47 protein-coding genes and 1 pseudogene (2 of these 48 running past the window's edge) are annotated in these 57,494 nt (G+C 72.6%); 27 read left to right on the top strand and 21 right to left on the bottom strand.

Going from position 1 to position 57,494, the window contains the following annotated elements; genetic code table 11:
- From ACGFR7_RS06665 to ACGFR7_RS06680, 4 genes are all read left to right on the top strand, one after another.
- A protein-coding gene (locus ACGFR7_RS06665; protein ID WP_393313853.1) for a zinc-binding dehydrogenase crosses the window boundary here: on the top strand, positions 1-867 show its 3' portion. The gene continues 96 nt to the left of window position 1, outside the view; only the last 867 of its 963 coding nucleotides appear in the window; the start codon falls outside the window, past its left edge; the stop codon is at positions 865-867.
- 92 nt (positions 868-959) lie between these two features.
- On the top strand, positions 960-1,649 hold the full coding sequence (locus ACGFR7_RS06670) for a HutD family protein (RefSeq protein WP_393313855.1): 690 nt from the start codon (positions 960-962) through the stop codon (positions 1,647-1,649).
- An 89-nt stretch (positions 1,650-1,738) separates the two neighbouring features.
- Positions 1,739-1,948: a helix-turn-helix domain-containing protein gene (locus ACGFR7_RS06675; protein WP_093491771.1), complete on the top strand. Its 210-nt coding sequence runs from the start codon at positions 1,739-1,741 to the stop codon at positions 1,946-1,948.
- The gene (locus tag ACGFR7_RS06680; protein ID WP_393313858.1) at positions 1,948-2,511 is read left to right on the top strand and encodes a Clp protease N-terminal domain-containing protein; all 564 of its coding nucleotides are present in this window, start codon (positions 1,948-1,950) and stop codon (positions 2,509-2,511) included. The genes ACGFR7_RS06675 and ACGFR7_RS06680 overlap by 1 nt, the downstream gene beginning before the upstream one ends.
- Positions 2,512-2,637: 126 nt before the next feature.
- Here ACGFR7_RS06680 and ACGFR7_RS06685 read toward each other — a convergent pair whose 3' ends face one another.
- Positions 2,638-3,519: a hypothetical protein gene (locus tag ACGFR7_RS06685; protein ID WP_393313861.1), complete on the bottom strand. Its 882-nt coding sequence runs from the start codon at positions 3,517-3,519 to the stop codon at positions 2,638-2,640.
- Positions 3,520-3,885: 366 nt separating this feature from the next.
- On the opposite strand from ACGFR7_RS06685, the gene ACGFR7_RS06690 reads away from it, so the two are divergent.
- Positions 3,886-5,037 (top strand): serine hydrolase domain-containing protein, encoded by a 1,152-nt coding sequence (locus ACGFR7_RS06690; RefSeq protein WP_393313863.1) that lies wholly within the window; start codon positions 3,886-3,888, stop codon positions 5,035-5,037.
- 274 nt (positions 5,038-5,311) lie between these two features.
- On the opposite strand, the gene ACGFR7_RS06695 is transcribed toward ACGFR7_RS06690, so the two are convergent.
- The gene (locus tag ACGFR7_RS06695; RefSeq protein WP_393313866.1) at positions 5,312-6,496 is read right to left on the bottom strand and encodes a helix-turn-helix transcriptional regulator; all 1,185 of its coding nucleotides are present in this window, start codon (positions 6,494-6,496) and stop codon (positions 5,312-5,314) included.
- 2 nt (positions 6,497-6,498) lie between these two features.
- The gene (locus ACGFR7_RS06700) at positions 6,499-7,428 is read right to left on the bottom strand and encodes a DUF4097 domain-containing protein (protein ID WP_393313869.1); all 930 of its coding nucleotides are present in this window, start codon (positions 7,426-7,428) and stop codon (positions 6,499-6,501) included.
- A 257-nt stretch (positions 7,429-7,685) separates the two neighbouring features.
- On the opposite strand from ACGFR7_RS06700, the gene ACGFR7_RS06705 reads away from it, so the two are divergent.
- The gene (locus ACGFR7_RS06705) at positions 7,686-8,117 is read left to right on the top strand and encodes a hypothetical protein (RefSeq protein WP_393313872.1); all 432 of its coding nucleotides are present in this window, start codon (positions 7,686-7,688) and stop codon (positions 8,115-8,117) included.
- 141 nt (positions 8,118-8,258) lie between these two features.
- Here the strand turns inward: ACGFR7_RS06705 and ACGFR7_RS06710 are convergent, their stop codons facing one another.
- Positions 8,259-8,441, bottom strand: a complete 183-nt coding sequence (locus ACGFR7_RS06710; RefSeq protein WP_088799957.1) for a DUF6104 family protein — start codon at positions 8,439-8,441, stop codon at positions 8,259-8,261.
- A 154-nt stretch (positions 8,442-8,595) separates the two neighbouring features.
- Here ACGFR7_RS06710 and ACGFR7_RS06715 point away from each other — a divergent pair, with 154 nt between their 5' ends.
- From ACGFR7_RS06715 to fxsT, 7 genes are all read left to right on the top strand, one after another.
- A complete protein-coding gene (locus tag ACGFR7_RS06715; RefSeq protein ID WP_393313875.1) occupies positions 8,596-9,024 on the top strand; it encodes a CU044_2847 family protein in 429 nt (142 codons plus the stop codon).
- Positions 9,024-11,423, top strand: coding sequence for a trypsin-like peptidase domain-containing protein (locus tag ACGFR7_RS06720; RefSeq protein WP_393313878.1), 2,400 nt, complete (start codon positions 9,024-9,026; stop codon positions 11,421-11,423). The genes ACGFR7_RS06715 and ACGFR7_RS06720 overlap by 1 nt, the downstream gene beginning before the upstream one ends.
- 352 nt (positions 11,424-11,775) lie before the next feature.
- Positions 11,776-12,831, top strand: coding sequence for an AAA family ATPase (locus tag ACGFR7_RS06725; protein ID WP_393313881.1), 1,056 nt, complete (start codon positions 11,776-11,778; stop codon positions 12,829-12,831).
- Positions 12,832-12,836: 5 nt separating this feature from the next.
- Positions 12,837-16,229 carry an SAV_2336 N-terminal domain-related protein gene (locus ACGFR7_RS06730; protein ID WP_393313884.1) on the top strand — a complete coding sequence of 1,131 codons (3,393 nt, stop codon included), beginning with the start codon at positions 12,837-12,839 and terminating at the stop codon, positions 16,227-16,229.
- 104 nt (positions 16,230-16,333) lie between these two features.
- Complete coding sequence (locus ACGFR7_RS06735) at positions 16,334-16,552, top strand: YxD-tail cyclophane-containing RiPP peptide (RefSeq protein WP_393313887.1); 219 nt, start codon at positions 16,334-16,336, stop codon at positions 16,550-16,552.
- A 161-nt stretch (positions 16,553-16,713) separates the two neighbouring features.
- Positions 16,714-17,880 (top strand): FxsB family cyclophane-forming radical SAM/SPASM peptide maturase, encoded by a 1,167-nt coding sequence (locus tag ACGFR7_RS06740; protein ID WP_393313890.1) that lies wholly within the window; start codon positions 16,714-16,716, stop codon positions 17,878-17,880.
- Between the two features lie 132 nt (positions 17,881-18,012).
- Positions 18,013-21,024: an FxSxx-COOH system tetratricopeptide repeat protein gene (gene fxsT / locus ACGFR7_RS06745; protein ID WP_393313892.1), complete on the top strand. Its 3,012-nt coding sequence runs from the start codon at positions 18,013-18,015 to the stop codon at positions 21,022-21,024.
- Positions 21,025-21,122: 98 nt separating this feature from the next.
- Here fxsT and ACGFR7_RS06750 read toward each other — a convergent pair whose 3' ends face one another.
- The 4 genes from ACGFR7_RS06750 to ACGFR7_RS06765 all read right to left on the bottom strand — a co-directional run bounded on the left by ACGFR7_RS06750 (position 21,123) and on the right by ACGFR7_RS06765 (position 27,889).
- A complete protein-coding gene (locus ACGFR7_RS06750) occupies positions 21,123-24,953 on the bottom strand; it encodes a multifunctional oxoglutarate decarboxylase/oxoglutarate dehydrogenase thiamine pyrophosphate-binding subunit/dihydrolipoyllysine-residue succinyltransferase subunit (protein WP_393313895.1) in 3,831 nt (1,276 codons plus the stop codon).
- A 237-nt stretch (positions 24,954-25,190) separates the two neighbouring features.
- Positions 25,191-26,318: an ATP-binding protein gene (locus tag ACGFR7_RS06755; RefSeq protein WP_393313898.1), complete on the bottom strand. Its 1,128-nt coding sequence runs from the start codon at positions 26,316-26,318 to the stop codon at positions 25,191-25,193.
- A complete protein-coding gene (locus ACGFR7_RS06760) occupies positions 26,315-27,052 on the bottom strand; it encodes a response regulator transcription factor (protein ID WP_350253908.1) in 738 nt (245 codons plus the stop codon). The genes ACGFR7_RS06755 and ACGFR7_RS06760 overlap by 4 nt, the downstream gene beginning before the upstream one ends.
- Before the next feature lie 72 nt (positions 27,053-27,124).
- Positions 27,125-27,889: a spermidine synthase gene (locus ACGFR7_RS06765; RefSeq protein ID WP_393313901.1), complete on the bottom strand. Its 765-nt coding sequence runs from the start codon at positions 27,887-27,889 to the stop codon at positions 27,125-27,127.
- A gap of 242 nt (positions 27,890-28,131) precedes the next feature.
- Here ACGFR7_RS06765 and ACGFR7_RS06770 point away from each other — a divergent pair, with 242 nt between their 5' ends.
- Positions 28,132-28,995, top strand: a complete 864-nt coding sequence (locus tag ACGFR7_RS06770; protein ID WP_393313904.1) for a rhomboid-like protein — start codon at positions 28,132-28,134, stop codon at positions 28,993-28,995.
- A 19-nt stretch (positions 28,996-29,014) separates the two neighbouring features.
- Here the strand turns inward: ACGFR7_RS06770 and ACGFR7_RS06775 are convergent, their stop codons facing one another.
- Positions 29,015-29,566 (bottom strand): hypothetical protein, encoded by a 552-nt coding sequence (locus ACGFR7_RS06775; RefSeq protein WP_393313907.1) that lies wholly within the window; start codon positions 29,564-29,566, stop codon positions 29,015-29,017.
- Between the two features lie 148 nt (positions 29,567-29,714).
- Positions 29,715-30,242: a YfbM family protein gene (locus ACGFR7_RS06780; protein ID WP_393313910.1), complete on the bottom strand. Its 528-nt coding sequence runs from the start codon at positions 30,240-30,242 to the stop codon at positions 29,715-29,717.
- Positions 30,243-30,429: 187 nt separating this feature from the next.
- On the opposite strand from ACGFR7_RS06780, the gene ACGFR7_RS06785 reads away from it, so the two are divergent.
- Positions 30,430-31,266 (top strand): pentapeptide repeat-containing protein, encoded by an 837-nt coding sequence (locus tag ACGFR7_RS06785; RefSeq protein ID WP_393313913.1) that lies wholly within the window; start codon positions 30,430-30,432, stop codon positions 31,264-31,266.
- A gap of 103 nt (positions 31,267-31,369) precedes the next feature.
- Positions 31,370-33,826 (top strand): endopeptidase La, encoded by a 2,457-nt coding sequence (gene lon / locus ACGFR7_RS06790; protein WP_393313916.1) that lies wholly within the window; start codon positions 31,370-31,372, stop codon positions 33,824-33,826.
- 145 nt (positions 33,827-33,971) lie between these two features.
- Here the strand turns inward: lon and ACGFR7_RS06795 are convergent, their stop codons facing one another.
- The gene (locus tag ACGFR7_RS06795; RefSeq protein ID WP_393313918.1) at positions 33,972-34,829 is read right to left on the bottom strand and encodes a lysozyme; all 858 of its coding nucleotides are present in this window, start codon (positions 34,827-34,829) and stop codon (positions 33,972-33,974) included.
- Positions 34,830-35,118: 289 nt separating this feature from the next.
- On the opposite strand from ACGFR7_RS06795, the gene ACGFR7_RS06800 reads away from it, so the two are divergent.
- Positions 35,119-35,610, top strand: a complete 492-nt coding sequence (locus ACGFR7_RS06800) for a MarR family winged helix-turn-helix transcriptional regulator (RefSeq protein WP_393313921.1) — start codon at positions 35,119-35,121, stop codon at positions 35,608-35,610.
- A gap of 295 nt (positions 35,611-35,905) precedes the next feature.
- Here the strand turns inward: ACGFR7_RS06800 and ACGFR7_RS06805 are convergent, their stop codons facing one another.
- Positions 35,906-36,751 carry a hypothetical protein gene (locus tag ACGFR7_RS06805; protein ID WP_393313924.1) on the bottom strand — a complete coding sequence of 282 codons (846 nt, stop codon included), beginning with the start codon at positions 36,749-36,751 and terminating at the stop codon, positions 35,906-35,908.
- 575 nt (positions 36,752-37,326) lie between these two features.
- Between ACGFR7_RS06805 and ACGFR7_RS06810 the strand changes: the two genes are divergently transcribed.
- The 5 genes from ACGFR7_RS06810 (at position 37,327) to ACGFR7_RS06830 (ending at position 43,350) form a co-directional block, all read left to right on the top strand.
- Complete coding sequence (locus tag ACGFR7_RS06810; RefSeq protein ID WP_393313927.1) at positions 37,327-40,386, top strand: nitrate- and nitrite sensing domain-containing protein; 3,060 nt, start codon at positions 37,327-37,329, stop codon at positions 40,384-40,386.
- The gene (locus ACGFR7_RS06815) at positions 40,383-40,877 is read left to right on the top strand and encodes a roadblock/LC7 domain-containing protein (protein WP_393313930.1); all 495 of its coding nucleotides are present in this window, start codon (positions 40,383-40,385) and stop codon (positions 40,875-40,877) included. Before ACGFR7_RS06810 ends, ACGFR7_RS06815 begins: the two co-directional genes overlap by 4 nt.
- A gap of 73 nt (positions 40,878-40,950) precedes the next feature.
- The gene (locus tag ACGFR7_RS06820) at positions 40,951-41,352 is read left to right on the top strand and encodes a DUF742 domain-containing protein (protein ID WP_086720132.1); all 402 of its coding nucleotides are present in this window, start codon (positions 40,951-40,953) and stop codon (positions 41,350-41,352) included.
- Between the two features lie 37 nt (positions 41,353-41,389).
- Positions 41,390-42,007: an ATP/GTP-binding protein gene (locus tag ACGFR7_RS06825; protein WP_393313933.1), complete on the top strand. Its 618-nt coding sequence runs from the start codon at positions 41,390-41,392 to the stop codon at positions 42,005-42,007.
- 89 nt (positions 42,008-42,096) lie between these two features.
- A complete protein-coding gene (locus tag ACGFR7_RS06830; RefSeq protein ID WP_393313936.1) occupies positions 42,097-43,350 on the top strand; it encodes a styrene monooxygenase/indole monooxygenase family protein in 1,254 nt (417 codons plus the stop codon).
- 157 nt (positions 43,351-43,507) lie between these two features.
- On the opposite strand, the gene ACGFR7_RS06835 is transcribed toward ACGFR7_RS06830, so the two are convergent.
- From ACGFR7_RS06835 to ACGFR7_RS06845, 3 genes are all read right to left on the bottom strand, one after another.
- On the bottom strand, positions 43,508-43,774 hold the full coding sequence (locus tag ACGFR7_RS06835) for a hypothetical protein (protein WP_393313938.1): 267 nt from the start codon (positions 43,772-43,774) through the stop codon (positions 43,508-43,510).
- Between the two features lie 36 nt (positions 43,775-43,810).
- Complete coding sequence (locus tag ACGFR7_RS06840) at positions 43,811-44,551, bottom strand: TetR/AcrR family transcriptional regulator (protein ID WP_393313941.1); 741 nt, start codon at positions 44,549-44,551, stop codon at positions 43,811-43,813.
- Positions 44,552-44,624: 73 nt separating this feature from the next.
- Positions 44,625-45,572, bottom strand: a complete 948-nt coding sequence (locus ACGFR7_RS06845) for a diiron oxygenase (protein ID WP_393313944.1) — start codon at positions 45,570-45,572, stop codon at positions 44,625-44,627.
- Between the two features lie 175 nt (positions 45,573-45,747).
- Here ACGFR7_RS06845 and ACGFR7_RS06850 point away from each other — a divergent pair, with 175 nt between their 5' ends.
- On the top strand, positions 45,748-46,857 hold the full coding sequence (locus ACGFR7_RS06850) for a ferritin-like domain-containing protein (RefSeq protein ID WP_393313947.1): 1,110 nt from the start codon (positions 45,748-45,750) through the stop codon (positions 46,855-46,857).
- A 42-nt stretch (positions 46,858-46,899) separates the two neighbouring features.
- On the opposite strand, the gene ACGFR7_RS06855 is transcribed toward ACGFR7_RS06850, so the two are convergent.
- Positions 46,900-47,829: an alpha/beta fold hydrolase gene (locus ACGFR7_RS06855; RefSeq protein ID WP_393313950.1), complete on the bottom strand. Its 930-nt coding sequence runs from the start codon at positions 47,827-47,829 to the stop codon at positions 46,900-46,902.
- Between the two features lie 211 nt (positions 47,830-48,040).
- Between ACGFR7_RS06855 and ACGFR7_RS06860 the strand changes: the two genes are divergently transcribed.
- A complete protein-coding gene (locus tag ACGFR7_RS06860) occupies positions 48,041-48,559 on the top strand; it encodes a MarR family winged helix-turn-helix transcriptional regulator (RefSeq protein ID WP_393313952.1) in 519 nt (172 codons plus the stop codon).
- A 54-nt stretch (positions 48,560-48,613) separates the two neighbouring features.
- Here ACGFR7_RS06860 and ACGFR7_RS06865 read toward each other — a convergent pair whose 3' ends face one another.
- The 4 genes and pseudogenes from ACGFR7_RS06865 to ACGFR7_RS06880 all read right to left on the bottom strand — a co-directional run.
- Positions 48,614-49,447: an ABC transporter ATP-binding protein gene (locus ACGFR7_RS06865; RefSeq protein ID WP_393313955.1), complete on the bottom strand. Its 834-nt coding sequence runs from the start codon at positions 49,445-49,447 to the stop codon at positions 48,614-48,616.
- A gap of 212 nt (positions 49,448-49,659) precedes the next feature.
- The gene (locus ACGFR7_RS06870; RefSeq protein ID WP_393313958.1) at positions 49,660-50,145 is read right to left on the bottom strand and encodes an HD domain-containing protein; all 486 of its coding nucleotides are present in this window, start codon (positions 50,143-50,145) and stop codon (positions 49,660-49,662) included.
- A gap of 58 nt (positions 50,146-50,203) precedes the next feature.
- Positions 50,204-51,658, bottom strand: coding sequence for a penicillin-binding transpeptidase domain-containing protein (locus ACGFR7_RS06875; RefSeq protein WP_393313961.1), 1,455 nt, complete (start codon positions 51,656-51,658; stop codon positions 50,204-50,206).
- A 584-nt stretch (positions 51,659-52,242) separates the two neighbouring features.
- A pseudogene (locus tag ACGFR7_RS06880) lies at positions 52,243-53,580 on the bottom strand (FtsW/RodA/SpoVE family cell cycle protein); the annotation flags it as partial.
- Between the two features lie 307 nt (positions 53,581-53,887).
- Between ACGFR7_RS06880 and ACGFR7_RS06885 the strand changes: the two are divergent.
- Positions 53,888-54,400 (top strand): DUF6624 domain-containing protein, encoded by a 513-nt coding sequence (locus ACGFR7_RS06885; RefSeq protein WP_393313964.1) that lies wholly within the window; start codon positions 53,888-53,890, stop codon positions 54,398-54,400.
- A gap of 31 nt (positions 54,401-54,431) precedes the next feature.
- On the opposite strand, the gene ACGFR7_RS06890 is transcribed toward ACGFR7_RS06885, so the two are convergent.
- Positions 54,432-54,803, bottom strand: coding sequence for a hypothetical protein (locus ACGFR7_RS06890; protein ID WP_393313967.1), 372 nt, complete (start codon positions 54,801-54,803; stop codon positions 54,432-54,434).
- Positions 54,804-55,808: 1,005 nt separating this feature from the next.
- Here ACGFR7_RS06890 and ACGFR7_RS06895 point away from each other — a divergent pair.
- Entirely contained in the window at positions 55,809-57,095 is a 1,287-nt protein-coding gene (locus tag ACGFR7_RS06895; protein ID WP_393313970.1) for a cytochrome P450, read from the top strand.
- Between the two features lie 277 nt (positions 57,096-57,372).
- Positions 57,373-57,494: the 5' portion of an aminoglycoside phosphotransferase family protein gene (locus ACGFR7_RS06900; protein WP_393313973.1), read on the top strand. The gene runs 778 nt beyond the window's last position; the window shows 122 of its 900 coding nt (coding positions 1-122); it begins with the start codon at positions 57,373-57,375; its stop codon lies off the right edge, out of view.

Genomic DNA, 57,494 nt, shown 5'->3' on the forward strand with positions numbered 1-57,494 from the left:
ACGACCGTCAACGTCAAGGCCGCCTCCCTCAACCACCACGACCTGTGGTCGCTGCGCGGAGTGGGGATCACCGAGGACAGCCTGCCGATGATCCTCGGCTGTGACGCCGCCGGAGTGGACGCGGACGGCAACGAGGTCGTCCTGCACTCCGTCATCGGGCAGACAGGTCACGGAGTCGGCGCCGAGGAGAAGCCCTCCATCCTCACCGAGCGCTACCAGGGCACCTTCGCCGAGCAGGTCACCGTCCCCTCCTGGAACGTGCTGCCCAAGCCGAAGGAGCTGTCCTTCGAGGAGGCGGCCTGTCTGCCGACCGCCTGGCTGACCGCGTACCGGATGCTGTTCACCAACGCGGGCGTACGGCCCGGGGACAGCGTCCTGGTGCAGGGCGCCGGCGGTGGCGTGGCGACCGCCGCCATCGTGCTGGGCGCCGCCGCGGGGCTGCGGGTCTTCGCCACCAGCCGGGACGAGGGCAAGCGCAAGCGCGCGCTGGAACTGGGCGCCGAGGCGGTGTTCGCGACCGGCGAGCGCCTGCCGCAGCGGGTGGACGCGGTGATCGAGACGGTCGGCGCCGCCACCTGGTCGCACTCCGTCAAGTCGCTGCGCCCCGGCGGCAGTCTGGTCATTTCGGGCGCCACCAGCGGTTTCACCCCCAAGAGCGGGGAGCTCAACCGGATCTTCTTCCTGGAGCTGAAGATCGTCGGTTCCACGATGGGCAGCAAGGAGGAGCTGGCATCGCTGCTCAGCTTCTGTGCGGCCAAGGGCATCCGGCCGGTCATCGATTCCACGCTGCCGCTGGACCGGGCGCGGGAGGGCTTCACGAAGATGGCGGAGGGCGAGCTGTTCGGCAAGATCGTGCTGACGGTGTGACGCCCGGCGTGCGGTCCCTTCGGTGGCCGACGTGATGTCGGCGTCCCTTCGGTGCGTGGCGTGAGGTTCCTTCGGCGAGGAGGCCGGGAAGAGTGCGGATCCTGCGGGCGGAGGGGCGCGCCGCCGCGCCGTGGAGCAACGGCGGCGGGGTGACCCGGGAGGTCGCCGTCCAGCCGCCGGGCTCCGGCTGGGACACCTTCGCCTGGCGCGTCAGCCTGGCGGACGTCACCCGGGACGGGCCGTACTCGCCGCTGCCCGGCGTCCGGCGGATCCTCACCGTCGTCGACGGCGCCGGGCTGGAGCTGACGGTGGACGGCACCGCGCAGCTCCTCCCCGAGCGCTACCGCCCGTTCGCCTTCCCCGGCGCTGCCGCCACCGGCTCCCGGCTGCTGGACGGCCGCCCCGTCGTCAACCTCAACGTGATGCTCCGGGAGGGGCGGGCGGCGGCGACGGTGGAGATGGTGCGGGGGAGAGGGAGGGGGAGGGGGAGCCGGGTGGTGTGGCCGGCCGGTGACGGCGCTGCCGGTCGTGAGCGTGTCCGTGACCCCGACGAGGTCATGGTGGTGGCGGTCGAGGGGCGCACCTGGCTCGGGGCGTCCGGCGCATCACTCGGGGCTCCAGGCGCCTCACTCGGGGCACCCGGCGCCCATGAGGCGCAGCTGGAGCGGTTCGACGCGGCGCTGCTGACGGCGCCGGACGCGGCGGCCACGGTGTTGTGGACGGAGGGCACCGCGGCGGTGATCGCTCTGTCCGTGACCGCGGCCGCCCCTGCCCGGCCTTAGGGTTTCCGCCCGGCGCCAGGCCTTTCCGTTTTTCCGTGTGTGTCAATGATGGTTGACGCGCCCGCTGCTGTCAACGTAAATTGACATCTATGACCGATGCAACGGATCTTGCCGAGCGGGCCGGTGACCGGGACCCCCGGGTCGGGCTCCGCGCCGTGGCCGCGCTCCGCCGGCTGCTGGAACAGCTCGAAGCCGTGCAGGTGCGCAGCGCCCGCGCGAAGGGCTGGTCGTGGCAGGAGATCGCGGCGGAGCTGGGTGTCAGCAGGCAGGCAGTGCACAAGAAGCACGGGAGGCGCTGATGTTCGAAAAGTTCACGGCCGACGCACGCGCGGTGGTGCGCGGCGCCGCGGAGCAGGCGGACCGTACGGGCAGCGACAGGGTCGGCGAACCGGAGCTGCTGCTCGCGCTGCTGGAGCGTACGGACTCGCCGGCCGCCCGGTTGCTCGCGGCGCTCGGTGTCCATGCGCGGCGGGAGTCGGTGGCGGACGCCCTCGCGGCGGTGCGCCGGCGCGGCGGGGTGTCCACGGCTGACGCGGCGGCGCTGGCCGGGCTCGGGATCGATATCGACGAGGTCGTGACGCGGGTGGAACAGGCGCACGGGGTGGGCGCGCTGGCCGCCGGCGGGCCGGCCGGGCGCCGCGGGCGGACGCGCCGGCGGTTCACGGCGGAGGCGAAGTCCGTACTGGAGCGTGCCCTGCGGATCGCGGCCGGACGCGGCGAGCGGTACCTCGGTGACGAGCATCTGCTGATGGCGCTGGCAGCCAGGCCAGGACCGGCCGCGGCGGTGCTCGCCGATCACGGGGTGACCTACGGCGATGTGCTGCGGGTGCTGGGTGAGGAGCGGGGCCGGCGGGCGAGTTGAGGCAGGACCGGGGGCGGGCCCGTGGGTGAGCCACGGGCAGTCCCCACGGGCAGTCCCCACGGGCAGTCCCCACGGGCAGTCCCCACGGGCAGTCCCCACGGGCAGTCCCCACGGGCAGTGCGCGCCCTACGGATAGCCGACCTTCACCGTCCCGATGCCCAGTGTGCTGTGCCGGGGCAGGTAGCCGGCCTCGAACACCGCGCTCAGGACGGGGTGGAGCAGTTGCGCCAGCCGTTCGGCACGCGCATGGCCCAGTGCCCGCCACGGGCCGGCCGCCAGCCGGTCCGTGGTCCGTTCGATCGCCTCGCGTTCCTTGCGTGCGCGCTCGGTCGCGGTGCCGTCCGGCGCGATCCAGCCGCGGGCGGCGAGGCGGTGCCGGGCGTCGCTCCACTCCTGCGCGCTCCAGCCGCGCCCCACGAAGTCGGCGGCCGGCGCGGCACCGATCGCGGCGAAGGACACCAGGGCCTCACAGGGGTCGAGTCCGCAGGTCAGCAGGGCCGCCAGATGGCCGTCGCCGCGATGTTCGCGCAGTATCGTCGCGGCCTGCCAGAGCACCAGCTGCGGTGCGTCCGGCCACGGCAGATCGCGGTTGGCGGCGGCCAGCGGGCGGGCGGCACAGCCGGCGTTCTCGGCGGCCTGGCGGGCGAGCCGGGCCGCCTCGGCGAGTTGCGCGGTGCTCAGCCGGCCGTCGATCAGGGATGTCAGCGCACGGTCCATGGCCAGCAGTCGCGCGTCCAGCACCTTGGCCGGGTCCGCGACGGTCCAGATCCGCGGGAGGTGCCGGGCGATCATCCGCGGGCTGAAGGTGTAGTACGTCGAGGCCACCAGTTCAGGCCCGGCGGCGCCCAGCGGAGCCGTGCGCCAGGCGAAGTAGCCGGGCCAGCGGGAGGACACGTCATGGCCGAGGTCGGCGGCGACCTGGCGGGCCTCGGGGGCGAAGTACAGCGTGGCGTGCAGTGGCTCCAGCAGGTGCCACATCCGGCGGGCGACCGAAAGGTATTCCGACATCGCTTTACCTCATGGCCTTCACGATGCGTGCGCAGACAGGAAGTGGGGCCGTGGTCGGGAACACGGCCACCGGTCCGCGGAATCGGGCGGCTGGGGCTCCCTGGAGCCCGGCGCCGGACGGAAAGCCGTGCGAAGTAGTGAGTTCCCCGATTACGCGGCGTGAATCCAGAGCGCAGTTGGCAACTGTGCGTAGCCGAGGCCCGGCGGGGATCCGCTTCCGGCCGCCGTGGCCCTCGCGGCGGGGCGACGGCCGGATGTGCCCCCGGTGCGCCGGATATTCGATCGAGTCCGGGCGGCGCCCGTGCGTAGGGTGACCCGGCCGACGGCCCACGGGGGGTCGATGCGCCTGGGGAGAGGAAGCACCGGATGACGTACCGAGGATGGGCCGACGAGGGGTACGGGGCCTTCGCGGACGAATTCGCCCGGAACTTCGCCGAGCGCGGGGAACTCGGCGCCGCCGCGGCCGTGTTCGTGGGCGGGCGCAAGGTCGTGGACCTGTGGGGCGGCATCGCCGATGACCGGACCGGGCGGGAGTGGCAGGAGGACACCGTCCTTCCCGTCATGTCCATCGCCAAGGCCGTCGTCAGCATCCTGGCCCATCTGCTGGCGCAGGACGGGCAGTTGGATCTCGATGCCCCGGTGGCCGCCTACTGGCCGGAGTTCGCCCGCCACGGCAAGGAGGGGATCACCACCCGGATGGTGCTCGCCCACACCGCCGGAATCCCGCTCGCCGAGCGGCAGTTGACGTTCGAGGAGCTGACCGCCTGGACACCCGTGATCCGCGCCCTGGAGGAACAGAAGCCGCTCTGGGAGCCCGGTACCGCCTTCGAGTACCACGCCCATGCCTTCGGCTTCATCGTCGGGGAGGTGATCCGGCGCCTCACCGGCCGCACGCCCGGCGGCTTCTTCCGGGCGGTCATCGGTGACCCCCTGGGCCTGCGTACCTGGATCGGTATGCCGCGGGAGGAGGTGCCGGGGATGGCCCGTCTCGTCGAGGCGGACGGGCGGCCCCCGCTGCCGAGTGCCGATCTGCTGCCCATGCGGGCCCTGACGATGAACGGCGTCCTGTCCTTCCCCGGACTCGACGATCCGCACGGCTACAACTCGCCCGCCCTGCTGACCGCCGAATTCCCCGGAGCGGGCGCGGTGTCGTCGGCGCGCGGCCTGGCGACCCTGTATGCGGCGGTCGCCACCGGCGTGGACGGCGGGCCGCGGCTGCTGTCCGAGCGAACGGTCACCGACGCGGTCACCCAGCTGTCGGGCGGGCCTTCGTTCTCCGGCTTCCCGGACCTCGGCGCACGCTGGGGGACCGGCGTCCTCCTCGACTCGGCGTTCCGTCGGCTGCTCGGTCCGCGCTCCTTCGCCCACAGCGGGGCGGGCGGCCAGTTCGCCTTCGGGGACGACGAGTTCGGGGTCGGGTTCGCGTACACCGCCAACCGGATGGGCAGCCCTGGTGACCAGCGGGCCGAGCGGCTCATCGGGGCGCTGCGGGAGTGTGTCGGGGCCCGGAGGCCGTGAGCGGGGGGCAGGGGCGAGGGGCGGCGAGGGGCGAGAGGCGAGGGCGAGTCAAGGGGCGTGAAGCCGCTGGGTGAACGGTCATGGGGCTGAGTGAGTGGCCGTGGCCGTGGGTGGGGCGGGGGCGCAGCCGATGCGCGCCCGCCCCGGCCGCTCGGTGCCCCCACCCGCTCGGTGCCCCACCCGCTCGGTGTCCCGGCCGCTCGGTGCCCCCGGCCCTCGGTCGCCCCGGCGGTGAAGGACCGGTTCTGCCGTCCCGGTCCGTGCGGGGCCCGTCTCAGTCGTCCCGGTCCGTGAAGGAGCCGTACTGCTCCGGGTGACGCAGCAGCGCGCCGATGTGGGCGGCGGCCGTCGACAGCCGGCGGCGGGACTCCTTCAGCTGTTCGGCCGTGACGCCGTGATCGCGCGCCGCGTCCCGCAGCTCGTCGCGGAAGCGGTCCAGCAGCCGGTCGAAGTCGCGGGCGGGGTGGTCTCCGGCCGGTTCCTGCGCCCACTGAGGGCCCGGCGGAGCCCCGGCCGCCGGGCCCTCAGTGGGCTCCTCCTCGGTCAGGTCCACGCGCTCGACCGTCACCCGGGCCCCGCTCTGCGCGCCGCCCCGCCCGGCTCCGTGCGGCTCGTCGCCCCGGCCGGTTTCGCGCGGCTCCTCGCCCCGGCCCGCGCCCGACTGGCCGCCGGTGAAGCGCCCGACCTCGCGGGAGACCTCGGACAGCGCCTCGCGCACCGCCCCCGACCAGTCGCCGGACCGCACCGCCCCCTGGGTCTGCTCCTGTACGCGCTTGATGACCCGCTGGACCTCCTCGCGCGCGAACACCTGGGCGTCCCTGGCCTGCTTACGGGCCCGCTGGGCGTCCTGCCTGGCGCGCCGGCTCTCCTCCTTGGCCCGCCGGGCCTGCTCCTTCCACTCCTCCTTGGCGCGCCGGAACTCGTCCTTCGCCTGCCGCCAGGACTCCTTGTCGCCGAAGGCGGCGTCGAAGTAGTCGGCGGCCTCAGGGAAGGGCCGGCCGGCGGTGTCCTGCGCGGCGTCCGCCGGCCCGCCGCCGTTCCGTCCGGCCTTCCCTGACCCTCCCGCGTCCTTGCGGGCCTGCTGGGCGGCCTCCCGGATCTCGCGGCGCAGCTCCCGTGCCGAACCGCTCACGTCCTCCCGGATGTCGGACGCCAGGGCGGCGACCGACTCCCGGATCTCCAGTTCGAGATCCGCCAACTCGCCCCCGCGGTCGGCGAGTTCGGACCGTCCGGCATCGGTGATCGAGTAGACCTTGCGGCCGCCCTCGGTCGCATGCGTCACCAGGCCCTCGGCCTCCAGCTTGGCCAGCCGGGGGTAGACCGTGCCGGCGGAGGGGGCGTAGAGGCCCTGGAAGCGCTCCTCCAGGAGGCGGATGATCTCGTAGCCGTGCCGCGGCGCCTCGTCGAGCAGCTTGAGGAGGTAGAGGCGCAGGCGGCCATGGGCGAAGACGGGGGGCATGCTCAGAGCACCTTCTTCCCGGCGGTCGGGCCGGTGGGGGAGTCGTCGTGCGGACCGGGGTCGGCGCCCCCGGGGGCGCCGGGCCGGCTGTCCCGGGCCTCCGGGGAGGGGCGGCGCAGCAGGGCCAGGCCGCCGGAGAGGGTGGTGACCTTGAGCGTGCCGGTGCCCGCGCCCAGCGAGCCGGTGACCTTCTTCGCGCCCCACTGGCCGCTGACCCGCAGGCCGTCGAAGGCGTTGGAGACGGTGCCGCTCGCGGTGTTGGCCTCGACCGTGGCGTCGGCCGGGTCGGGAAGCCGGATGGCGACCTCCCCGGAGACCGTCGTCAAGGCGATGTCGGCGCCTTGCCCGGGGTCCAGATCGAGGACCATGTCGCCGCTGACGGAGTCGGCGCGCACCGCCCCGCCCGCCCCGTCGATGACCGTCAGATCCCCCGAGACGGAGTGGAAGTGCAGATCGCCGGAGACCGACTGTGCCTCGACATTGCCGGAGACCGTGTCGGCCCGCACCCCGCCGGTCAGCCCGACGAGCGTGCTGTCACCGCAGACGCCGCGGACATCCGTGCGTCCCGAGACGCCGGAGATCACCGCGCAGGCGCCGACCACGCCGACCTCGACGCGGGTGCCGGCCGGTACGGTCACCGAGACCACCGCTTTGCGGTTCCACCCCTTGCGGTCGAGGAACTTCAGGAAGCCCTTCCAGGGGAGGTCCTGGTAGGCGACCGACAGGGTGCCGTTTCGGTACGAGACGGTCAGCGGCGGGCCGTGCACCTCGCCGATTTCCACGCGGGCCGGGCCGTCGTCCGTGGTGCCGACGACGTTGACGGTTCCGTTGATCACGCGCACGTTCAGGGCGTCGACGGGTTCGGTGACCTCCAGAGTGCGTGGTGAGGTCACCTGTGTCGGTTGGTGCGACCACTCGGTCCCGGCTGGCATGCCTGCCTCCCCTGAATCCCCTGCAATGGGCAACACAACATATCGCGTCTACTTCAGACACGATATATCGCGGATGAGGGAAGTCAAGCGCCTCGTTCGGGGATGCGTCCGGAGGACTTTCGGAGGTGTCCGGAGTGCTCCCCTTGCTCGCGTCCTTGATCGCCAGGGGGCGGAAGAGTGCAACCGCCCGGTGCCGTGGAGGAGTCCTCAGTGGTGTCACTTGATGTCGTGGCGTATGCCATGAAGGAGTCGAACACGTGCGCAAAGCAACGGGGTTGCTCTCGGTTCTGGTGCTCGGTGCCGCGGTGGCCGGGCCGGTCGCGTCGGCACACGCCGCGCCCGCCACCGCTTCCGTCGCTGCCGCCGCGAGCTGTCACAGCCTGGTCGTCAAGGCGAACTCGGCGAACGGCAAGGCGCTGCCGGCCGACGGCGCCCACAGCTACAAGAAGGCCATCGGCCACAACAAGGCGACCCAGAAGTACGCCGTCCAGGCGCAGGGGGCCTGCCGGCACGCGCGGCACGCGGAGGAGATCCGGGACGCGCTCCGTGCCGCCCAGCAAGGGGCGAGGAGGGCCGAGCTGAACAACAAGAGGGCCTACTACGAGCACGACCCGCGGGCCGGGCGGGCGGCCTTCAACGATGAGGAAGAAGTGAAGATGCGGATGCGCGACGCGCTCCGCTACGCCTGATCCAGGCCTGCCGGTGTACGGCCCGCCGCCCGCGCGGCGGTGGGCCCTGCCCGCGCGGGGGCTCCGCACGGACCGTGCGGCACCCGCCGCGTGGGGCGGTGCCGGCCCCTGCTCCGCCGTACGCGGGCCGGGCCCGGCCGGCTACTCGTCCTCGTCCTCGTCGTCCAGCCGGGCCAGCCACGTGGCCAGCCGCTCCACCGGTACCTCGAAGTCCGGGTTCAGGTCGACGAAGGTCCGCAGCTGATCGGCCACCCACCCGAGGGAGACCTCCTCCTCGCCGCGTCGGCTCTCCAGCTCTTCGATGCCACGGTCAGTGAAATACACGCGCTCTCCACCAGGGGTCATGGGTCATTCCCGGCCAGGATAGGCAGGCGCATGGACCTCTCGCGCCACAGGCACCCGAAGGCTAGCCTGATCACCTTGTCAACGGTCCCGCGGTGATCGGGGAATTGCCGCCCACGGGGAGCAGGAGGCCGTGATGCACGAGCGCGCGCAGCGCATCGAACTGCCCGACGGTACGGAAGTCTGGGCCCGGGTCTCCCGGCTCGACGCCCCGGGGCTCGGCGGGCCGGACGACGTGGACCCGGCCGACGGCGAATTCGAGGACGTCGGTGCCTGGGACGCGCTCGGCGCCCGCGTCGAGGGGCTGCGCGAGGTGGTCGGCGGGGTCGCCGCCAGTATCCGCCAGGCCACCGAGCGGGTCGCGCCGCACGAGACCAGTGTGACCTTCGGCGTGGAGCTGTCGGCCAAGCCGGGCAAGGCCGTCGCCCTGCTCGCGGACGGCGAGGCCAAGGCCAACCTCTCGGTCACGCTCACCTGGCGCCGCGCGGACGAGGCGCCGCCGGCGGCGGAGCCGCACGGGGGGCCCGCGGCCGGCCGCCGGGAGCCGGATGATGCGAGCCGCTGATGACGACCTCCGAGGGCCAGGCCGCCGGCCGCGGTGACCGTGCCCACTACGCACAGCTCCTCGACCATGCCGGGCGCGCCACCGTCGCCCTGCGCGCCGCCCCGGGAGCGACCGCGGGACGGCCGTGGGGCAGCGGGGTGCTGATCGCCCCGGGATGGGTTCTGACCTGCGCCCACGTGCTCGCGGCGAGCGACGGGCGGCGCCGCGGCACGGGCCCGGACGGCGTCTTCGGGGTCGCGTTCGGCGGCCGGGTGGTGCCCGCGCGGACGGCGTACGACCTGAGCCGGCCCGACCCGGCGGCCGGGCCCACCGCCGCCCGCGCCGATCTCGCGCTGGTCCGGCTGCTCGATCCGGAGACCGAGCACCCCTGCGCCTGGCTCAGCGATCAGCCGGCGACGCTCCTGGAGGACGCCTATATCTTCCGCGGCCACGACGCTTCGGGCACGGGCGCGGGCGCCGGCCGGGACCCCGGCGCCGACCGAGGCCCTGGCGCGGGCGCGGGCCCTGGCGCGGGCGCGGGCCCTGGCGCGGGCGCGGGCCCTGGCACGGGCGCAGGCCCTGGCACGGGCGGGGGCGCACGTGCGCGCGAGGGAGGCGGCACACGGGACGGATGCGGTGTACGGGGGAGGGGAGAGGGAGACGGCCCCGGCACGCGGGAGCCGGACGGGGACGGTGTCAGCCGGGTATCGCGGAACGGGCGCCGGGCGCCTGACGATCCCGCGGGCCCGCCCGCCCTCGCCACCACCCCCGCCACCCCGAGCACCCCCGCCACCCCGGCCATCCCCGTCGACCCCTTCATCGCCGTCCGCTTCGGTGCCCGGGACGCCCGGGGGCTGCAGTTCGGCAGCGATGTACGGGTCACCCCCGGCGCCTCCGGCGGGCCGCTGATCGACTGTGACCGCGGCGAGGTGGTCGGCATCGTCAAGGGCCGCCACCAACAGGACCACGTCGGGCTCGCGGTGCCGGTCACCGCGCTGCGCGGGCTGGGCCCCGAACACCTGGTCCCGGGCGCCGAAGGCCTGGGGCCCGACCCGTACCACGCGCTGATGAGCCTGCACGACCGCTGGCACTGGGCCGGTCAGGAGCTCGGCCGCGCCGCCGGGCCGACCTGGTTCGACGCCCAGCACGCGATCATGTCGGGCCGGGGCCGCCTGTGGGGCGTACAGGAGCGGCTGCAGGCGCTGGACCTGCTCGCCCGCCTGCCCGCGCCGCGCGATCCGCTGGTCGTGGAGGCCGCGGTCGGCGAGGTGCTGGACCGCGGGGACCGGCCCGGTGCCTGGGCGCTGCGTACCTGGCGGGACGGCCACGGTGCGCTCTACCAGGGCAGCGACCCGTACACCGAGCTGCGCGCCTTCGTGCACTACCTGCGGATCGTGGCGCAGCTGACCGCCGACGAAGTGCGCGACGTACCGGGCGAGCAGGCCGCCGCGGTCCGCGGGCAGGCGCTCCGCCTCGCGGAGTTCGTCCAGGCCAAGGCGGTGGTGCTGCAGCCCCAGGACCGCCGCAGGATAGGCCCGGTACGCCGCCGCCCGCGCTCCGTACTCGTCGAGTTCGAGCCGCTGTTCTACGACGAGGGCGGACCGGAGCTCTTCAACTGGTCGGTCAGCGAGGGCTACGGCCAGGGGCAGTGGCTGCGGGTGGACGTCCAGGAGTCGGCCGGCGGGGTGCCGTTCGAGCAGGCGCGGGAGCAGGTGCTGCGACGGCTCGGCGGGCGGCTGCTGCGCGCCGACGGCGACGCCGGGCCGGGTGCCCGGGTACGCCTGGAGGTCGCCGTCCCCGAAGGTCACTGGCACACCGCCGCCGGCCAGTGGGAGGTCGCGGCCTCGACCCGGCGCACCGCCCGGCTGCGGCCGGTGGGCCCCGGGCGCGCCGTGATCCTGCGTGACCAGGGACGGCGCGAACAGGTCGACCCGGCCTGGCTGCGCCGCTGGCAGGGCCTGGCCGCCGCCCCCGCACTGCAGGCGCTGCGCATTGCGCCGCACCAGGGCGGCGGCGCGTCGCCCGGCTCCGAGGAGGCGGTCTGGCGGCTGCTGGAGACGGCCGCCGAGGGCGCGCTGCCCGCGCTGTGCCATACGGTCGCCGACGGCTTCGGGCGGGACGCGGTCGGCGCCGTGCTGGACACCGGCTTCCCCGCCGGGCTGTGGCCGGCCGGCGGCCACGGCGAGGAGCGGGGCTGCGATGCCGGGTGCGAGGAATTCCACCGCGGGGTACGGGAGTTGCTGCAGGGATCGGGCGGGCTGGCCCGGCTCCCCGAGCTGGTCCGGCAGCTGCGTGCCAAGGCCGCCGGGGCCGCCGAGGAGGGCATGCACTGGGCCCGCGATCTGGTGCTCCTGTACGACGACCCGGAGGACCCGATCCCGCCGCTCTTCACGGACCGCCCCCAGCTGTCCCCGCGATGAAGGGGGCACGGAGCCGCCCCCTCGGCGGCCTTGGCGCCGCGCACGCCCCCCTGCGCCTCGCACGCGCCCGGTGCCCGCCTCTGCCGCGTCCGCCCCTTCCGCGGCAAGTGGCGCCCTGTGCATGGCACTTGGCCGCCCGCGATGCCCCTGGGGAAGACCGGAAACCGCCCCGTGTGCTTCCGTCCGGCTGAGTACTGTCATAGCGTCGTGGAAGACTTGTCCGTGAGGCGCACCTGCGTGATGGCGGGTGACGGACGTGGGGGAGGCCGGGGTGGACGATGCCGACGTCTCCGGCGATCCGCCATGACCATCGCTCCTGACCGAGGCCTGGCCGGCGACGAGGAGTTCCGACGTGAGCGACTGGCTCATCTACCGTGGCGCGGGGGCACCGCACGACGGAATTGAGCACCTTCCGCCGCCACCCCCATGGCGTGATTTCGACGGTGGCCCTCTGGTGGCGCCGCCGGCCGCCCTCGACCCCTCCTCCGAGCGCAGGCTCGGCGTGCAGCACCGCGAAGCCAGCCACCACCGCCCGGGCGAGACCGAGCGCGAGCTGGTCAACGCCGCCCTCTATCTGCGCCGTCCGCTGCTGGTGACCGGTGCGCCGGGCAGCGGCAAGAGCACCCTGGCGCATTCGGTCGCCTACGAACTCGGCCTCGGCCGGGTGCTCGGCTGGCCGGTCGTCAGCCGCAGTACCCTGCGCGACGGCCTGTACGACTACGACGCCATCGGCCGCCTCCAGGACCTCCAGATCGCCCGCGCGGCCCCGGCCGCAGCGGACGGCGGGGTGACGGCCGACGCGGACCCCACCGACGAGCCCGGCGGCGGCATCGGCCGCTACATCCGCCTCGGCCCGCTGGGCACGGCCCTGCTGCCCGCCGCCCGGCCCCGCGTCCTGCTCGTCGACGAGCTCGACAAGAGCGATATCGACCTGCCCAACGACCTCCTCAACGTGCTGGAGGAAGGGGAGTTCCGGATTCCGGAGCTGGAGCGGCTGGCCGGATCCGCCCCCGAGGTGGAGGTGCTGAGCGACGACGGCGCGCGGGTGACGGTGCGCGACGGCCGGGTGCGCTGCCATGCCTTCCCCTTCATCGTCCTCACCAGCAACGGCGAACGCGACTTCCCCGCGCCCCTGCTGCGCCGCTGTATCCACCTCCACATCCCGGTGCCGGACAAGGAGCGGCTGGCCGCCATGGTGCGGGCCCACTTCGGCGAGGGCGCGGCCGAGCGCTACGAAGCGGTGATCGACGGCTTCCTGGACCGCGAGCCCGGCGATGTCCGCGCCGTCGACCAGCTCTTCAACGCCATCCACCTCACGCAGAAGGCCGGCTGGACGGACGAGGACGAGGAGGAGACCCGGCGGCGTCTGACGGCGGAGCTGATGCGGCCTCTCGATCGGACGAGGTGAGTGCGGTGCCCCTCGGGGACCCCGGACCGGGCCCCCTCGACGAACTCGTCGCCCGGCTGACCGCGGCGGGGGTGCCGGCCGACGCCCGCGGGATGGCCGACGCCCTCTGGCTCGCCCAGTGGATCACCCCGGACGCGGCACGGGCCGACGGCTCCGCGGAGGCCGGGCCCGCCCGCACCCGGCCCGGTGGTCCGGATCCGGCCACATTCCGGGTGGGACCGGCCGTTTCCGTGGACCCCGGGGACGCCCGCGGGACACCGCAGGCCGGCGACGGACCCGGCCCCGACGCGGACCCGTCCTCGTCCGCCCTCCGGGACAGCGCCCGGCGCCGGGTCGCGGAGCTGCTGCCCACCCGGGACGAACGGCTCCCCGACCCGGACCGGCAGCGCCTGGGCGAGGTCGCGGTCCCGGTCGCCTCCGCCTTCCCCGGGCTGCTGCCGCTGCAGCGGGCGCTGCGGCCCATCCAGCGCTACCGCCCGCCAGTCGCCCCGGCCCGCCGCAAGCTGGACGAGCCCGCCACCGCCGAACTCTCCGCCCATGCCGAAATGATCATCCCGGTGCTGCGCGGGGTGCACCGCCGGGCGGCCGCGCTGCGGCTGCTGATGGACGGCTCGTCCTCGATGGCCGTCTGGGAGCAGATGCTGCACGACCTGCGCCAGGTCTGCGAACGGGTCGGCGCCTTCCGCGATGTGACGGTCCACTACCTCCATCCGCACGGCCCGGACATCGGCGTCGCGGCGGCCCCGGGCCCCGGCCGCCCGCTGCGCCCCGCCGACCAGCTGCACGACCCGACGGGCCATCACCTCACCCTCGTGGTCAGCGACTGCGCGGGCCCGCTGTGGCGGGACGGCCGGATGCAGCGGCTGCTCTACCGCTGGGCGGCCGACGCCCCGCTCGCCGTGGTCCAGCCGCTGCCGCAGCGGATGTGGGCGCGTACCCTCCTGCCCGCCGTGGCCGGCACCCTCGTCCGCCGCCAGGGCCCCTACCAATCCCTCGGCTTCCGCCCCTCCCGCCGTCGCCGGCGCCCCGCCGGGGCACCGGGCGCCCCGCACGCAGCGCCCCGCGAACGCGCCATCCCGGTCCTCTCCGCCACCCCCTCCGCCCTCGGCTCCTGGGCCCGGCTGGCCGCCGCCGACGCCGGTCTCTCCCTGCGCGGCGCGGCCTGTGTCGTACGGGCCGACCACGGCGCCGGACAGCCGGCCCCGCCGCTGCCCGAACCCGGGCGCGCCGCACCCGCCCGAATGGTCCGCGAGTTCGACCAGCAGGCCTCACCCGCCGCCCGGCTGCTCGCCGTGCACCTCTCGGCCGTCCCGCTCGCGCTGCCCGTGATCCAGCTCGTCCAGCGCGCGATGCTGCCGCAGACCGGCCCGGCCGAGCTGGCAGAGGTGCTGCTCAGCGGCCTGGTCACCCAACTTCCCGCCGAGGAGGGGACGTCGGGGGAGCAGATCGCGGTGAGCGGGCCGTGGTACGACTTCGTGCCCGGCGTCCGCGACGAACTCCTCGGCCGGCTCAGTGCGGGCGAGGCCGCCCTGGTCCTCAAGCACTGCTCGCTCTACATCGAGCGCACCTTCGGCCGCAGCGCCCGCAACTTCCCGGCCGTCGCGGTCGCCATGCTCTCGGGCAGCGGCCGTGAGCCCGAGACCGGCCAGCGCGCCGTCCCCGAACCCTTCGCCCGGGTCTCCGAACGCGTCCTGCGCCGCTTCGAACCGGCCCTGCGCCCGCCCGCCCGGCGGCCGTATGCGCCCGACGGCCCCGCCGCGGAAGGCGCCGCCCTCCTGGAGCGCTACGAACAAGGCCGAGCCGTCCGGGATCTGATCGAGGCCGTCCGGCTGCTGCGCGCCGCCACCGAGCGGCTGCCCGTGGCCGGCACCGACCTCGCCCGCGCCCTGCTGCACGCCTGGGCGAAGTGGCGCCAGCCGGACGCCCTGGAGGAGGCGGAGCGCGCGGCACGCGCCGCGGAGCGGGCCACGGCCGAGGGGTCCGCCGGTGACCAGGAGGCCGTCACCGCCGCCCGCGAGGCCGAGCGCACCCGGGCGCTGATCGTGCTCGGCCGGGTCGGCCACGCCCGCGCCCGGGAACGCCACAGCGCCGGCACGCCGGCCGAGGAGCGCAGCGCCCTCGCCGACGCCGCCCGCCGTCTGCACGCCGCCTGCGGCCTGATGAGCCTGCTCGACCCCCGCGTCCTGGAATGCATGGTGCTGCGCACCGAGGTCCTGCGCCGCCTCGCCGCCCTGCCCGCCCCCGACGGCGGGCCGGGGACCGACGAACTGCCGGGGGCCGGTGACCTGGCCGCCGACGACCCCCTCGACGAGGCGGAACGCTGCCTCACCACCCTGCTCGACCAGTGGCCCAGCGGCGAGCAGGTACCCGGCGAGGTCTACGCCGCCCGGGGCGGTGTCCTGCTCGACCAGGCCCGCCGGGCCGCCCGCGGTCACGAGGAAGGGCCGCGGCCCGCCCGGGCGCTCGCGGTGCGGGCCGCCGACGACCTCGACACCGCCACCGTTCTGCTGCGCCGCCGCGGCAGCGCCGCCGACCGGCTGGTCTGCGAGACGCTGCTCGATCTGGCGGCGGCCCGCCAACTGCACGACGGCGAGGACCTGCCGTCCGTGCTGCCCCTCCTCGAACGCGCCCGGGCGATGTCCCGCGCACTCGACGACCCGGCGCTGGAGGCGGCCGCCCTGCGCCGTACGGCCGCCGTCCAGGGCGCCGTGCACACCCGCACCGGCGCCCTGACCGCCCTCGACGCAGCCCTCGCCGCACTGGCCGCCGCGCTCCGCCTGGCCACCCCCGATACGCCCGAGCACAGCGCGCTGCTGGCCGAGCGCGGCGCGGCGCTGCTGCTGCGCGCCCGGCAGGAACCGGCCGGCGGAGCGGGCAAGCGGCTGGCCAACGAGGCGGTGCACGTCCTGCGCGAGGCGCTGGGCCGGGCCGGGCCGCAGGACCCCGACCTCGGCCATCACCGCCTGCTGTTCGGCCGCGCCCTGAGACTGCGCTACGAACGCCAGCCCTCCCTCGCCGATCTGCACGAGGCCGACTGGATCCTGGAGCTGGCCGCCCGCGGTGTGGACGTAGCGGACGCGGTGCAGGCCGAGGCCTGGCTCGAAGTGGGCGACATCCAGCTGCTGCTGGACCGCCGCTTCGACTCCCGCGAGCGCCATGACCGGGCCGCCGCCTGCTTCCGCCGCGCCGCCGCGGCCGCCCGGCGGGCCGGCAGCCCCCTGCTGGCCGCCCGTGCCCACCACCGCCGCGGCGAGGTCCTGGAGGTCACGGCCGGCCCCCGTTCCGCGCTGCACGCCTACCGCGAGAGCTGGGAACAGTGGCAGCGCGCCGCGGAGGAGACCGGCGCCGAGGCCCAGCGCACCCGCGCCCGGATGCGCGCCCTGGAATCCACCGCCTGACCGCCCCGCGCGCCCGTCCGGTTGCCTGGCCGTCCGCACCGGAACGTGTTTCTGTGGACGGGAGTCCGGGAACACACCCGTCCAGCCGGCCAGAGGAGAGCAGCGTGGCGACTACCCCCCGCACCGAACCGGCGGTGGCCGCCCGGCCGGGGCCGTCGGCCGAACGGCTGCCGGATTTCGCCGGGGTTGACGTGGGCGTTCTCGCGGCGCGGACGGATCATGCGGTGCTGGGAGAGGTGACGGCACTGCTGCTGCGCAACTGGCCGTCGGCGGACGAGGCCGTGGCGTACTACGAGGACGGCCCGGAAAAAGCCTTGCATTGACAGGCAAGAGCGACGGTTTTTGGGCAAACGTGCAAGGGAACCGGCCAGTTGCCGGGGGAATGTGGTTCCTCGGTCGAGGGCCGAGCCATGTATCCAGTCAGCGGGCGGGAGCTGTCGATCCCGTACCTCGACGCAGGCAGACGAGTGCAGGGGGCGACGCCGTGGCGGGGGAGAAGAGCGGCCGGACGGCCGTCGTACCCTTCCGGCAGTTCGTCCTGAAGGTCCACAGCCGCTGCAACCTCGCCTGCACCTACTGCTACATCTACACCGGCCCCGACCGCAGCTGGCGCACCCGCCCGCCGACCGTCCCCGCCGCCACCGTCCGGCAGACCGCCCTGCGCATCGCCGAACACGCCCGCACCCACCGGCTGCGCGAGGTCCGGATCGACCTGCACGGCGGCGAGCCGCTGCTCACCGGCCCCGGCCCGCTCCTGGAGCAGGCCGCCGCGATCCGCGCCGCGCTGCCCGACGGCTGCACCGCCGAATTCGGCCTGCAGACCAACGGCACGCTCCTCACCCCGGGAACGCTCGACACCCTCGCCGCCGCCGGGTTCCGGCTCGGCCTCAGCCTGGACGGCGGCACCCCCGGCCTCAACCGCCGCCGGACCGACCACGCGGGGCGGCCCTCCTGGCCCGCGGTCTCCCGCGCCGTACGCCTGCTCCGCGACCGGCCCGGGGTGTTCGCCGGCATCCTGTGCACCATCGACATCACCGCCGACCCCGCGGAGGTCCACGACTCACTGCGCGCCCTGGACCCCCCGATGATCGACTTCCTCCTCCCGCACGCCAACTGGTCCAGCCCTCCCCCGGCCGCCGCGAGGGGGCCCCACGGGCCGGCCGGCCGCACCCCGTACGGCGACTGGCTGTGCACCGTCTTCGACCTGTGGTGGGACGGCGGCCCCGGGCCCCGGGTGCGGGTGTTCACCGAAATCCTCGGCCTCCTCCTGGGCCGCCCCAGCTCCAGCGAGGCGGTCGGCCTCTCCCCGGTCGTCGCCCTGGTCGTCGACACCGACGGCGCCATCGAACAGGTGGACTCGCTCAAATCCACCTACGAGGGCGCCGCCGCCACCGGCCTCGACGTCTTCCACCACACCTTCGACGAGGCGCTGGCCCACCCCGGCATGGCCGCCCGCCGCAGCGGCCGGGACGGCCTCGGCCCGCAGTGCCGAAGCTGCGCCCTGGTGGAGGTGTGCGGCGGCGGCAATTACGCCCACCGCTACCGCGCCGACACCGGCGGATTCGCCCACCCGTCCGTCTACTGCGCCGACCTGGAACGCCTGATACGGCATATCGCGGCCCGGCTGGACGCCACGATCGCACTCAACTGACGTGCTGCCCGCCTGACCTGACGCACTGTCGTCATATGGGGGGACACTTGGGCTATCGTGCCGAAGAGCCAGGGCGTGCCGGATGAGACAGCCTCTGCAGCGCGCACCATCGCATCCCAGGGAGACGGTCGCATGGTCGATCAGGCCACCTTTTCCGGTCCCACCGGCGTAGGCGAGCACATCACCATCAGCTATGCGGGCTTCACCCGGCCCTGGGCGGCATGGATCGCCCACCAGCTGGAAGCGCAGGGCCACGGCACCACCCTGCTGCGCTGGGACCCCCAGGCGGACACCGCGCTGGTGACGGAGCTGTCGGGACTGCTGGAGGCCGAGGGACGGCTGCTGATCGTGCTCGACGACTGGTACTTCCGGCTGGGCCCCAAGACGCAGGAGGAGTGGACGGCGGCGCTGCGCGAGGTGGTCTCCCCGCACGCCGACCGGTTCGCCGCGGTGAGCGTGGCCACCCAGTCGCTGCCCGCCACCGCGTCCCTGCTGCGGCCCGCCGACCTGCGCGACCTGGACGCCCGCGAGGCCAACCGCCGGGTGCTGCAACGGCTCGGCATCGCCGGGCAGGGCCGGCCCGTGGACGAGGAGGCGTCCGGCGCGCCCCGCTTCCCGAACAACCCGCCCGAGGTGTGGAACATCCCGCGCCGCAACAACCGCTTCACCGGCCGCGACAACGTCCTCGAAGAGCTGCACGGCAAGCTGGCCGGCTCCGGGGCCGGCGCCGGCCCGCCGCTGGAGACCCGTATCGCGCTGTACGGCACCTCCGGCGTCGGCAAGAGCCAGATCGCCGCCGAATACGCCCACCGCTTCGGCAACGACTACGACGTGGTCTGGTGGATCAGCGCCACCAACCGCGGCGCCGCCCGCGAACAGCTCGCCGAACTCGCCACCCGGCTCGGCCTGCCCGTGGGCCGGGAGCTGGGCGACCGCATCCGCGCCGTCCACGAAGCGCTCCGCGTCGGCCGCCCCTACCGCCGCTGGCTGCTGATCTTCGACAGTGCCGACGACATGGAGCAGATCGAGGACCTGGTCCCCGACGGCCGCGGCCATGTCCTGATCACCACCCTCACCCGCGACTGGTCGGGCTCCGGCAGCGCCCAGGAGATCGAGGTACTGCCCTTCCACCGCGTCGAGAGCGTCGCCTACGCCCGGCGGCGGGCACCGCGGCTGACGCCGATGGAGGCCGATCTCCTCTCCGACGCCGTCCAGGACCTGCCGCTGCTGCTCGCCCAGACCGCCGCCTGGCTCGACGCCAACCCGATGTCCCCCAAGGAGTACATCGAGCTGATCCGCCGCGGCGAGCCCAGCCTCGTCGGCATCCGGATCTCCTCCGACTACCCCATGGCCTTCCAGACCAGCTGGGCCATAACCCTCAACACCCTGCGCGAACGCAGCCCCGCCGCGGTCGAACTCCTCAAGCTGTTCGCGTTCTTCGCCCCGGACACCATCCCCGTCCCGATGCTCGCCCAGGCCCGCCGCGGCGACCTGCCCGAACACCTTGCCGACCTGGCCGCCGAGCCGATCAGCTGGAACACCGCACTGCGCCGGCTGACCGAATCCACCGCCGTACGCCTCGACTACCAGGTCTCCGAGGACGCCGACCCGGCCGTGGAGACCGCGCTGATGCACCGGCTCTACCACCGGTTCCTGCGCAGTGACATGACCGAGGACGAGCGTGACCTGATGGCGGCGACGGCCTGCCGGGTGCTGGTCACCGCCGACCCGCAGAACCCCGCCGACACCCGCTGCTGGGAGCGCTACGCCGAACTCATCCCGCATCTGGAGCCAGCCGGAGTCCTCGACAGCCCCGAGCCCGCGGTCCAGCAACTGCTGCTCAACTGCGTCGAATACCTCCGGGTCCGCGGCGAGTACCGCATGGGTCTGCGACTGTGCGAACAGTTCATGTCCCGCTGGCGCACCCGGCTCGCGGCCACCCAGCGCACCATGCTCGTCCTCACCCACCAGCACGCCAACATGCTGCGCAGGCTCGGCCGCTACCGCGAGGCCGAGGCGGTCGGCAGCGCCGTCGTCGACCAGCTCGCCGCCGAGCGGGACGCGGCAGACGCCGACCTGCTGCGGGCGCAGGACGGCCTGGCCGGCACCCTGATCGCGCTGGGCTCGTACGCACAGGCCTACGACCTCTTCGACGCCGTCTGGCGGGCCTATGCCGACCTGCTCGGCCCGGAGGCACCCCGCACCCTCTCCTCGCGGCACAACCTCGGCACGGTCCTGGCGCTGCTCGGCCGCTACGAGGAAGCGCTGGTCACCCACCGCGACGTGTTGGCCTTCAGAGAGCGCGAACTGCGCGCACGGCACCACCTCACGCTCAACGCGGGCACCGCATACGCCCGTACGCTGCGCCTGCTCGGCCGCTACCGCGACGCCACCTCCGCCCAGGAGCTCAACGCCCGGCTGCATCTGCAGGTGATGGGCCCGCACACCCCGCAGACGCTGCGTGCCGAGCACAACCTCGCGCTGTGCCTGCGCCGCTCCGGCGACACCGCCCGCGCCGCCACGCTGCTGGCCGACCTCGTCGAGCGCTCCCGCCGGGTGCAGGGTCCCCGCCACCCCGAGACGCTGATGGTGCGCGCGGACCACGCCACCTTCCTGCGGGAGCACGGCGACCTCGGGCACGCCCGCGATCTCGCCGAGGAGGTCGCCGAGCGCTACCGGGCGCTGGCCGGCGAGCGTCACCCGTACACCGTCGGCGCCCTGGGGAACGTCGGGCTGGTCCGCGCCGAGTTCGGGGACCAGGCACAGGCGCTGGACCTCGCGGACCGGGCGCTGGACGGGATGACCGGGGCGATGGGCCCCGATCATCCCTGGACGCTGGGCTGTGCGCTGAACGCCGGCGCCGCCCGTAACCGGGTGGACGACGAGGAGGGCGCCGTGGAGCTGGGCCGCGCCACACTGGAGCGCGCCAAGGCGACGCTGGGCGACACCCACCCGCTGACCCTCTCCGCGAAGACCGCACTGGCCGAGGACCTGCGGGCGCTGCGCCGCGGCCAGGAGGCGGCGAAGCTGGAGCAGGAGGCGATCGGGCAGCTCTCCGAGACGCTGGGCGCCGAGCACCCGCACACCCTCTCCGCCCGGCGCCGCCGCCGCCCGTACTGGGACTTCGAACCGCAGCCCGTCTAGGGCCCCGGCGTCAGAACCCCGGCATGCGGAAGGGCCCGCCCCCACCGGGGACGGGCCCTTCCGCTGTTTCACCACCGGTCACTCGGCGGCCCGGCGCCTCAGGCGTCGAAGGCCTCCGCGACCAGCTGTGCCTGCTCCGCCTGGTGGCGCTTGGCGGAGCCGACGGCCGGCGACGAGGAGTGCGGCCGCGAGATGCGGCGCAGGCGCTCGCCGTGCGGGACATCGGCACCGACGGCCAGGTCGAGGTGGTCGATCAGGTTGAGGCCGAGGAACGGCCACGCACCCTGGTTCGCCGGCTCTTCCTGGGTCCACAGGTACTTCTCGGCGTTCGGGAACTTGGCGATCTCCGCCTGGAGCTCCTTGCCGGGAAGCGGGTAAAGGCGCTCGATGCGGACGATCGCGGTGTCGTTCGCGCCGCGCTTCTCGCGCTCGGCCTCCAGGTCGTAGTAGACCTTGCCGGAGCAGAAGATGACCTTGCGGACATCCTCGGCCTTGACCGTGGAGTCACCGATGACGGGGCGGAAGCCGCCCGTCGTGAACTCTTCCGCCTTCGACGCCGCGGCCTTCAGACGCAGCATCGACTTCGGGGTGAAGACGACCAGCGGCTTGTGGTGCGGGTTGTGGACCTGCCAGCGCAGCAGGTGGAAGTAGTTCGACGGCAGGGTCGGCGCGGCGACCGTCATGTTGTTCTGCGCGCACAGCTGGAGGAAGCGCTCGATCCGGGCCGAGGAGTGGTCCGGGCCCTGGCCCTCGTAGCCGTGCGGCAGCAGCAGGGTGACGCCGGACGTCTGGCCCCACTTCTGCTCCGCCGAGGAGATGAACTCGTCGACGACGGTCTGGGCGCCGTTGACGAAGTCACCGAACTGCGCCTCCCACATGACCAGCGCCTCCGGGCGGGCCAGGGAGTAGCCGTACTCGAAGCCCATCGCCGCGTACTCGCTCAGCAGCGAGTCGTAGACGTTGAAGCGGGCCTGGTCCTCGGCGAGGTAGAGCAGCGGGGTGTAGTCCTCGCCGGTCTCCCGGTCCACCAGCACCGCGTGGCGCTGGCCGAAGGTGCCGCGGCGGGAGTCCTGGCCGGCGAGCCGGACCGGCGTTCCCTCCATCAGCAGCGAGCCGATGGCCAGGGTCTCGCCCATGCCCCAGTCGATGGTGTCGTCCTCGACCTGGGCCGCGCGGCGCTGCAGCTGGGGCAGCAGACGCGGGTGGACGGTGACCCGCTCGGGGATGTTGACCTGCGACTCGGCGATCCGCTTGACGACCTCCTGGGAGATCGCGGTGTCGACGTAGACCGGGAACTCGGCCTTCGGCTGCGGCACCTCGGGGGCGGCCGGCGTCGTCGTGGCGTCGCGGACCTCGGTGAAGACCTTCTCCAGCTGGCCCTGGAAGTCCTGCAGCGCCTGCTCGGCCTCCTCCAGCGTGATGTCGCCGCGACCGATCAGGGACTCGGTGTAGAGCTTGCGCACCGAGCGCTTCTTGTCGATCAGGTCGTACATCAGCGGCTGGGTGAAGCCCGGGTTGTCCGACTCGTTGTGACCGCGGCGCCGGTAGCAGATCAGGTCGATCACGACGTCCTTGTTGAACGCCTGGCGGAACTCGAAGGCCAGACGGGCAACGCGGACGACGGCCTCGGGGTCGTCGCCGTTCACATGGAAGATCGGCGCCTCGATCATGCGGGCCACGTCGGTGGCGTACATGGAGGAGCGGGCCGACTCCGGGGCGGCGGTGAAGCCGACCTGGTTGTTGATGACGATGTGCACCGTGCCGCCGGTGCGGTAGCCGCGCAGCTGGGACATGTTCAGCGTCTCCGCGACCACGCCCTGGCCCGCGAAGGCCGCGTCACCGTGCAGCTGGATCGGCAGGACCGTGAAGTCCGTGCCGCCCTTGTTGATGATGTCCTGCTTGGCGCGCGAGACACCCTCGACGACCGGGTCGACGGCCTCCAGGTGGGAGGGGTTGGCGGTCAGCGAGACCTTGATCTGCTCACCGTCGAGGCCCGTGAAGGTGCCCTCGGCGCCCAGGTGGTACTTCACGTCGCCGGAGCCGTGCATCGACTTCGGGTCGAGGTTGCCCTCGAACTCGCGGAAGATCTGCGCGTAGGACTTGCCGACGATGTTGGCGAGGACGTTGAGGCGGCCGCGGTGGGCCATGCCGATGACGCACTCGTCCAGGCGCGACTCGGCCGCGGAGTCGATGACCGCGTCCAGCAGCGGGATGACGGACTCGCCGCCCTCCAGCGAGAAGCGCTTCTGGCCGACGTACTTGGTCTGCAGGAACGTCTCGAACGCCTCGGCGGAGTTCAGCCGGCGCAGGATGCGCAGCTGCTCCTCACGCTCGGGCGACTTGTGCGAGCGCTCGACCCGGTCCTGGATCCACTGGCGCTCCTTGGGGTCCTGGATGTGCATGAACTCGATGCCGGTGGTGCGGCAGTACGAGTCGCGCAGCACGCCCAGGATGTCGCGCAGCTTCATCATGGACTTGCCGGAGAAGCCGCCGACCGCGAACTCGCGCTCCAGGTCCCACAGGGTGAGGCCGTGCTCGGTGATGTCGAGGTCGGGGTGCTTGCGCTGGTGGTACTCCAGCGGGTCGGTGTCGGCCATGACGTGGCCGCGGACCCGGTAGGAGTGGATCAGCTCGAAGACCCGCGCGGCCTTGGTGACGTCGTCGTCATGCGAGGCGTCGATGTCCCGCAGCCAGCGGACCGGCTCGTACGGAATCCGCAGCGACTTGAAGATGTCGTCGAAGAAACCGTTCTCGCCGAGCAGCAGCTGGCTCATGATGCGCAGGAACTCGCCGGAGGCGGCGCCCTGGATCACCCGGTGGTCATAGGTGCTGGTCAGTGTCATGACCTTGGAGACACCCAGCTTGTTCAGGGCGTCCTGCGAGGTGCCCTGGAACTCCGCGGGGTAGTCCATCGCGCCGACGCCCATGATCATGGACTGGCCGGGCATCAGACGCGGCACGGAGTGCACGGTGCCGATGCCGCCCGGGTTCGTCAGCGACGCGGTGACTCCGGTGAAGTCGTCCATCGTCAGCTTGTTGTCGCGGGCCCGGCGGACGATGTCCTCGTAGGCCTGCCAGAACTCGAAGAAGGTCAGCGTCTCGGCCTTCTTGATGGCGGCGACGACGAGCTGGCGGTCGCCGTTCGGCTTCACCAGGTCGATGGCCAGACCGAGGTTGACGTGGTCGGGCTTGACCAGCGTCGGCTTGCCGTCCTTCTCCGCGAAGGAGTGGTTCATCGACGGCATGGCCTTGAGGGCCTGCACCATCGCGTACCCGATGAGGTGGGTGAAGGAGACCTTCCCACCGCGGGCGCGCTTGAGGTGGTTGTTGATCACGATGCGGTTGTCGAAGAGCAGCTTCACCGGGACCGCGCGGACGGACGTGGCCGTCGGCAGCTCCAGGGAGGCGTTCATGTTCTTCGCAACGGCGGCCGACGGGCCGCGCAGCGTGACGAACTCCGGACCGGCCGTGACCTCGCCGTCGGCCTTCTGGGCGGAGGCCTTGGCGGCCGGCTTGGCCGGCGCGGACTTCGCCGGAGCGGCCTTGGCCGGGGCCGGCGCGCTCGCGGCCGGCTTCGCCGGGGTGACCGGCTCAGAAGGCAGCGCGGCGCCTGCCGCTCCGGTGGAGCCGGTGCTCGCACCGGAAGGCTTCGGCTCCGCCGCGGCGGGCGCCGCCGGGGACGACTGCGCCGGGGTGGCCGGAGCGGGGGCAGAGCCCTCCGCCGCCTGGCCCGGCGCGGTGGCGCCGCCCGGCTTGTAGTCGGCGAAGAAGTCCCACCAGGCTCGGTCTACCGAGTTCGGGTCCTGGAGGTACTGCTGGTAGATCTCGTCGACGAGCCACTCATTGGGACCGAACGCGGCGGCAGGGTTCTTACCCTGCCCCTCCTGGTCGGTCGAGATGCTCGAGCTGTTGGGGGACTGTAGCGACACGGCGGCAACCGCCCTCTTCCGCTTCCTAAGGTGGTGGACAGCGGGAATAAAGGCTACGCCTGTTGTGACCCCGGATGCAGACCGGGAGGGTCACTCGTCACGTACGTCACATTCCCGGAGGGGTTTCGGGGCAGGACTTGGCGGGAAAAGCACGAGGTTTGCCTGTGTGCGGGTAGGGCTCATCGCCGTGGGACCCGCGCAGGAACGCTCCCACCACCGACCCTACGTCAGCGGCCGTCAGCTTCGAGCTGACTCCAACCCCGGAAGAGTGACCCGGATCCGGCAACCGCGGGGCGACTCGGCCACGCCGATGCGTCCTCCGTGCAGGTCCACGGCCCAGCGTGCGATGGCCAGGCCCAGGCCGGTGCCCCCGTCGGAGCCGGGGCCCGAGGGCGCCGGGCCGCCGCGGTTGAACCGTTCGAAGACCCGGTAGCGCTCCGACTCGGGGATGCCGGGCCCCTCGTCCTGCACGTCCAGTTCCAGGCTCTCGGGGCCCTCGCCGCGGCGCGCGTGCACCGTGACCCGGCCGTGCCGCGGACTGTGCTTGATCGCGTTGTCGATGAGATTGGCCACGACCTGGTGCAGCCGCTCGGCGTCCGCGTGCGCGGTCAGCTCGGGCGGCGAGACATCGAGGTGGAGGTGGACATCCGTACGGGTGTGGGTGCCGGAGCCGGCCACCCCGGCCAGCGTGGAGGCGCCCCGGCTCATGTTGGCCTCCTTGAGCACCCCGGACAGATACGGCCAGACCTCGAAGCGCCGGGCGTGCAGCGGCACCACCCCGTTGTCCAGCCGGGACAGGTCGAGAAGGTGCTCGACGAGGCGGCCCAGCCGCTCGGTCTGCTGCAGCGCCGTCCGCATGGTCTCCGGGTCCGGCTCGCTGACCCCGTCGACGACGTTCTCCAGGACGGCACGGAGCGCGGCGATCGGGGTGCGCAGCTCGTGCGAGACATTCGCCACCAGCTCCTTGCGGTGGGTGTCCACCGCCTCCAGGTCGGCCGCCATCCGGTTGAAGGCGTTCGCCAGATCACCGAACTCGTCGCGGCGCTCCGAGCGGACCCGGCGGCTGTAGTTACCGTGCGCCATCGACCGGGTGACGTCCGTCATCTCGTCGAGCGGAGCGGTCAGGCTGTTGGCCACGAATTGGGTGATCAGTAGCGAGGCGATCACCGAGAAGATCGTGATCACCCGCAGCTCGGTGGCCGAGTGCATCGCGACGAAGACCAGCAGCGTGGTGATGATCACCGAGACGCTGACCAGCGCGCCGAGCGCGGCCTTCACCGAGCGGTACGGGTCGAGCGGGCGCAGGCCCTCCCAGACCCGCCGCCCCAGCTCGCGCACGGGCGTGTGCCACCGCCGCCGCGTCATGCGGCCGGGGTCTCCAGGGCATAGCCGACGCCGTGGACCGTACGGATGCGCTCGGCGCCGATCTTGCGGCGCAGCGCCTTGATGTGGCTGTCGACCGTGCGGGTCCCGGAGGCGTCCGCCCAGTCCCACACCTCGGCCAGCAGCTGCTCACGGGAGAGCACCGCGCGCGGGGTGTTCGCCAGGCAGACCAGCAGATCGAACTCGGTGGGCGTCAGATGGACGTCCGCGCCGCGCACCCGTACCCGGCGCTGGGCGTGGTCGATCTCCAGCTCGCCCAGCCGGAGGATGCCGCTGCGCGGGGTGTGCGCGGCCAGCGCGGCGCGCTCGACCCGCCGCAGCAGGACGTGCACCCGGGCGGCCAGCTCCCGCATCGAGAACGGCTTGGTCATGTAGTCGTCGGCGCCGACGCCGAGGCCGACGAGCATGTCGGTCTCGTCGTCCCGGGCGGTGAGCATCATCACGGGCACCGGCCGCTGGGCCTGGACCCGGCGGCACACCTCCAGGCCGTCGAAGCCCGGCAGCATCACATCAAGGACCAGCAGATCCGGCTGCCAGGCCTCCGCGGTCTCCACCGCGGCCGGCCCGTCGGTCGCCGTCTGCACCTGGAAGCCCTCGGCGCGCAGCCGGGCCGCGATGGCCTCGACGATCGTCGGGTCGTCCTCCACGACCAGTACCCGGCGCTGGGCGCCCGGCGTGGCGGCGGCGCCGCCCTGCGTTGTCTGAGTCTGGTCCATCGCCCGCCCCTGCATCCCCTGCGTGGTCGCGTATTGCTGGGCAGCAGCGTACGGGCATGGTGTGAGTGTCGGCTACGCGCCCTTCCGCGCGAGATGGACCACGTCAGGGACGCCTCGGACAACGGGGATCTCTTCCGTATGTACCCCGCTGAATCCGGCATTTCGCAAGGCTTCCTCGAAGGCCGGCGAGGGCTGCGCGGACCAGACGGCGAGCACCCCGCCGGGGGTCAGGCGGTCCCGGCAGGCGGCGAGTCCGCCGGGGGAGTAGAGGCTGTTGTTGTCCTCGGTGACGGTCCAGTCGGGTCCGTTGTCGATGTCCAAACACAGGGCGTCATAGGTGTCTTGGCCCGCTCGGGTCCGCAGGTGGGCGACCAGGTCGGTGTGCAGGATCTCGCTGCGCGGGTCGGCCAGCGCCGGTGCCGAGACCGCCGAGAGCGGGCCCGTGCGGTGCCAGTCGATGACCGCTTCCTCGCGCTCGACGACGACGATCCGGCCCCAGCGCGGCACTTCGGCCGCTCTGGCCAGGGAGAAACCGACGCCGAGGCCGCCGATCAGTACGGAGGGCCGCACCCGGTCGGCCGGCAGCGCGGCCAGAGCGGCGTCGATCAGCAGCCGCTCGGACCGGCCGTCGGAGGTGTCCATCAGGAAGCAGCCATTGGCGATGATCTCGTAGATCATGGGCGCGGCGGGGGCGCCGGAGGCCTCAACTCCGGTTCCTGCGGGGGGTCCGCCCCGCTGTCGCAGCACCACTTCGCCGTACGGGCCCTCGCGGCGGTCGAGGGTGCGAGGGGCCTCGGGGAGGCCGGTCGTTGCCTGCGTCGGAGTAACGGGAGCCATGGCGTCATGGTGACCAATACGGGCCGCGCCGGTCCAACGCCGGGAGCAGGAGTCCGCCGGCGGCGGCACGGACGTGACGCCCCTTCGGACGGTTGCCTTGTGTGAGGGATATCACTCACACAGCTTCTTCATGGGTTGAGCATGCAGGCTGGTCCGCGACGTAGGGCAAGGCAGGGAAACCACGGCCGGGGGGACGGGCGTGGCTGACCGGATCCGCCAGGGACGGAAGGAGCCTCGGACAAGTGAGCTGGCTGGGAACCGCCGCGAGAGCACGGGCCGATCGCGCGCCGTCCGCCATTCCGGGGACGGGTAACGGGCCGGGCGCGGCGCCGGCCGTTCCGCCGGACCTGCTGCCGGGCATCCCCCGGCAGCGCCCCTCCCGGCCGGCCCTCGTGACGGCGGAGCAGGCAGCGCTGCCGGCGCCCCCGCGGCGACGGCCGTGGCGGCTGCTGCCCACTCCCGCCGGCACCCCCTTCACCTTCGGCTACGCCCTCCTCCTCGTGGCCACCTCGCTCTTCGCCGAGTACGCCGACCCGGCGCTGGTCTCCGACCTGCTGCAGGGCTCCAGTACGGACGTCGTCCACCTGGCACAGGCCCCGCTGCTGGTGCTCGTCGCCAGCGCCCTGTGGATCGCGGGCGGTATGACCTCCGCGTACGCCATCGGCTTCCTCTTCGTCCTGACGGCGCTGGAGCGGCGGATCGGCGGGCTGCGCACCGCCGCCGTCTTCTTCGGCGGCCATGCGCTGGCCACCCTCGCCACCGAGCTGCCCGTCGCCTTCTCGGTCGCCGCCGGCCGGCTGCCGGAGAGCTCGCTGCACCGTCTCGACTACGGCATCAGCTTCGGCGTGATGACCAGCATCGGAGCCCTCGCGGGCCTGCTGCCCGCCTGGTTGCGCTGGCCCGTGCTGGCCGGCGTCGGGTACGTGGCCGTGACCGATCTGCTCGCCTCCATCGACCCGATGACCGACTGGGGGCATCTGCTCTCGCTTACCCTGGGGCTGGTGAGCTGGCCGCTGCTGCGCCGCTGGCGCACCCGGCACGCCCGGCCCGCGCCGTTCCTGGGCGACCTGGGGCACCAGGCGCTGCGGGGCGTGCGGACCTACTGAGCGCCCGGCGGCCGCGGGCTCACGGCCGCACGGCCGAGCGGTACGTATGGGCGATGGCGTAGGCGCAGCCGCCCAGCAGCGCCACGCCGGACAGCACACCGCTGACGAACGGCACCCATGCCACGGCCGAGGTCGCCGCCATGACCAGCCCGGTCACCCCGAGCGCGGTCAGCGCGACACCGGGGACGGCGATGCTGCGCCGCTGCCAGATCGCCGACAGCGCGATGAAGTGCAGACCGACGATCAGCGCGGTCCAGGCCACGGCGGTCGGCTCGGGGGCGCCCGCGGCCCGGAGCGCGAGATTGCCGCCGATCAGCAGCACCACCTCGGCCCCCACGACGAACGCGAACCGCCCCCGGAACCAGTCCGCCCGGGGACCCTCGGCGCCCTCGGCGGGCTGCCCGCGGCGCCCGGCCCGCAGCGCCAGCGTCAGCAGCCCGGCGAAGGTGAGCACCGCGAGCACCCGCAGGGCGATACCGAGCGCGGGATTCAGCGGGGCGTGTGCATTGGCGACCACGAAGACCGTGCCGAAGAATGCGCCGATGAAGACTCCGGACGTCCGCTGCAACATGCGGTGAAGGTAGCAGTCATGACGGGGTGTGAGGACACAGGCGGCGGGTCTTCCGTACGGACCGCCCGGCCCCGGCCGACGCCCTGCCCGAGCCGTCCGGGGGCCCGGCAGCCCCTTGCCCGAGCCGTCCGGGGACCCGGCCGGACCGCTATCCCAGCCACATGAGCATGCCGTCCCCCTGGTCCGCCGCCGTGCGGAAGAACGGCCGCAGCTGCTCGTAATGCTCGCGCACATAGTCCAGGGACTCGCCCCGCTCCCAGACGATCGCCGGGTACACCTCCGCCGCGGCCAGATCCGCCGGGCCGACGCCCTCCGTCAGCCGTTCGCCGGATATCTCCGCCAGCGCCCCGGCGGCGGCCCGCACCTGCTCGGGGGTGAGGTATCGGGGCGGGCCGTAGCCCCAGTCGTCGGCATCCGGGACGGCCGCCTCGCCATGGACGATGTCCACCGGGAAGGCCGCCCGGCGCAGCAGGAATCCGAGTGCGTCCCAGGCCTTGTCGACGTCCATGCAGCGCGCCGGCGCGGACTGCGAAGACCCGGCCGCCTCCGTCTCCGTCTCCGCCTCTGCTTCCGCCTCCATCCACTCGCCGACCAGCTCCAGCGCCCACTCGGGATCGCCCAGGGCGCGGTCGAGTTCGGCAGGGGTGACACATGCGTACTGTCCGATCATGCTCATGGTCTTGAGGCTAGAGGCGGCCACTGACAACACCGGCCGGCGATGGGGCCGTTGCTCTCCCGCAGCGAGCGAATCAGGCCAGGGGCGGGGTGCCGTGGCCGCCTGGGAGAATGGCGGCCCCTTCCGAGCGCGGCCTCGTGCGGCGCTTGCCGGCCGCAGGAGTGCACCCGCCTTGTCCCCAGACCGCATGCCATCGACCGACCACGAGCAATCGATTCCGGACACCGCCGATCTCGGCCTGCAGGCCGACTGCGGCAGCTGCTTCGGGCTCTGCTGTGTCGCGCTGCCGTTCGCGGCCTCGGCGGACTTCGCGATCGACAAGGACGCCGGCCGGCCCTGCCCGAACCTGCAGACGGACTTCCGCTGCGGCATCCACACCGACCTTCGCCGGCGCGGCTTCTCCGGCTGCACCGTCTTCGACTGCTTCGGCGCCGGGCAGAAGGTCTCCCAGGTCACCTTCGGCGGACGGGACTGGCGCCGGGCCCCGGAGACCGCCCGGCAGATGTTCGACGTCTTCCCCGTCATGCGGCAGCTGCACGAACTCCTCTGGTACCTGGCCGAGGCGCTGGCCCGGCCGGCGGCCCGTCCGGTGCACGCCGAGCTGCGGGCCGCGCTGGAGAAGACCGAAGGCCTCACCCGCGCGGGCGCCCAGGAGCTCACGGCGCTCGATGTGCCGGCCCACCGGGGCGAGGTCAACGCCCTGCTGCTGCGCACCAGCGAGCTCGTACGGGCCGGGGTGCCGGGCCGCAAGAAGGAGCGGCGGGGAGCCGATCTCATGGGGGCCCGCCTCAAGGGGGCGCGTCTCCGGGGCGCCAACCTCCGCGGTGCCTACCTCATCGCCGCCGACCTCAAGGGCGCCGATCTGCGCACCGCCGACCTGATCGGTGCCGATCTGCGGGACGCCGACCTCAGCGGTGCCGATCTCACCGGCGCCCTCTTCCTGACCCAGTCGCAGCTCAACGCGGCCAAGGGCGACGCGGCGGCCAAGCTGCCGCAGGGCTTGTCCCGCCCCGCCCACTGGTAGCGCGCCGCGTCCGATCGCTCACAGCGAACGCACAGCGGGGAACATCTCCTGATCCGGCTGCATTGAGTGGGTAAAGCTCAACTTGCTTGCCGAAGGGGAGATCATGGCTTCGACGTCCACTCCGCTCACTCTGCCCGTGCTGCCCCTCGATGACGAGGTCGTGCTCCCCGGCATGGTGGTGCCCCTGGACCTGTCCGACGCGGACGTACGGGCAGCGGTGGAGGCCGCGCAGGCCGCCGCCACCCCGGGTAACAAACCGCGGGTGCTGCTCGTTCCCCGCGTCGACGGCACCTACGCCGGCATCGGCACGCTCGGGCGGATCGAGCAGGTCGGGCGGCTGTCCGACGGCGATCCCGGGGCCCTGATCCGGGGCCTGGGCCGGGTGCGGATCGGCTCCGGCACGACCGGGCCCGGCGCCGCCCTCTGGGTGGAGGGCACGGCCGTCGAGGAGACGGTCCCCGAGCCTCTGCCCGGCGCGGTGACCGAACTCGTCACGGAGTACAAGGCGCTGGCCACCAGCTGGCTGCGCAAGCGCGGCGCCTGGCAGGTCGTCGACCGCGTCCAGCAGATCGAGGACGTCCCGACGCTGGCCGACAACTCCGGCTACTCGCCGTTCCTGACCACCGAACAGAAGGTCCATCTGCTGGAGACCGCCGATCCGGTCGCCCGGCTGAAGTTCGCCACCGAGGCGCTGCGCGAGCACCTGGCCGAGCAGGACGTCGCCGAATCCATCGCCAAGGACGTCCAGGAAGGCGTCGACAAGCAGCAGCGGGAGTTCCTGCTGCGGCGGCAGCTGGAGGCGGTCCGCAAGGAACTCGCCGACCTGAACGGCGATCCGGAGGACGAGAGCGACGACTACCGCGCCCGGGTCGAGGCCGCCGACCTGCCCGAGGACGTCCGCAAGGCCGCCCTCAAGGAGGTCGACAAGCTGGAGCGGTCCAGCGACCAGAGCCCCGAGGGCTCCTGGATCCGCACCTGGCTGGACACCGTCCTGGAACTGCCCTGGAACGAACGCACCGAGGACGCCTACGACATCACCGGCGCCAGGGAGGTGCTGGACGCCGACCACTTCGGCCTGGAGGACGTCAAGGAGCGGATCACCGAATACCTGGCCGTCCGCAAGCGACGGGCCGAGCGGGGCCTCGGGCCGGTCGGCGGGCCGTCGAAGGGGACATCGCGCGGCGATGCGGGCCAGGGCGGCGGGCGACGTGCGGGCGGCGCCGTGCTGGCGCTCGTCGGGCCGCCCGGGGTCGGCAAGACCTCGCTCGGCGAGTCCGTCGCGCGGGCCATGGGCCGGAAGTTCGTCCGGGTCGCGCTCGGCGGCGTCCGGGACGAGGCGGAGATCCGCGGCCACCGCCGTACGTACGTCGGCGCGCTCCCCGGCCGGATCGTACGGGCCATCAAGGAGGCCGGGTCGATGAACCCGGTGGTGCTGCTCGACGAAATCGACAAGGTGGGCTCCGACTTCCGGGGCGACCCGGCCGCCGCCCTCCTGGAGGTCCTGGACCCGGCGCAGAACCACACCTTCCGTGATCACTACCTGGAGGTCGAACTCGACCTCAGCGATGTGGTCTTCCTGGCCACCGCCAATGTCCTCGAAGCCATCCCCGAGCCGCTGCTCGACCGGATGGAGCTGGTGCGCCTGGACGGCTACACCGAGGACGAGAAGGTCGTCATCGCCCGGGACCACCTGCTGCCGCGCCAGCTGGAGCGGGCCGGTCTGGAGACCGGCGAGGTGACCCTGGAGGACGACGCGCTGCGCAAGCTGGCGGGGGAGTACACCCGTGAGGCGGGCGTACGGAATCTGGAGCGCGCCGTCGCCAGGCTGCTGCGGAAGGTCACCGCACAGCACGAACTGGGGGAGCGGGAGCTGCCGTTCACGGTCGGCACGGACCAGCTGCGCCCGCTGATCGGGCGGCCGCACCACACCCCGGAGGCGGCGCAGGACCCGGCCGAGCGGCGCACCGCGGTGCCCGGGGTGGTCACCGGACTCGCGGTCACCGGCGCGGGCGGCGATGTCCTCTATGTGGAGGCCTCGCTCGCCGATCCGGAGACCGGCGCTTCCGGGCTCCAGCTGACCGGCCAGCTCGGTGACGTGATGAAGGAGTCCGCGCACATCGCGCTGTCGTTCCTGCGCTCCCACGGTGCCGAACTGGAGCTTCCGGTCGCCGACCTGAAGGAGCGCGGTGTGCATCTGCACGTACCGGCGGGCGCCGTCCCCAAGGACGGGCCGAGCGCGGGCGTGACGATGACGACGGCGCTGGCCTCGCTGCTGTCGGGCCGGCAGGTCCGGCCGGAGGTGGCGATGACCGGTGAGGTCTCGCTGACCGGGCGGGTGCTGCCGATCGGCGGCGTCAAGCAGAAGCTGCTGGCGGCGCACCGGGCCGGGATCACCACCGTCATCATCCCCCGGCGCAATGAACCGGACCTGGACGACGTACCGGCCGAGATCCTGGACTCCCTGGAGGTCCACCCGGTCGCCGATGTCCGCCAGGTGCTGGAACTGGCGCTGACCCCGGCCGCGCACGGGGCCGCCCCGGAGATATCGGTCGCGGCCTGAGGGGCACGGCCTGAGGGCACGGCCTGACGGCCCCGGCCTCACGGACCCGGCCGGAAACGGTACGGGCCCCTGCCGCACCCGGTGTGCGGCAGGGGCCCGCTCGTGCGTACGGCCCGGGCGTGGAGAGGGGCCGCACGCCCGTGCATCAGCCGTTGGCGAGGGCCTTGAGACGGTCCAGCGCGCCGTTGAAGCGGTTGTGGTCACCGACCGTCGTGCCGGACGAGGTGTACTGCCAGATGGTGTGGAAGCCCCAGCCGGCCGGGAGTTCGCCGGCCGAGGAGCCGTAGCGCGGTATCCACAGCGGGTTGACGGCGCCGAAGGCGGCGGAGTTGCCGGTGCACTGCTTCCACCAGCTGGTGGAGGTGTAGATGACGGCGTCCCGGCCGGTACGCGCCTTGTAGGTGGCGAACCAGTCCTTCATCCAGTTCACCAGGCCGGCCGCGCTCAGCCCGTAACAGGTCGCGCCGTAGGGGTTGTACTCCATGTCGAGCGCGCCGGGCAGCGTCTTGCCGTCCCGGGACCAGCCGCCGCCGTGATTGACGAAGTAGGTGGCCTGGGCGGCACCGCTGGAGGTGTCGGGCGTCGCGAAGTGGTACGCGCCCCGGATCATGCCGGTGTTGTAGGAGCCGTTGTACTGCTGCGCGAAGGACGGATTGGTGTAGCTGGTGGACTCGGTCGCCTTGACATAGGCGAAGCGGACGCCGCTGTTCCAGAGCGTCGACCAGGCGACGCTGCCGTTGTGGCTGCTGACGTCCACACCCTCGACGGACGCGAGTGACGACGCCGGCGGTGTGGTGCCGGCCACGGTGCCCTCGTGCCGGGCGATCTGGGAACCGGCCCAGTCCTGGCCCGGGTGGCGGGGCTCGGGCGCGCGCCGGGTGGCCGTGGCTCCGGCGGTACCCGGCAGCCCGAGGAGGAGGGAGAGGACCGCGAGGAGGACCCCGGCCAGGGTCGTGAGGGAGCGTGCGGGTCGGTGGGGGAAGCCGGATCTGAGCACGGACATACGTGCCTCCGAAGATCTCGGTGGGTGACCTGAGGGGGGAGGAACTGACGGCATGGCGCAGGCGTGCGGACGCGGCGGTGCGACGGGCAGGGCGCGCGGCGGACCGTTGACAGCCCGGGGCCTCTTGGTATGCCCATGCCAGAAATGACGGTACGCGCGTAGAACGACGTGACAAAAGAGGGGCGCCGTGCTGCCGTTGGTCTACTCCTGCGAAATACTGGCCGAGCTGCGGCTTCAGTCGCCGATGGCGGAAACTTTCAGGTGAGGGAAAGCGAGAAGGGGCGCTGACGTGCACAACACCGGAGCCGACGGTACGACGGCGGACGGCGAACCAATTGGTGTGGACCACGTATTTCTGGCCCTGGAACGCGAATTGGCGGTATTTCTCCGCCGGGCCCGTGCCTCGTCCGGCGAACTGGCACGAGAGGTACATCCTGACCTGGAGCCCTCCGCGTACGGCCTCCTCGTCCGGCTGGCCGACGCCGGCACCCAGCGGGCCACCGGCCTCGCCGGCTTCTTCGGCGTCGGCAAGGCCACGATGAGCCGCCAGTTGCACGCCCTGGAAAAGCTCGGACTCATCGCCCGCGAGCCGGATCCCGCCGACGGCCGTGCCGTCCTGGTACGCCTCACCGAGGAGGGCCGCGACCGCTTCACCCGCGTCCGCACCGGCCGCCGCGCCCAGTACGCCCGCCGCCTCGCCTCCTGGGACCGCACCGAGGTCGCCGAACTCGCCCGTCTGCTGCACCGGCTGAACACGGAGCAGGAGGGGGACGAGGTCTAGGGGCGTCTCTCCTGGGGGGCGTCCTGCACGGCGGGGAGTGGTGGCCTCGGCCCCCGGGACCCGCCTCGCCGTGGTGCCGTTCCCCGACGCCGGGAGAAATTTCCCGTCCGCCGGTGTTTGTCACGGCGCCACAAAAGCCCGGGCACAACATCCCGGGGCACAAAATCCCAGCGCCCCCAGAGCCCAGCGCCCCCAAAGCCCGGCGCCCCAAATCCCGGCCCCGGAAGGAAACACCGCGCCACAAGAATCACGGAGCCATGGCGTCACGGCGCCGCTCCGTCACGGCGCCGCTCCGTCACGGCGCCACGAAGATCACCGCCGCGTCATCCCGCGCCTTGCCGCGCGGATACGCCGCACACTTCGGGTCCGCCGCCTCCGCCGCCCGGACCCGGTCGATCAGCGACTGCGGGCCCTGCCCGGCCACCAGCGCCACGCAGTCGGCCCAGGAGCCCTCGCGGAAGACCTCCGTCCAGCGGCCCGCACCGTCGCTGAGCGCGGTCAGCGAACGCAGGCCGGAGCGCGGCACGCTGCCGGACACCGCCCGGGTGGCCACCGCCGGGTCGGCGGCCGCGGTGAAGAAGCCCCCCTCCGCGTTGCGCAGTGCCTCGACCGCGCGGGCGTACTTCCGGCCCGCCGCGGCCCGTTCCGCCGATCCGCGGGGCAGTGCCCGGACGGCCGCGCGCCGGTCGCGGACCGCGGGCGGCAGCTCGTCCAGCCGCGGGTCGAGCACCGGCTGCACCGAGCCGTCCGCCCACTCCAGGAGCAGCACCGAATCGGACAGGACGAGGTATTCGACGGTGTCCCCGGACCACCGTGCGGAGACCACGGTTGCCTGTGGAGTGCGGGCGTGAGAAAGGTCACAGGTTGACCGGTGAGTATCGGCCGTCCGGGAGATGGCCGAGGAGAGAACCTCAGCGAGCGTCATATCCCGGTGTGAAACCGACAGTTCGAGCATTGCGCCACCGAGGCGGGCGGTGAACCACGGCACCGTGTGGCGGCAGCCGTAGTCCTCCTCGGGAGGCGTCACCCCGTCCAGCAGGACGAGGGCTCCGCCCTGGCCGGCGGCCGGCAGGGCGACCGATGCGTAGTCCTCGTTTGGGCGTTGGGGGTCACCCGGCTCGGTGGCGAGTTCGATGCGCATGGCCGTCAGTCTGCCGGAGGTCCCGGCTCCGACCCCGGCGGCAGGGGCCGGCGGCGGCGCCGGAGGGCGGCCGGGGCGGCGGCGTACCGGAGGTAAGGACCGCCGGGGCGGCGGCGTGCGGGCGCGCATCCTTCCAGGAGCCGGACGCATCTCCAAACCCGTTCGGGGGCGGGACGACGTTGCGGCCGAAAACGTTGGCGCACGGAAGTTGATGGTCAAACTCCGATTGATGTTCACTCGTTCAGGTGGCCGGGCATGTGTTGCCGAGCCACTGCGCGGCGCCGGTGGAATGGTCGTTGCCCGGTCATGGGGTGGGGCCAGGACGTTCGTCGCGACGCGCAGAGCCGGGCTGTTTCCCCTCGCGGAAGTGTGTGCTGCTGCGTCTTCGCGCAGGTCCGCCCCCGTGAGCGGAGAGCGAGCCGGGTCCGCGACGCCATATGGCGTGGACAGGCGAGACAGGAATGCGAGCAGCGGTGCGGAAGATGCGGCTTCGAGGCGGCGCAAGGAAGCCGGGATCACCGGCCGGTTCGGTCTCGGGACCGAGCACGGGCTCGGGTCCTGGTACGGGTCCGGGCATGACGGAGGGCGGCGAGGACCGTGCGGGACGGCGTCCCGCACGCGTGCGCAACCGGCTCGTCGGGGCGGTCGCCGTCGTGGCCGCCGCCGTCCTCGGCTCCGGCGTCCCCGGGCTGACGGCCACGGCCGACGACGCCACCCACAGCCAGCAACTGGTCGATCTGGCCGAGCTGAACGCGCAGGCCATCGCGCTGGCGCACTCCCTCGCCGACGAACGCGACGGTATGACCGCATACGTCGCCACCGGCCACGGCAGCCGTACGGCCGCGGGACTCGGCAACTCCGCCGTCAACGATGCGCGGGCCGCCCGGACGGACGACGCCGCGGCCCTGCGGGCCCAGCGGGCCCGCGTGGACCGGCAGATCGGCGAACTGCGCTCCGAGGCGCAGGACGCCTCGGGCGAGACCGCGGTGTACAAGGCCGCCGCCAAACTCCTGGGGGCGCTGCCGCAAACCCGTCAAAAGGCGCTGTCCGCGGGTGCATCGGCCGAGCAGATCCATACCGCCTATACCCAGACGATCCAGGCGCTCGGTGCGATCGGCGACGACATCGCCCGCGAACTGCCCGCCCGCGCGAACTCCGCCGACGCCGATATCCACGCGCTGCCCGCCCTCGGCCGTGCCGCCGAACAGGCCGCGGGCACCCGGGCCCTGCTGCTCGCCGCGCTCAAGGCGGGCGGCAGCCAGCCCCGGCTGACGAACCTCGCCCAGGTCGCGCACCTTCGCGAACAGGGCGCGCTCGGCGACTTCCAGCAGGCCGCGAGCCAGGGCGCCAGGGACCGATACGTCCGCACCGTCAACGGCGAGGACGTCAACACCGCCGAGCGCTATCTGGCCCGGCTGACCGACCAGCCCCGGCTGGACGCCACCGATCTGCGGCTCAGCCGCCAGCGGGTCCAGGCCACGCTCACCAGCCGCATCGGACTGATGCGCGGCGTCGAATCCGCCATGGCCACCGCCGACATCCAGCACCTCGGCGCGCTGCGCGACGACGACGTCACGGAGCTGGAGATCCGCATCGGCCTGGAAGGGCTGTGCCTGCTGCTGGCCGTCGGCGCCGGCGTCTGGGCCGCCCGCTCCCTGACCCAGCCGCTGGCCGCGCTGCGGATCGGCGCCAAGCGCCTGGCCGCCGACCCCGCACACGAGGACCCCCTCACCTACAAGGGCCGCAACGACGAATTCGCCACCACCGTGCGGTCCGTCAACGCGCTGCACGCCCAGGTCGGCGAGCTGGCGCGGCGCACCGCCGAGCTGGAGGGCGAGCGCAAGCGGCTGATCAGCGGCCGGCAGCGGCTGGTCGCCGAGCGCGAGGTGCTGCAGGACCAGGGCGAGGGCCTGAAGGAGGAGATCGCCGATCTCACCGAGCGGCTGGCGGCCCTGCACGCCGGTGTGCACGGCCGGTTCGTCAACCTCTCGCTGCGCACCCTCGGCCTCGTGGAGCGCCAGCTCGGCGTCATCGAGTCGCTGGAGGAGAGCGAGCAGGACCCGGAGCGGCTGGAAACCCTCTTCAAGCTCGACCACTTCGCCGCCCGGATGCGCCGCAACAGCGAGAACCTTCTCGTCCTGGCGGGCGCCGAGCAGTACAGCAACAACCACCAGGGCCCGGTACCGCTGCTGGACGTGATGCGCGCCTCGATCAGTGAGATCGAGCGCTACGAGCGGGTGCGTATCCAGTCGCTGCCGCCGCACTCCCAGGTCGCCGGATTCGCCGCGGACGACATCAGCCACCTGGTCGCCGAACTCCTGGAGAACGCCACCGCCTTCTCGCCGCCGGACGCCCATGTCGAGCTGTCCGGCTGGCTGCTGGAGAGCGGCGAGGTCATGCTCTCCGTCCAGGACGAGGGCATAGGGATGACCTCGGAGCGGATGGCCGAGCTCAACGAGCGGCTGACGGACGTCGAAGCCGCCTCGTTCTCCGAGACCGTCGACGAGGCGCTGGGTCTGGGCCTGTACGTCGTGGTGCGGCTGGCCGCCCGGCACGGCGTCCGGGTCCAGCTGCGGGACGCGAAGCAGGGCGGCGTCACGGCCGTCGTCGTCCTGCCCGGTTCGATCCTGCCGACCCGCCCGGCCCCGTCGGCCTCCCCGGCGAGTGCGCCCCAGGACGTGGCGCACACCCCGAGCCTGCCCGGCTCGGTCGCCGAGGCGAACTCCAACGCGCTGCCGACCAGGGCGGCCCGCAGAGACCCGGCAGCCCCGGCCGGCCCACCGGCCGCCGCCGCGGCCCCGGCCGGCGAGCCCGGCCAGGGTCCGGCCCAGGACACCCCCGCGCCGGCCGGGCAGCCGGCCGGCCGGGCAGCCGCGCCGGCGGCCGGCCACGACGGCACCCCGGACGCCGGCCCCGCGCCCGCCCCCGCCGCCGACCCGTTCGTCGCCGCCGCGGAGCGCGCGATCGACGCGGCCGGACTCGGCGTGCCGGACGGACCGGCACCCACCGAGCCGCAGCCCGCGGGCCCCACCACGTACTCCGGTTCCGAGCCGAGCCCGTACGGCCCGCAGTCGCCCGGCCCCTATGCCGCCACCACCAGCGGCGCCGGCGAGCACCTTCGGCCCGAGGACGACGCCGCCCCGGCCGCCACCCCGGCGGCGGACCCGGCCGCGGGCCGGTCCGCGGACCAGACGCCGGACGGCGCCGGAGCACCCTCGTCCGACCCCTACGCCATCGGTCCCGACCAGCACACGGGCCCCGGGACGGACGCGGCACCCACGGACACGGACGCGGCACCCGCCGACGTGTCCCCGGCCGGCACACCGGCCGACCCACAGACCGCCGCCGCCCCGCCCGCGGGGGAGCGGCGGACGACCTCCATGGGGCTGCCCAAGCGCACCCCCAAGGTCGTGGCGCAGCAACAGGCGCCGACCGCACCGCGCAAGAGCGGTTCGGCCAATGCCGAGGCGCTGCGGCGCCGCCTCGGCGGATTTCAGGCGGGGGCGCGAGACGGCCGGCGCGAGGTCGAAGCCGAGATCGCGGAACGTACAGCGGAGCTGACCATCCCACAGACGGACACCGACGGAGCGGGGGCCCCGGGAGAGAGCCACGTTGTCGAGGAGGCACGCGATTGAAGGCGCAAGCGCCCACTGCTTATGGACAAGGTCTGAGCAGTCAGGCAAGGAATCTGCATTGGCTGCTGACCAACCTGGTCGACGAGGTACCGGGAATCCGCTCGGTCGCGGTGGTCTCCTCCGACGGCCTGCTGCTGTTGTCGTCCGACCCGGGCCGGGCGGAGGAGGTGGCACGGCCGGGCGGGGGTGACGGTCCGCGGGGATCCAGCGCGGACCTGGCCACCATCGTCTCCGGGCTGGGCAGCCTCACCCAGGGTGCCGCGAAGCTGATGGACGGCGGGGCGGTCAAGCAGACGATGATCACGATGGACGAGGGCAGCGTGTTCGTCATGTCGATCAGTGACGGCTCGCTGCTCGGGGTGCATGCCACCCCGGACTGCGATATGAGCGTCATCGCCTACCACATGGCGCTGTTCGTCGGCCGGGCCGGTCATGTCCTCACCCCCGAACTCCGCAGTGAATTGCGTAAGTCGATGGAGAGCCCCCAGTGAGCGAACGTAGTGAGCGAACCATGGAGAGGTGCGCCCCGAGCGAGTGCGAGGGCGGACGAAGCGAGGTTTCGGCATGAGCAGCTCCCGCAAACTCCCCGTACGCGGCGGGGAGCGGAAACCCTCGCGCGTGCGGCCGTACTCGCTCACCGGCGGCCGGACGCGGTTCGGCCATGTCCTGCTCGTCGAGACGTTCGTGGCCGCGCTGGAGGCGCCCGAGGAACGGCGCGAGCTGACCTCCGGCGGCTGGGGCGACCGGGTGATGCCGGAGATGCGCGCGATCGTCGAGCTGTGCCGCCGGATGCGCTCGGTCGCGGAGATCTCCGCGCTCCTCAAGATGCCGCTGGGCGTGGTGCGTGTACTGCTCAGCGACCTCGCCGACCAGGGAAAGATTCGCGTCTACGGCACCGGGCACGGCTCCGGCCGGCCCGACCGCGCGCTGCTCGAAAGGGTGCTGAGTGGACTTCACAGGCTCTGACACGATATCGGCCGGGCCCACGGCGACCCCCGGTTCCGTGAGCCCGGCCGACCCGGCGGTCCAGGCCGCCGACGCGGGGCTGCAGAGCTGGCAGACGGACCGTTCGCGGGCGCCGGTCGCCACCAAGATCGTGGTGGCGGGCGGTTTCGGCGTCGGCAAGACCACGTTCGTCGGATCGGTCTCGGAGATCACCCCGCTCCAGACCGAGGCGGTGATGACCCAGGCCAGCGCGGAGACGGACGATCTGACCGCCACCCCGGAGAAGTCCACGACCACGGTCGCGATGGACTTCGGGCGGATCACCCTCGACCAGGAGCTGGTGCTGTACCTGTTCGGCACGCCCGGGCAGCAGCGCTTCTGGTTCATGTGGGACGACCTGGTGCGCGGTGCGATCGGTGCGATCGTGATGGCCGACACCCGGCGTCTGGAGGACTGCTTCCCGGCACTGGACTACTTCGAGAGCTGCGGACTGCCGTATGTCGTCGCGGTCAACCACTTCGAGGGGACCGAGGCCTTCGCCGTCGAGCATGTGCGCGACGCGCTGACCGTGCCGCCGCACGTGCCCGTTGTGATCATGGACGCGCGGAAGCGGGTCACGGTGATCGAGTCGCTGCTCGCGCTGGTCGGCCACGCTCTGGAGACCGCGCCCGAGTAACCGGCCCCCGTACGGGGCCACGGCCCCGTACGGGCCACCCTCCCCCTTCCCCTCCCCGAACACCAGCAGTAGCAGAGAAGAGTGCCGCCATGCGGAAAATACTCGTCATCGGAGCCGGCCAGTCCGGTCTCCAGCTCGCCCTCGGTCTCCAGACCAAGGGCTACGAGGTCACCCTCATGTCCAACCGCACGGCCGACGAGATCCGCGCCGGCCGGGTCATGTCGACGCAGTGCATGTTCCACACCGCGCTCCAGCACGAGCGCGACCTCCAGATCAATTTCTGGGAGAACCAGGCCCCGCGCATCGAGGGCCTGGGCGTCTCGGTCGCCGCCCCCGGCAGCCATGAGGCCCCCGAGGGCTCGCAGCGCGCCATCGACTGGGTCGGCAAGCTGGACGGCTATGCCCAGTCCGTCGACCAGCGGGTGAAGATGGCCGGCTGGATGGAGACCTTCGCGCAGCGCGGCGGCCAGCTCGTCATCCACGGCGCCGCCGTCTCCGACCTGGACTTCTTCGCGAGCCGCTACGACCTGACGCTGGTCTCGGCCGGCAAGGGCGAGCTGGTGTCCATGTTCGGCCGGGACGCCTCCCGCTCGCCCTACGACACCCCGCAGCGCGCGCTCGCCGTCTCCTACGTCCACGGCATGGGCCCGCGCCCCGAGCACCCCGAGTTCGAAGCGGTGCGCTGCAACCTGGTGCCCGGCGTCGGTGAGCTGTTCGTCATGCCGACGTACACCACCTCCGGCCGCGCCGACATCCTCTTCTGGGAGGGCATACCCGGCGGTCCGCTGGACGCCTTCCAGGGCGTCAAGGACCCCAACGAGCACCTTGCCCTGACGCTGGAGCTGATGGAGAAGTTCCTGCCCTGGGAGTACGCCCGCTCCACCAAGGTCGAGCTGACCGACGCCAACGGCACGCTGGCCGGCCGCTACGCCCCCACCGTGCGCCACCCCATCGGCCGGCTGCCCTCCGGCGGTCTGGTGCTCGGTGTCGCGGACGTCGTGGTCGCCAATGACCCGATCACCGGCCAGGGCTCCAACTCGGCCTCCAAGTGCGCCGCCTCCTACCTGTCCTCCATCGTCGAGCGCGGTGACCAGCCCTTCGACGCGGAGTGGATGCAGGGCACCTTCGAGCGCTACTGGAACACCGCCCAGTACGTCACCAAGTGGACCAACGCGATGCTGGCCCCGCCGCCGGAGCACATCCTCAACCTCATCGGCGCGGCCGGCCAGCTGCAGCCGGTTGCCGACCGCTTCGCCAACGGCTTCAACGACCCGTCCGACTTCGAGAACTTCTTCTACGAGCCGGAGAAGACGAATGCGTACCTGGCTTCTCTGACGGGCTGAAAACCGCCTGCGGCGGGGGCCGTCCTCCCGCCTGGGCGGGTGGCACCGCCGTGCCTGCTCCTCCCCGCCTTTGGCGGGGAAGGGCGGGTTCTGCGGGCTGCCGCCGCGGCGCGTGCCGTGGTGCGGCGGCAGCCCGCGGGGGAGTGGTCAACGACGCTCAACGAGGCTTGCGCCAGGGCCACTTGGGCCCGCCGTCCGGCGCCTTGCCCTCCGGGGCGTACTCGTACTTCCATCCGCTGGGCAGGCCCAGGCGGCCCACCCGTGCCGGGACACGACGGTAGACGTGCACCGTCGGCGGGCGGTCGTGGTCGTGCGGCACCGGGACCTCGTACGTCTTCGGCGGCTGGCCGGTCACGCCGACCAGGACGGGCAGCACCCGCCCGTCCAGCGGGCCCCCGACGAAGAGGGTGTTCTCGCTTCTCACGCCCTCAGTGTCACACCACCGCGCCCGGGCGGCCGGTCACAGCAGATGCCCGGCGTCGCTCACTACGGGCAGGATGCGGCGGGCCAGGTCCCCGGCCGGGCCGTCGGCGGTCTCCAGCTTCAGCGCCGCCCGCGTCACCCGCGCGGTCTGCGGGTCCGTGGCCGCGGTGGCGGTCAGCAGCGCGACGAAGTGGTCGACCAGCCAGTCCCGCAGATCGTCGAGGGCCGGCTGCTTGTCCTCGTCCAGCCAGATCAGCGAGGCGGCCTCGACGGCGGTGATCCACATGCGGACGGTCATCCGCAGCCGCAGGCCCGGCTCCGGCTCGCCCAGATGCCGCAGGATCTGGTCGGCGGCGGCGCGCCGTACCTCGTCCACGATCGCGGACGTACGGGTGGTCTCGACGACGCTGCCGCCCTGCAGCAGCGCGCTGAACCCCGCGTCGTGCTCGTCGACGAAGGCCAGATAGCGGTCCAGAGCGCGCGACAGCCGACGGGTCAGCGGTCCGGTCTCCGGCTCGGCGAAGCAGCGCTCCAGGACGTCGGCCGCGCTGCGCAGCGCGGCCTCGTACAACTGCTGCTTGCCGCCGGGGAAGTAGCGGTAGACCAGCGGGCGCGAGACCTCGGCGGCGGTGGCGACATCGTCCAGCGAGACGTCCTCGGGCGCGCGGTGCGCGAACAGGCCCAGCGCGGCGGTGAGCAGTTGGCTGCGGCGCTGCTCGACGCTCAGCCTGCGGTAGGCGGGTCGGGGTACTGCTGGGGCGGTGCCGCTGCCGTTCATGAACAGCAGCGTAACCGCCCCGGGTTCGGGCTCGCACAGGTGCTCGGGGTGTACGGGGTCCATGCCGGGGGCCTCAGGCCAGCAGTCCCGAGCTGCGCCACAGCCTGCGGCCCACACCACGCAGCACGCCGATCTCGTCCAGGAAATCGGTCAGCCGCCGGGCGCCGGACTGCATCACCTCGCGGCGGTGGCCACTGGCCTTGACCTGGGCGACCGCCGCACGCCGGTCCAGGCCCACATGGGTGTAGACGGCAGGGTTGACGAAGGCGACCGAGAAGATCCGGGCCGCCTCGCCGGAGCTGATGCGGGTCAACTCCCGCTCCCAGCGCGGCGCGGTGACCATCTGGCGGCGCAGCTCCTCGCGCGCGTAGCGCACATGCCGGGCCTCCTCGACGACATGGATGCGGGTCACTCCGCGCACGATCGTCTGCACCCGCTCGTCCGGGAACGTCAGCCGCTGCATCCAGTCCAGGATCTCCTCGCCGAGCAGGGTGCAGGCGAACGAGCCCGGGGTGGTGGAGACGGTCTTGAGGACCCGGGCGAGCTGGTGGTTGAGCCGGGAGACCGGGTACGCCGGCGCGCCACCCTTCTGGATCATGCGAGCGAACATCTTGGAGTGCCGGCACTCGTCGGCGATCTCGGTGAGGGCGTAGCGGACGTGTGCGCTGGTCACCGGCTTGTCGTAGATGTGCCGGACGAGCAGCTGCATCAGGATGATCTCGAACCAGATGCCCAGCGAGGCGAGCGAGGCCGCCTCGTGCCGGGAGAGGTCCTGCTGCTGTTCGACCGGCATCCGCTTCCACAGCGGGGTGTCGTAGAGCGAGACCAGCTCCGGCGGCCAGAACCACTTGCCCTCTTCGAGGGGGGCGTCCCAGTCGAGTTCGGTGTCGGGGTCGAAGGAGTGCTTGGCGGAGGAGTCGAGCAGCCGCTCGGCGACCTGCTCCCGGTCCTTGAGCAGGCCGAGGGCGTCCCGCAGGACCTCGGTGTCCGTCGCGGTCATCTCGGTGGGTGCGCTCGTCATGACTGTGGCTACCTCGCTAGTGGGTCAGGGCCGGCCCGCGGTCACCTCTTATGAGACTGCGTGTCAGTAAGGGCGTCAATCCCCTGCGCGCGACTTATTGACCCGTCGGTAAGAACCGTGTGAGCCTGCCAACGACCGCCCATGACAAGGCGTTTGGCGAGCCGAGGAGGCGTCCGTGTCGACCCGAGATCTCTACGTACAGGACCCTGGCGACCCCGTGTGGAAGGTGCCCGCCTCCGGTGCGGCACGCTTCAGCTGGGACTACGGCGACGGGCGCGACCGGCTGCTGGCCCTCTACCAGAAGGGCAAGGACAAGCAGTGGGACGCCACCTTGCGGATCGACTGGGATCTCGAGGTCGACCCCTTTGACCCGCTCGGCACCCCGGACGAGTCCATGTCTCTGTACGGCACCAGGTACTGGGACAAAATGACCGAGAAGGACCGCGGCGAACTGCGGCAGCACTACACCTCCTGGCAGTTCAGCCAGTTCCTGCACGGCGAACAAGGCGCCATGGTCTGCGCGGCACGGATCGTGGAATCCGTCCCGGACCTCGACGCGAAGTTCTACTCCGCCACCCAGACCATGGACGAGGCGCGGCACGCCGAGATCTACAGCCGCTTCCTCCAGGAGAAGATCGGGATGCTCTACCCGATCAACGACAATCTCCAGGCGCTGCTCTCCGACACCCTCAAGGACTCCCGCTGGGACATGCCCTACCTCGGCATGCAGGTGCTGATCGAGGGCCTGGCGCTGGCCGCCTTCGGCATGATCCGCGACACCACCACCAAGCCCCTGCCCAAGCAGATCCTCGCCTACGTCATGCAGGACGAGGCGCGCCATGTCGCCTTCGGCCGCATGGCGCTGCGCGACTACTACAAGCAGCTCACCGACGCCGAACTGCGCGAACGCGAGGAGTTCGTCATCGAGGGCTGCTACCTGATGCGCGACCGCCTGCGCGGCCTGGAAGTCCTCGAAAACTTCGGCATTCCGCATGACGAAGCCGCCGAATTCACCGAGAACTCCGAATTCCTGCACCTCTTCCGCAAGCTGCTCTTCAGCCGGATCGTGCCCTGTGTGAAGGACATCGGCCTGTGGGGCGAACGACTCCAGCGCGCCTATGTGGACATGGGTGTCTTCGAGATGGGCGACTCCAACCTCGATCTGCTCATGGCCGAGGACGAAGAACTCGCCGAAAGGCTCGACGCGGAGCGTTTCGCGGCCGAGGAGGAGGCCCGTACGGCGGAGGTCGCGGCGGCCATCGCGGAGGGCGCGGACGAGGCCTGAGCGGGGACGCCCGCGCCCCGAGCCGCTGCTCGGCGGTGGATGTCAGGCCCCGCCGTCCGGGAGCGGGTGGTGCAGGAAGTCCCGCACCCGGCGTCCGAGTTCGCCGGCCCGGTCGTACGGCATGGAGTGGTGGCCCACACCCGCCAGGGCCTCGACCCGTACGCCCGGTGTCCGTTCGGCCCGTGCGGCGACCCGGCGCAGAGCGTGCGCCCGGCTCCGCTCCGCCAGCAGCACCAGGGCCGGCACCGGCGCTCCGTCCGGCCCGGCGATGTCCGGGCGCGGCCCCGTGACCACCTTCGCGGTGCGGAACTCGGCACCGCCCAGGCCCATCAGCCGCACCAGTTCCGGCGCGGGCGGCGCACCCCGCGTCTCCCACTCCAGGAACCGCCGGGTGCTCCGTTCGCCGGGCCGTACGAACAGCGGCAGCGCATGCAGCAGGTACGACGGCCGGAACCCGGCGAAACACTGGGTGGGATCGAGCAGCACCAGCCGCTCCACCCTGTTCGGCGTCCCGGGGGAGCGGGAGGGGTGCCCCCCGGCGGCGTGCACCGCGTAACTCAGCGCGAGCCAGCCGCCGTACGAGTGCCCGAGCAGCGCGGCCGACTCCAGCCCGAGGCCGCTGAGTACGCCGTCGAGCCAGGCGAACAGATCCTCCGGCCGCCGCAGCGCCCGCCCGGAGTGCACGCTGAGTCCCGGCGCCCCGATCTGGTCCACGGCATGGACCCGGTGCGTACGGGCGAGCGCGGCGACCTGGGCGTACCAGATGGCCGAGGTCGTGCCGCCGCCGTGCAGCAGTACCAGCGGCGGGGCGCCGGCCGGCCCGCAGACATTGACCCGGGTGCTGCCGAACTCCGACAGCAGATCGAGCCGTTCCACCGGGACCGGCCAGAGCGCCATGGCCTGCTCGTAGGCGGCACGAAAGGCGGCGGAGGGGGAGTGCGCGGGAAAGCGCGTGGCGGGGGCTGCTGTCATGGTGCACCTCCGGGGCGAGGGGAGCGGAGAACGAGGGAGCGGCGCACGAGGGGGAGCGGCACACGAGGAGCCTCACCAACACCTCGTTCGGCAAGTATCTCGCTGAACGAGGTAATAATGCAGGAGTCCGGCACGGGACGTCAGGAGTGCGGCGAAAGACGTCGTGGGGCCGGGAAGGGCGCCAGGAGCGCGGAAAGGGAGGCGATGAGGCATGACGAGGCAGCAAGAACCTGACGGGTCGGGGGCACCCGATGATGAAGCGGCTGACCGGATGGAACTGGTCGAACCCGTTGAACCGGCCGGGATGGACCTGGTCCACCTGCTGCGTGAGGTGACGCTGCGACTCGACCTCGCGGGAGCGCGGTTCGCCGGCCACAACGGCCTGCACCCCACCGATCTCCGGGCCCTGATCAGCCTGCTGGACGCGGCCCGCGAGGGCGCCGAGTCCACCCCGGGCCGGCTCGGCGAGCGGCTGGGCCTGAACTCCGCCGGCACCACGGCGCTGATCGACCGGCTGGAACGGCTCGGCCTGATCCGCCGGGTCCGCGACACCCGCGACCGGCGCCGTGTCCTGCTGGAGGTCGAAGAGCGCGCGGTCACCCTGGGCCGGTCGTTCTTCGGCCCGCTGATCGACCGCACGATCGCCCTGCTGGCCACCTTCGAGGCCGGGGAACAGGCGGCGATCCGGCGGTTCCTGAGCGGGGTGCGGGACGCGGTCGGAAAGGGGTAGGCGGCGCCCGCCGCAAGTGCTCAGTGCGCGTCCGCGGGGGGCGTCGCGGGAGGACTACCGCTTACCGGACCGGGCCAGCCACCGCCCCTCGTGCCGGGACACCTCGATCGGACGGCCGAAGCACGCGGTCATCCGCTCTCCCGTCAGCACCTCGTCCACCGGGCCGCGTGCCTGCACCCGGCCCTCGCGCAGCAGCACGGCGTGGCCGATGGACGGCGACAGCTCCTCCAGGTGGTGGGTGACGGTCACGGTCGCCAACTCCGGCCGTGCCAGGGCCAGCCGGTGCAGGGCATCGATCAGATCCTCGCGGGAGGGCAGATCGAGCGCGTTGAACGGCTCGTCGAGCAGCAGCAGCCGGGGGTCGGCCATCAGGGCGCGGGCGATCAGGATCCTGGCCCGCTGGCCGCCCGAGCACACCCCGAACGGCCGCTCCGCCAGCTCCTTGCAGTCCAGCTCGGCGAGCAGCTCATGGGCGCGCTCACGGGTCGCCCCGTCGTACTTGCGCCACAACGGCTGCACGGTGCCGGTCGCCCCGGTCAGGACGACCGTGTGGCCCGTCGCGTCCTGCGGGACCTTCTGTGCGCCGGAGACCAGTCCGATGACGGCCCGCAGCTCGCGGACGTCCACGGACCCGAGCCGGTGCCCCAGCACCTCGACGGTGCCGACAGTCGGGAACATCAGCGCCCCGACGAGACGCAGGATGGTGGTCTTGCCCGCGCCGTTCGCACCGAGCAGCGCCCAGTGCTCACCGGACCGTACGCTCCAGTCGACGGCGTCGAGGATGACCTGGCCGGTGGTGTACCGCTTGACGCCGACGCCCTCCAGGGCGGCGATCACGCGGGCTTCTGCGGCGGGGGCCGGCTGCGACGAAGGCTGCGTAGCGCTCATCGCCGCAGACTAGCTGCGCACGACACCTTTCTGCGGAGGTGTCCGATGTGTGGACCCCGCCGCGGCAACGGAAACCGGCAAGGGAAGCGGGCAAGGGAAGCGGGCAAGGGAAGCGGGCAAGGGAAGCGGGCAAGGGAAGCGGGCAAGGGAAGCGGGCAAGGGAAGCGGGCAAGGGAAGTCGGCAAAGGACATACCCCGGAGCCCGGCACCCGTTACCGCTGGGCCGGCCCCAACAGCTCCCGCACCCGTGCGTACTTCGCCGTCAGCCGCTCCCGCGTCGGAGCGTCCAGCACGGCCAGCCGCTCCGGATCGGCGTTGTGCGCGAGATCGGACTCCTTGACCAGCAGCGCGCCGGGCGTGGCCAGGATGCGCGCGGTGTACTCCTCGACCGGCTCGTTGGCCCGCTTGGTGACGGCCAGGATCATCGCCTTGGTCGTCTCGCCCAGCGCCGCACCGGCCAGCCACTCCCGGCTCAGCGCCCCGTCCTCGACCGCGTCGTGCAGCCAGGCCGCGGCGATCTGCTCATCGCTGCCGCCCCGCTCGCGTACCCCCGCCGCGACCGCGGCCAGATGTTCCGCATACGGGCGGCCCGCCTTGTCGGTCTGACCCGAGTGTGCGCGCCGGGCCAGCGCCTCCACCTCGGCCAGGGACAACAGCGGGGGCGGAGCAGGTTCCATGGACGGGATCGCATCAGCCATACGGCCATTGTGACGTCAGACGGGCGCGGGGCGGGCAACCGGGCACACCGCGGAGGGCTCAGCCCAGAGCCGCCGCCATCACCGCCCGTGCGATCGGTGCCGCGCTTCCCCCGCCGCTGATGTCCGCACGGTCGGCGGCCGCGTCCTCGACCACCACGGCCACCGCCACGGCCGGCTCGTAGCCGTCCTTCTGCCTCGCCCAGGAGATGAACCAGGCATACGGCGTGCCCTCGTTGCGCACCCCGTGCTGCGCGGTGCCGGTCTTGCCACCGACCGTGACGCCCTTGATCGCGGCGAGCCGCCCGCTGCCGTGCTCGACGACGTCGACCATCATGTCCTGGAGCTGCTGCGCCGTGACGGGATTGGTCACCTGGCGGGTGGGGCGGTGGGGATCGGCCGCGACCACCACACCCCGGGCATCGGTCACCTCGTCGATGAGCGACGGCGCCGTCAGCCGGCCCCCGTCGGCGACCGCCGCCGCGACCATCGCCATCTGGAGCGGTGTGGCGGCGGTGTCGTACTGCCCGATGGCGGAGAGCGCGACCTGCGAGGCGTCCATCCGCGTATCGAAGTTGCTCGGCGCGACGAGTGAGGGGATGGACAACCGCCGGTCGTTGAAGCCGAACCGCCGGGCCGTATCGGCCATGCCGCGCAGCCCGATCTCCGCGCCCAGCCGCGCGAAGACGGTGTTGCACGAGGCCCGGAAGGCGTCCTTGAGCGAGGCGTCCTCGCAGCCCTTCGCGGCATTGCCGAGCCGGGTGTCGGTGCCGGGCAGAGGGTAGGGATCGGGCGAATCGGTGGGCGCGTCGATATCGGTGACCTTGCCGCTCTCCAGCGCCGCCGCCGCGGTGACGACCTTGAACGTGGAGCCGGGCGGATAGGTCTGGCGCAGCGCCCGGTTGAGCATCGGCTGCTGCTCTGCACCGTTCAGCCGGTGCCAGGCCTCGGTGACCCCGGCGCCGTTGCCGGACAGCTCGCCCGGGTCGTACGACGGCGTACTGACCAGCGCCAGGATCCGCCCCGTACGCGGCTCGATCGCGGCCACCGCCCCCTTCTTGTCCCCCAGCCCGTCGAACGCGGCGCGCTGCATCCGTGGGTTGATGGTGGTGTGGACGCTGCCGCCCGGCCGGTGGGCGTGGGTCAGCCGGTCCCACCACGGGAAGGTGGCGAGCCGGTCGTCGGCCCCGGAGAGGATGCCGTCCTCGGCGCTTTCCAGCAGGGAGGTCCCGTAGGTCTGCGAGGAGTAGCCGGTGACCGGCGCGTACAGCGGCCCGTCGGTATAGGTGCGCTCGTAGCGCAGCCGCCCCCCGCTGTCCCGGGAACCGGTGACCGCGCGGCCGGCGACGAGCACGGCACCGCGCGGCTGTGCGTAACGGACGATCGGCCCGCGGCGGTTGGCCGGACTGGCGCTGAAGCGTTCCGCGTCGACGACCTGCACCCGGGCGGCGTTGACCAGCAGCGCCACGAGGAGGAGGAAGGAGAAGGCCGCGGTGAGGCGGATGCAGCGGATCAACGGCCGGCCTCCGGGGAGCGCGCGTCGCGCGCGTCATCAACGGGCGCCGGTGACGGGGTGGCCGGCTGCCTGCCCTGCGCCCGGGGCGTCCTCCGCGCCTCTGACGCCCTCCGCGCCTCTGACGCCCTCCGCTCCCCGGATCCGCTCTGCTCCCCGGCGCTTCTTTGCTCCCCGGACCCCCTCTGTTCCTTGGACCCGCCCACCGCCTCCGGCACCTGGGGCTTGGCCGGCTTCAGAAAACCGACCACCCAACTCCCGGTCCCGAGTCCCGTGCCACTCCCGGGAAGGCTCGCCGCACTGCTCCTGCCGTCGTTCACGCCCGCACGCCTGGCCCCATGCGCCCCACCGCTCCCGGCCTCGTGCGCCCTCTCGTCCGCTACCCCGTCCACCGGCCCGGCGGCAGCTCCGCCCGTGGGCCCGGCGGCAGCTCCGCCCATCGGCCCGGCGGCAGCTCCGCCCATCGGCCCGGCGGCCGCTCCGTCCGCCGCCCCGTCCGCCGCGGGGCGCCCGGCAGCCCTCCCCGCCCTCCGGTTCTTCCTCCCCGCCCTCCCCCCACGCCCGGTCCCCTCCCCCTCCGCACCCGCCGGCATCCGCGCCCTGTTACTGATCCGCAGCAGCAGCGCGATGATGATCCAGTTCGTGACGACGGACGACCCGCCCTGCGCGAGGAACGGCATCGCCATCCCCGTCAGCGGAATCAGCCCCATCACCCCGCCCGCGATCACGAAGACCTGGATGGCGGGCAGCGCCGCGAGGCCCACGGCCAGCAGGCTGCCGAACGGGTCCCGCACGGCGACCGCGGCACGGTAACCGCACGCCACCAGCAGCGCGTACAGCAGAAACAGCGCGGTCAGTCCGGCCAGCCCCAGCTCCTCGCCATAGGTCGCCAGGATGAAGTCGGACTTCATGGCGAAGCCGATCAGATACGAGTGGCCCTGGCCGAGGCCGGTGCCGAACATCCCGCCGGCGGCGAACGCGAACAGCGACTGGGCGAGCTGACCTGGCCCCTTGCCCGCCGCGATACCGGCGAACGGGTGCTGCCAGTCCTCGACCCGGCTGTGCACATGCGGCTCCAGCGTGCCGACGGCAGCCGCTCCCAGGCCCGCCAGGAACAGCCCGATCGCGATCCAGCCGGTCCGCCCGGTGGCCACGTACAGCAGGACGACAAAGATCCCGAAGAACAGCAGCGAGGTCCCCAGGTCGCGTTCGAGCACCAGCACGGCGACACTGATCAGCCAGATCGCGACGATCGGCCCGAGCACCCGGCCGGTCGGGAGCCGTAGCCGCCCCATCCGGCGCCCGGTGTGCGCCAGCGCGCCGCGGTTGGCGGCGAGGTAGCCCGCGAAGAAGACGGTGATCAGCACCTTGGCGAACTCGCCCGGCTGCAGGGAAAATCCGGCGAAACGGATCCAGATCTTCGCCCCGTTGACGGCGGGAAAGAGAATCGGCGCCGCCATGAGCACGAGCGCCAGCGCCGCGCACACATAGGCGTACCGCTGCAGCATGCGGTGGTCCCGCAGCAGCACCACCACCGCCGTGAACAGCGCGACCCCGACGGTCGACCACAGCAGCTGGGTGGGCGCGGCGTGGTTGCGGGGGGTCTCCTGGTCGAGCCGGAAGATCAGCACCAGCCCGATGCCGTTGAGTAGCACAGCGGTGGGAAGCAGCAGCGGATCGGCGTACGGGGCGCGGAAGCGTACGGCGAGATGCGCCAGCAGCGCGAGCCCGCCGAGCCCCGCGCCGTAACGGATCGCGCCACCCGGCAGGGCGTGCCACCTGGCCAGCCCCACAGCCACATATCCGCAGACGCTGATCAGGACGGCGCCTAAGAGGAGGGCCAGTTCGACCCCGCGCCGCTTGGGAAGTGACGGCAAGGCTGGGGGAGTGTCCGCCGGGCGCGCGGCGGCCGTCGCCCTTGCCATTGCCGTCATGTCTGGCAACGTAGCAAGCGACGGTCGTTATTTCCGTTATGTCGGATACGACGTTCGGGCGTCCACGCGGGCGCCCTTGCGTAGGTGTGTCTCCGTGTCCGTTTCGGCGTAGATCCAGTATCCCCCGATCCGGCCCTCTCCGTCACCGTTCCCCAGGATGATCTTCGCGCCGCGAAAGGCCCCTAGCGTGGTGGCCCGGAACAGGCGCCCACCACAGGCGCCGCCCGCGTACGCCGCCCGCGTACGCAGCCCACGCAGACCACGTATGCAGCCCGCGTACGCAGATCATGGAGCGAACGTGACAGACGACAACAGCACGGCGGCCCTGTCGGCGGAACTCATCCGCATGGCTCAGGCGGACCAGAGTGCTTCACCCGGCGCGAACAGCGACAATTCCGCGGAGCAATTGGCCTGGCGTCGACTCACCGCGCAGCACGGCGACCGGCTCCACCAGATCATGGACGAGTACGGCTGGCCGACGGCGGAGCTGGTCGGTGACGATGCCGCTCGCGGGGCCTGGCTGGTTGCGCAGCACGCCGACCGTCAGCTCGATGTGCAGCGGCGTGCGCTCCGGCTCATGGAGCAGGCGGTGGAGGCGGGCTCGGCAAGCCCGCGCGAGCTGGCTTTCCTGCGCGACCGGACGCTGGTGAACGAGGGCCGCAAGCAGATCTACGGCACACAGATCGCGGGGGTCGCCGAAGGCGCACCCGTCCCGTGGCCCTGCGAAGACCCCGAGGGCATGGACGCCCTGCGAGGCGAGGTGGGCATCGAGCCCTTCGACGAGTACGTCGCCCGGTTCGCGACGAGCTGAGGCGCGACTCGGGACCGCCGGGCGCCCGGCCTCAACACCAGCGAGGCGCCTCCCCGTCGCTCACGATGTCCCGCCGGGAGGACCAGGCGTACGACGCATCGGAGAGCTTGTACCAGACCGGGTTCCCCTCGATGCGCTCCGCCTTGACCCGGCAGACGATCCCCACCCTGGACCCGTACTCCTTCGAACCGACCACGCGGTAGCGGGTGCTCGGGCCGATGCGCACCACCAGCCCGTCCTCGGCGACGACATGGCCTTCGGACACGGCGAAGTTGTCGCCCTCGCTCCCGTCGGACGCCAGGGCGGGGCCGGCCGCGACCACGCCGGCCAGCACACCGGAAAGAGCACAAAGGGCGAACAGGCCGAACAGGCCGCGCTTACCGGACTTCGACTGCGGAAACATGCGCTTCCTCCTGCGAAGGGGAGAGTCCGAGGGGGTTGATTCCCTGCGGGATGAGATGAGCGAAGCTGCCGGGCGTCACCTGACGGACGGGTCGGGGCCTGCGCCCCGCCGGTGCGGTGCCTGTCGCACCCTTCCCCGGCTGTGAGTGCGGCTTCCCGCTACCGCGCCGCTCTCTCGCACCGCGCCGGGGCCGCCGCTCACTTCGTTCCCTCCTCACGCTAAAGAGGCGCCGGAGAGTCCGCAACTCGTCACAATCCGTAGTTCTTCGCGTCGGTCGCCCCTGCCCATTCGGCTCCGGGCGCCCACGTCGGGCAGCGGAACCATCCCCTCCTGCCCCTCTCCTGCGCCTCTCCCGCCCCTCCTGCCCCCTCCCCTTCCCCCGCCCCCAACGCGCCCTCGGGAAGGAGCCCTTGGCGCACCGACCGCCCGAACCGGCCGCACACCCCACCCGCGTCCGCAACCCCACACTCATCTCCGCACGTGCTCACCCACCTCCGAACCCGCTCGCCCGCCCCCGCAACTACTCACCCAGCACTGCAAACCGCCGCCCGGAACCACGGCCGGCTCCCCTCGGCCGGCGGGGCGGCGACGGGCGCGGGAGGCCGGCGGCAGGAGGGGTGGCCGTGAGGTCCGCGGAAGAGGCGTGCCCGAGGCGTGCCCAAGGGGAGGAATCAGGGGACTCGGGGGCACCTCGGGGGTGTCTCAGGGGCACCTCAGGGGCCGCTCGGGGTCATTCCGGGTTGTTCCGTGAACGTGCCCAATGGCACTTTGTAAACTCGTCCAGACCGAATAGAAGAAGAAGGCCGAGGCCGAGCTCGTCACGCTGATGCGGGCGACCGAAGACATCGGTCGATGGCATGGACCAGTGCCATGACCACCGTAAGCGAGGGGCTATGGCGTACGTCACACCGGTGCACGCCGAGTGGAGGTTCCGTGCTGCCCCGGCCGCCTTGGGCCGCGGAGCGCGGGGGGCCGTCCCCCTCGACGAAAGGCAGTATTAGCGTCATGACGACTCTCCGTTCCCGGATCATCGCCTGGGCCGGCCGTATGTATCTGGCGAGAACCCGGAAGAAAGGCTTCGACCTGTCTCGAATGTCTTTCTTGCCCGAGTCCGTCCTGATGCCATTGCGACGCGATGGACTCAACCCGGTGGGCGATCTGGCCGCCGTCCGGGAGCGGGAGCCGGTCAGTAAGCTCCCCGTGCCGATTGCCGCCAACGTCTGGCTGGTGACCGGCTACGACGAGGTCAAGGCGGTCCTCGGGAAGGCCAATGCCTTCAGTTCGGACTTCACCAACCTCGTCGGCAAGGCCGGCGCCGGTGCCGAACAGAACCCCGGTGGTCTCGGATTCGCCGACCCGCCGGTGCACACCCGGCTGCGCCGTCTCCTCACGCCCGAATTCACCATGCGCCGCCTCAGCCGGCTCACCCCTCGTATCCACGAGATCGTCGAAGAACGCCTCGATGCCATGGAAAAGGAGGGCAAAAACGGAGATCCGGTCGACATCGTCCACTCTTTCGCCCTCCCCATCCCTTCCCTCGTCATTTGCGAACTCCTCGGCGTCCCCTATGAAGACCGCGCCGACTTCGAACGCCTCAGTGCCGCCCGTTTCGACCTTTTCAGTGGCGCAAACGCCTCCTTCGGTGCCATATCCGAATCCCTTTCCTATTTCCGGGACATCGTTAAAAAGCAGCGCGAAAACCCGGGCGACGGCCTGCTCGGGATGATCGTGAAGGAACACGGCGACTCGGTCAGCGACGAAGAACTCGCGGGCCTCGCCGACGGCGTCCTCACCGGCGGCTTCGAAACCACCGCCAGCATGCTGGCCCTCGGCACCCTGGTCCTCCTCCAGGACCCCAAGCACTTCGCGGCCCTCCACGACGGCGACGACGTCGTCGAGGGTTACGTCGAGGAACTTCTCCGGTACCTGACCGTCGTCCAGGTCGCTTTCCCGCGCTTCGCCCGTGAGGACCTGGAAATCGGCGGCGTCGCGATCGCCTCCGGAGATGTGGTGCTGTGCTCCCTGAGCGGCGCGGACCGGGACGGCAAACTGGGCCCGGAAATGGAACAGTTCGACCCCACCCGCAATGTCCCCTCCCACCTCGCCTTCGGCTACGGAATCCACCGCTGCGTAGGCGCCGAGCTGGCCCGCATGGAACTCCGCGCCGCCTACCCCGCTTTGGTGCGCCGCTTCCCGAACATGCGCCTCGCCGCCACACCGGAAGAACTGGAATTCCGCAAACTCTCGATCGTCTACGGAATCGAATCCCTCCCGGTCCGGCTGGACGGCTGACCACACCCCCGGCCCGGCGCCCCGGATCCGCCCGGGCACCTGGCCGAGGGGCCGGGCGCCCGGCCCCCGCCGGGAATTCCTCGTCACCGCTTCCCTCGCCAGGCACCGCACTCATCCGTGATACGGACCCGGACCGGCTGCGATACGAACCCGGACCGGCTGCGATACGGACCCGGACCCGGACCGGCGGCCCTACCGACCGCCGCGATCCGGCCCGGAAGAGCGTCCCGGAAAAGCGATTGACGCCCGCCCGCGCCCGGCGATCGGATGGCGTGCCATGAGCCCAGCGCCGACGCATCCCGGACTCCACCCCATCGACGACGACCTCGTACGGCGGCTGATCGCCGGGCAGTTCCCGCAGTGGGTGGGGCTGACGGTGGAGCGGTTCCCGTCCGGCGG

Origin of the sequence: Streptomyces sp. NPDC048516, from assembly GCF_043199875.1 — a bacterium.
GTDB lineage: Bacteria > Actinomycetota > Actinomycetes > Streptomycetales > Streptomycetaceae > Streptomyces.

What these genes read in the sequence shown, in the direction of transcription:
- ACGFR7_RS06785 (WP_393313913.1), top strand. Translation starts at nt 30,430, where the DNA reads ATGCCATCGACCGACCACGAGCAATCGATTCCGGACACCGCCGATCTC.
- ACGFR7_RS06810 (WP_393313927.1), top strand. Translation starts at nt 37,327, where the DNA reads ATGACGGAGGGCGGCGAGGACCGTGCGGGACGGCGTCCCGCACGCGTG.
- ACGFR7_RS06870 (WP_393313958.1), bottom strand. Translation starts at nt 50,145, where the DNA reads ATGGCTGATGCGATCCCGTCCATGGAACCTGCTCCGCCCCCGCTGTTG.
- ACGFR7_RS06840 (WP_393313941.1), bottom strand. Translation starts at nt 44,551, where the DNA reads ATGAACGGCAGCGGCACCGCCCCAGCAGTACCCCGACCCGCCTACCGC.
- ACGFR7_RS06805 (WP_393313924.1), bottom strand. Translation starts at nt 36,751, where the DNA reads ATGCGCATCGAACTCGCCACCGAGCCGGGTGACCCCCAACGCCCAAAC.
- lon (WP_393313916.1), top strand. Translation starts at nt 31,370, where the DNA reads ATGGCTTCGACGTCCACTCCGCTCACTCTGCCCGTGCTGCCCCTCGAT.
- ACGFR7_RS06895 (WP_393313970.1), top strand. Translation starts at nt 55,809, where the DNA reads ATGACGACTCTCCGTTCCCGGATCATCGCCTGGGCCGGCCGTATGTAT.
- ACGFR7_RS06755 (WP_393313898.1), bottom strand. Translation starts at nt 26,318, where the DNA reads ATGACGCGGCGGCGGTGGCACACGCCCGTGCGCGAGCTGGGGCGGCGG.
- ACGFR7_RS06830 (WP_393313936.1), top strand. Translation starts at nt 42,097, where the DNA reads ATGCGGAAAATACTCGTCATCGGAGCCGGCCAGTCCGGTCTCCAGCTC.
- fxsT (WP_393313892.1), top strand. Translation starts at nt 18,013, where the DNA reads ATGGTCGATCAGGCCACCTTTTCCGGTCCCACCGGCGTAGGCGAGCAC.
- ACGFR7_RS06890 (WP_393313967.1), bottom strand. Translation starts at nt 54,803, where the DNA reads ATGTTTCCGCAGTCGAAGTCCGGTAAGCGCGGCCTGTTCGGCCTGTTC.
- ACGFR7_RS06760 (WP_350253908.1), bottom strand. Translation starts at nt 27,052, where the DNA reads ATGGACCAGACTCAGACAACGCAGGGCGGCGCCGCCGCCACGCCGGGC.
- ACGFR7_RS06700 (WP_393313869.1), bottom strand. Translation starts at nt 7,428, where the DNA reads ATGCCAGCCGGGACCGAGTGGTCGCACCAACCGACACAGGTGACCTCA.
- ACGFR7_RS06780 (WP_393313910.1), bottom strand. Translation starts at nt 30,242, where the DNA reads ATGAGCATGATCGGACAGTACGCATGTGTCACCCCTGCCGAACTCGAC.
- ACGFR7_RS06695 (WP_393313866.1), bottom strand. Translation starts at nt 6,496, where the DNA reads ATGCCCCCCGTCTTCGCCCATGGCCGCCTGCGCCTCTACCTCCTCAAG.
- ACGFR7_RS06690 (WP_393313863.1), top strand. Translation starts at nt 3,886, where the DNA reads ATGACGTACCGAGGATGGGCCGACGAGGGGTACGGGGCCTTCGCGGAC.
- ACGFR7_RS06675 (WP_093491771.1), top strand. Translation starts at nt 1,739, where the DNA reads ATGACCGATGCAACGGATCTTGCCGAGCGGGCCGGTGACCGGGACCCC.
- ACGFR7_RS06860 (WP_393313952.1), top strand. Translation starts at nt 48,041, where the DNA reads ATGACGAGGCAGCAAGAACCTGACGGGTCGGGGGCACCCGATGATGAA.
- ACGFR7_RS06680 (WP_393313858.1), top strand. Translation starts at nt 1,948, where the DNA reads ATGTTCGAAAAGTTCACGGCCGACGCACGCGCGGTGGTGCGCGGCGCC.
- ACGFR7_RS06820 (WP_086720132.1), top strand. Translation starts at nt 40,951, where the DNA reads ATGAGCAGCTCCCGCAAACTCCCCGTACGCGGCGGGGAGCGGAAACCC.
- ACGFR7_RS06865 (WP_393313955.1), bottom strand. Translation starts at nt 49,447, where the DNA reads ATGAGCGCTACGCAGCCTTCGTCGCAGCCGGCCCCCGCCGCAGAAGCC.
- ACGFR7_RS06775 (WP_393313907.1), bottom strand. Translation starts at nt 29,566, where the DNA reads ATGTTGCAGCGGACGTCCGGAGTCTTCATCGGCGCATTCTTCGGCACG.
- ACGFR7_RS06715 (WP_393313875.1), top strand. Translation starts at nt 8,596, where the DNA reads ATGCACGAGCGCGCGCAGCGCATCGAACTGCCCGACGGTACGGAAGTC.
- ACGFR7_RS06795 (WP_393313918.1), bottom strand. Translation starts at nt 34,829, where the DNA reads ATGTCCGTGCTCAGATCCGGCTTCCCCCACCGACCCGCACGCTCCCTC.
- ACGFR7_RS06720 (WP_393313878.1), top strand. Translation starts at nt 9,024, where the DNA reads ATGACGACCTCCGAGGGCCAGGCCGCCGGCCGCGGTGACCGTGCCCAC.
- ACGFR7_RS06855 (WP_393313950.1), bottom strand. Translation starts at nt 47,829, where the DNA reads ATGACAGCAGCCCCCGCCACGCGCTTTCCCGCGCACTCCCCCTCCGCC.
- ACGFR7_RS06685 (WP_393313861.1), bottom strand. Translation starts at nt 3,519, where the DNA reads ATGTCGGAATACCTTTCGGTCGCCCGCCGGATGTGGCACCTGCTGGAG.
- ACGFR7_RS06765 (WP_393313901.1), bottom strand. Translation starts at nt 27,889, where the DNA reads ATGGCTCCCGTTACTCCGACGCAGGCAACGACCGGCCTCCCCGAGGCC.
- ACGFR7_RS06845 (WP_393313944.1), bottom strand. Translation starts at nt 45,572, where the DNA reads ATGACGAGCGCACCCACCGAGATGACCGCGACGGACACCGAGGTCCTG.